The organism is Mesorhizobium sp. M1252, assembly GCF_040318265.1.
Classification (GTDB): domain Bacteria; phylum Pseudomonadota; class Alphaproteobacteria; order Rhizobiales; family Rhizobiaceae; genus Mesorhizobium.
In genome coordinates this window covers 57672-114672 of sequence record NZ_JAMYLX010000011.1, presented here as the reverse complement: position 1 = coordinate 114672, position 57001 = coordinate 57672, and the positions used below count along the sequence as shown (strand labels likewise).

The 57001-nt window shown below is 60.4% G+C and carries 54 protein-coding genes, 2 tRNA genes and 1 pseudogene (2 of these 57 only partly in view); 22 read left to right on the top strand and 35 right to left on the bottom strand.

Features of this window, described 5'->3' with window-relative positions; genetic code table 11:
* Window positions 1-420, top strand: the 3' portion of a protein-coding gene (gene proC, locus NKH22_RS22005; RefSeq protein WP_023820830.1) for a pyrroline-5-carboxylate reductase. Its footprint begins 396 nt before the window's first position; only the last 420 of its 816 coding nucleotides appear in the window; the start codon falls outside the window, past its left edge; the stop codon is at window positions 418-420.
* Window positions 421-442: 22 nt separating this feature from the next.
* On the opposite strand, the gene NKH22_RS22000 is transcribed toward proC, so the two are convergent.
* The 8 genes from NKH22_RS22000 to NKH22_RS21965 all read right to left on the bottom strand — a co-directional run bounded on the left by NKH22_RS22000 (window position 443) and on the right by NKH22_RS21965 (window position 14118).
* A complete protein-coding gene (locus NKH22_RS22000; protein ID WP_023818682.1) occupies window positions 443-1342 on the bottom strand; it encodes an MBL fold metallo-hydrolase in 900 nt (299 codons plus the stop codon).
* 269 nt (window positions 1343-1611) lie between these two features.
* A complete protein-coding gene (locus tag NKH22_RS21995) occupies window positions 1612-2004 on the bottom strand; it encodes a type II toxin-antitoxin system VapC family toxin (RefSeq protein ID WP_023820829.1) in 393 nt (130 codons plus the stop codon).
* On the bottom strand, window positions 2004-2246 hold the full coding sequence (locus NKH22_RS21990; protein ID WP_023704520.1) for a type II toxin-antitoxin system VapB family antitoxin: 243 nt from the start codon (window positions 2244-2246) through the stop codon (window positions 2004-2006). Before NKH22_RS21990 ends, NKH22_RS21995 begins: the two co-directional genes overlap by 1 nt.
* Window positions 2247-2317: 71 nt before the next feature.
* Complete coding sequence (locus tag NKH22_RS21985; protein WP_023704521.1) at window positions 2318-3640, bottom strand: NAD(P)H-dependent oxidoreductase; 1323 nt, start codon at window positions 3638-3640, stop codon at window positions 2318-2320.
* Between the two features lie 153 nt (window positions 3641-3793).
* Window positions 3794-5188: a multicopper oxidase family protein gene (locus NKH22_RS21980; protein ID WP_023820828.1), complete on the bottom strand. Its 1395-nt coding sequence runs from the start codon at window positions 5186-5188 to the stop codon at window positions 3794-3796.
* A 182-nt stretch (window positions 5189-5370) separates the two neighbouring features.
* Window positions 5371-9237, bottom strand: coding sequence for a caspase family protein (locus NKH22_RS21975; protein ID WP_352910932.1), 3867 nt, complete (start codon window positions 9235-9237; stop codon window positions 5371-5373).
* Window positions 9238-9811: 574 nt separating this feature from the next.
* On the bottom strand, window positions 9812-11806 hold the full coding sequence (locus NKH22_RS21970) for a hypothetical protein (RefSeq protein ID WP_352910929.1): 1995 nt from the start codon (window positions 11804-11806) through the stop codon (window positions 9812-9814).
* On the bottom strand, window positions 11803-14118 hold the full coding sequence (locus NKH22_RS21965) for an ATP-binding protein (RefSeq protein WP_352910927.1): 2316 nt from the start codon (window positions 14116-14118) through the stop codon (window positions 11803-11805). The genes NKH22_RS21970 and NKH22_RS21965 overlap by 4 nt, the downstream gene beginning before the upstream one ends.
* Window positions 14119-14442: 324 nt before the next feature.
* On the opposite strand from NKH22_RS21965, the gene NKH22_RS21960 reads away from it, so the two are divergent.
* From NKH22_RS21960 to NKH22_RS21945, 4 genes are all read left to right on the top strand, one after another.
* Complete coding sequence (locus NKH22_RS21960; RefSeq protein ID WP_352910925.1) at window positions 14443-15084, top strand: recombinase family protein; 642 nt, start codon at window positions 14443-14445, stop codon at window positions 15082-15084.
* A gap of 413 nt (window positions 15085-15497) precedes the next feature.
* A complete protein-coding gene (locus NKH22_RS21955) occupies window positions 15498-15821 on the top strand; it encodes a hypothetical protein (RefSeq protein WP_352910922.1) in 324 nt (107 codons plus the stop codon).
* Window positions 15818-16474, top strand: a complete 657-nt coding sequence (locus tag NKH22_RS21950; RefSeq protein WP_352910919.1) for a hypothetical protein — start codon at window positions 15818-15820, stop codon at window positions 16472-16474. The genes NKH22_RS21955 and NKH22_RS21950 overlap by 4 nt, the downstream gene beginning before the upstream one ends.
* A 262-nt stretch (window positions 16475-16736) precedes the next feature.
* Complete coding sequence (locus NKH22_RS21945; RefSeq protein WP_352910916.1) at window positions 16737-17396, top strand: hypothetical protein; 660 nt, start codon at window positions 16737-16739, stop codon at window positions 17394-17396.
* A 147-nt stretch (window positions 17397-17543) separates the two neighbouring features.
* Here NKH22_RS21945 and NKH22_RS31550 read toward each other — a convergent pair whose 3' ends face one another.
* The 4 genes from NKH22_RS31550 to NKH22_RS21930 all read right to left on the bottom strand — a co-directional run bounded on the left by NKH22_RS31550 (window position 17544) and on the right by NKH22_RS21930 (window position 20241).
* Complete coding sequence (locus tag NKH22_RS31550; RefSeq protein WP_502908587.1) at window positions 17544-17990, bottom strand: GIY-YIG nuclease family protein; 447 nt, start codon at window positions 17988-17990, stop codon at window positions 17544-17546.
* A 110-nt stretch (window positions 17991-18100) separates the two neighbouring features.
* Window positions 18101-18280 carry a hypothetical protein gene (locus NKH22_RS21940; protein WP_352910913.1) on the bottom strand — a complete coding sequence of 60 codons (180 nt, stop codon included), beginning with the start codon at window positions 18278-18280 and terminating at the stop codon, window positions 18101-18103.
* 274 nt (window positions 18281-18554) lie between these two features.
* Window positions 18555-20087, bottom strand: coding sequence for a DUF6538 domain-containing protein (locus NKH22_RS21935; RefSeq protein ID WP_352910911.1), 1533 nt, complete (start codon window positions 20085-20087; stop codon window positions 18555-18557).
* A gap of 79 nt (window positions 20088-20166) precedes the next feature.
* A tRNA-Thr gene (locus tag NKH22_RS21930) sits at window positions 20167-20241 on the bottom strand.
* Between the two features lie 150 nt (window positions 20242-20391).
* Here NKH22_RS21930 and NKH22_RS21925 point away from each other — a divergent pair.
* The 11 genes from NKH22_RS21925 (at window position 20392) to NKH22_RS21875 (ending at window position 28037) form a co-directional block, all read left to right on the top strand.
* A complete protein-coding gene (locus NKH22_RS21925; protein WP_023701829.1) occupies window positions 20392-20586 on the top strand; it encodes a hypothetical protein in 195 nt (64 codons plus the stop codon).
* Window positions 20587-20720: 134 nt separating this feature from the next.
* Window positions 20721-22013, top strand: a complete 1293-nt coding sequence (gene murA / locus NKH22_RS21920) for a UDP-N-acetylglucosamine 1-carboxyvinyltransferase (RefSeq protein ID WP_023753869.1) — start codon at window positions 20721-20723, stop codon at window positions 22011-22013.
* Between the two features lie 167 nt (window positions 22014-22180).
* A complete protein-coding gene (locus tag NKH22_RS21915) occupies window positions 22181-22615 on the top strand; it encodes a DUF2948 family protein (protein ID WP_023692404.1) in 435 nt (144 codons plus the stop codon).
* 134 nt (window positions 22616-22749) lie between these two features.
* Entirely contained in the window at window positions 22750-24042 is a 1293-nt protein-coding gene (hisD, locus tag NKH22_RS21910; protein WP_023669284.1) for a histidinol dehydrogenase, read from the top strand.
* Between the two features lie 6 nt (window positions 24043-24048).
* A complete protein-coding gene (locus NKH22_RS21905) occupies window positions 24049-24534 on the top strand; it encodes a UPF0262 family protein (RefSeq protein WP_023669283.1) in 486 nt (161 codons plus the stop codon).
* A complete protein-coding gene (locus NKH22_RS21900) occupies window positions 24522-24986 on the top strand; it encodes an arsenate-mycothiol transferase ArsC (protein ID WP_081731224.1) in 465 nt (154 codons plus the stop codon). The genes NKH22_RS21905 and NKH22_RS21900 overlap by 13 nt, the downstream gene beginning before the upstream one ends.
* Window positions 24987-25171: 185 nt before the next feature.
* Window positions 25172-25390 carry a translation initiation factor IF-1 gene (gene infA, locus NKH22_RS21895; protein WP_006200926.1) on the top strand — a complete coding sequence of 73 codons (219 nt, stop codon included), beginning with the start codon at window positions 25172-25174 and terminating at the stop codon, window positions 25388-25390.
* A 19-nt stretch (window positions 25391-25409) separates the two neighbouring features.
* Window positions 25410-26036 (top strand): Maf-like protein, encoded by a 627-nt coding sequence (locus NKH22_RS21890; RefSeq protein WP_023681911.1) that lies wholly within the window; start codon window positions 25410-25412, stop codon window positions 26034-26036.
* Window positions 26033-26224, top strand: coding sequence for a DNA gyrase inhibitor YacG (gene yacG, locus NKH22_RS21885; protein WP_023669280.1), 192 nt, complete (start codon window positions 26033-26035; stop codon window positions 26222-26224). The genes NKH22_RS21890 and yacG overlap by 4 nt, the downstream gene beginning before the upstream one ends.
* A gap of 214 nt (window positions 26225-26438) precedes the next feature.
* A tRNA-Phe gene (locus NKH22_RS21880) sits at window positions 26439-26514 on the top strand.
* 212 nt (window positions 26515-26726) lie between these two features.
* On the top strand, window positions 26727-28037 hold the full coding sequence (locus NKH22_RS21875; RefSeq protein WP_023746231.1) for a tyrosine-type recombinase/integrase: 1311 nt from the start codon (window positions 26727-26729) through the stop codon (window positions 28035-28037).
* A gap of 271 nt (window positions 28038-28308) precedes the next feature.
* On the opposite strand, the gene NKH22_RS21870 is transcribed toward NKH22_RS21875, so the two are convergent.
* The 9 genes and pseudogenes from NKH22_RS21870 to NKH22_RS21830 form a co-directional block, all read right to left on the bottom strand.
* Window positions 28309-29628 carry a type II toxin-antitoxin system HipA family toxin gene (locus NKH22_RS21870; RefSeq protein WP_023669278.1) on the bottom strand — a complete coding sequence of 440 codons (1320 nt, stop codon included), beginning with the start codon at window positions 29626-29628 and terminating at the stop codon, window positions 28309-28311.
* Window positions 29629-29640: 12 nt separating this feature from the next.
* Window positions 29641-29937, bottom strand: a complete 297-nt coding sequence (locus NKH22_RS21865; protein WP_023669277.1) for a helix-turn-helix domain-containing protein — start codon at window positions 29935-29937, stop codon at window positions 29641-29643.
* 351 nt (window positions 29938-30288) lie between these two features.
* Window positions 30289-30592, bottom strand: a pseudogene (locus NKH22_RS31545) (transposase); the annotation flags it as partial.
* Between the two features lie 30 nt (window positions 30593-30622).
* A complete protein-coding gene (locus NKH22_RS21855) occupies window positions 30623-31132 on the bottom strand; it encodes an HAD family hydrolase (RefSeq protein ID WP_023669276.1) in 510 nt (169 codons plus the stop codon).
* Between the two features lies 1 nt (window position 31133).
* Entirely contained in the window at window positions 31134-32018 is an 885-nt protein-coding gene (locus NKH22_RS21850; RefSeq protein WP_198022480.1) for a DNA-processing protein DprA, read from the bottom strand.
* Window positions 32019-32103: 85 nt separating this feature from the next.
* Entirely contained in the window at window positions 32104-32790 is a 687-nt protein-coding gene (locus tag NKH22_RS21845; protein WP_352910903.1) for a phosphoribosyltransferase, read from the bottom strand.
* 287 nt (window positions 32791-33077) lie between these two features.
* Window positions 33078-33509: a ubiquitination-like system serine protease family protein gene (locus tag NKH22_RS21840; protein WP_352910900.1), complete on the bottom strand. Its 432-nt coding sequence runs from the start codon at window positions 33507-33509 to the stop codon at window positions 33078-33080.
* Window positions 33506-34693 (bottom strand): ThiF family adenylyltransferase, encoded by a 1188-nt coding sequence (locus tag NKH22_RS21835; protein ID WP_023746230.1) that lies wholly within the window; start codon window positions 34691-34693, stop codon window positions 33506-33508. The genes NKH22_RS21840 and NKH22_RS21835 overlap by 4 nt, the downstream gene beginning before the upstream one ends.
* Window positions 34668-35177 (bottom strand): multiubiquitin domain-containing protein, encoded by a 510-nt coding sequence (locus NKH22_RS21830; RefSeq protein ID WP_023746229.1) that lies wholly within the window; start codon window positions 35175-35177, stop codon window positions 34668-34670. Before NKH22_RS21830 ends, NKH22_RS21835 begins: the two co-directional genes overlap by 26 nt.
* A 127-nt stretch (window positions 35178-35304) precedes the next feature.
* On the opposite strand from NKH22_RS21830, the gene NKH22_RS21825 reads away from it, so the two are divergent.
* The 3 genes from NKH22_RS21825 to NKH22_RS21815 all read left to right on the top strand — a co-directional run bounded on the left by NKH22_RS21825 (window position 35305) and on the right by NKH22_RS21815 (window position 37688).
* On the top strand, window positions 35305-35685 hold the full coding sequence (locus tag NKH22_RS21825) for a helix-turn-helix domain-containing protein (RefSeq protein WP_023669270.1): 381 nt from the start codon (window positions 35305-35307) through the stop codon (window positions 35683-35685).
* Complete coding sequence (locus tag NKH22_RS21820) at window positions 35678-36541, top strand: ImmA/IrrE family metallo-endopeptidase (RefSeq protein WP_031214820.1); 864 nt, start codon at window positions 35678-35680, stop codon at window positions 36539-36541. The genes NKH22_RS21825 and NKH22_RS21820 overlap by 8 nt, the downstream gene beginning before the upstream one ends.
* Before the next feature lie 754 nt (window positions 36542-37295).
* Window positions 37296-37688, top strand: coding sequence for a MucR family transcriptional regulator (locus NKH22_RS21815; protein WP_084558345.1), 393 nt, complete (start codon window positions 37296-37298; stop codon window positions 37686-37688).
* On the opposite strand, the gene NKH22_RS21810 is transcribed toward NKH22_RS21815, so the two are convergent.
* The 12 genes from NKH22_RS21810 to NKH22_RS21755 form a co-directional block, all read right to left on the bottom strand.
* A complete protein-coding gene (locus tag NKH22_RS21810; RefSeq protein WP_023669268.1) occupies window positions 37662-37940 on the bottom strand; it encodes a DUF2274 domain-containing protein in 279 nt (92 codons plus the stop codon). The two genes, NKH22_RS21815 and NKH22_RS21810, sit on opposite strands and share 27 nt — an antisense overlap.
* Window positions 37941-37953: 13 nt before the next feature.
* Window positions 37954-39171 carry a TraB/TrbI/VirB10 family type IV secretion system protein gene (locus NKH22_RS21805; RefSeq protein ID WP_352910897.1) on the bottom strand — a complete coding sequence of 406 codons (1218 nt, stop codon included), beginning with the start codon at window positions 39169-39171 and terminating at the stop codon, window positions 37954-37956.
* A gap of 10 nt (window positions 39172-39181) precedes the next feature.
* Window positions 39182-40210 (bottom strand): P-type conjugative transfer protein TrbG, encoded by a 1029-nt coding sequence (gene trbG, locus NKH22_RS21800; RefSeq protein ID WP_023669266.1) that lies wholly within the window; start codon window positions 40208-40210, stop codon window positions 39182-39184.
* Window positions 40200-40931: a conjugal transfer protein TrbF gene (trbF, locus tag NKH22_RS21795; protein ID WP_023669265.1), complete on the bottom strand. Its 732-nt coding sequence runs from the start codon at window positions 40929-40931 to the stop codon at window positions 40200-40202. The genes trbG and trbF overlap by 11 nt, the downstream gene beginning before the upstream one ends.
* A complete protein-coding gene (trbL, locus tag NKH22_RS21790) occupies window positions 40932-42254 on the bottom strand; it encodes a P-type conjugative transfer protein TrbL (RefSeq protein WP_023669264.1) in 1323 nt (440 codons plus the stop codon).
* A gap of 36 nt (window positions 42255-42290) precedes the next feature.
* Window positions 42291-43016 (bottom strand): P-type conjugative transfer protein TrbJ, encoded by a 726-nt coding sequence (gene trbJ, locus NKH22_RS21785; RefSeq protein ID WP_023669263.1) that lies wholly within the window; start codon window positions 43014-43016, stop codon window positions 42291-42293.
* The gene (trbE, locus tag NKH22_RS21780) at window positions 43013-45463 is read right to left on the bottom strand and encodes a conjugal transfer protein TrbE (RefSeq protein WP_352910893.1); all 2451 of its coding nucleotides are present in this window, start codon (window positions 45461-45463) and stop codon (window positions 43013-43015) included. The genes trbJ and trbE overlap by 4 nt, the downstream gene beginning before the upstream one ends.
* The gene (locus tag NKH22_RS21775) at window positions 45457-45729 is read right to left on the bottom strand and encodes a VirB3 family type IV secretion system protein (protein ID WP_023669261.1); all 273 of its coding nucleotides are present in this window, start codon (window positions 45727-45729) and stop codon (window positions 45457-45459) included. The genes trbE and NKH22_RS21775 overlap by 7 nt, the downstream gene beginning before the upstream one ends.
* Window positions 45729-46037 (bottom strand): TrbC/VirB2 family type IV secretion system protein, encoded by a 309-nt coding sequence (locus NKH22_RS21770; protein ID WP_023669260.1) that lies wholly within the window; start codon window positions 46035-46037, stop codon window positions 45729-45731. The genes NKH22_RS21775 and NKH22_RS21770 overlap by 1 nt, the downstream gene beginning before the upstream one ends.
* An 11-nt stretch (window positions 46038-46048) precedes the next feature.
* Entirely contained in the window at window positions 46049-47017 is a 969-nt protein-coding gene (gene trbB, locus NKH22_RS21765) for a P-type conjugative transfer ATPase TrbB (RefSeq protein ID WP_023669259.1), read from the bottom strand.
* Window positions 47014-47427, bottom strand: coding sequence for a CopG family transcriptional regulator (locus NKH22_RS21760; RefSeq protein WP_023669258.1), 414 nt, complete (start codon window positions 47425-47427; stop codon window positions 47014-47016). Before NKH22_RS21760 ends, trbB begins: the two co-directional genes overlap by 4 nt.
* A gap of 117 nt (window positions 47428-47544) precedes the next feature.
* Window positions 47545-49575, bottom strand: coding sequence for a conjugal transfer protein TraG (locus NKH22_RS21755; protein WP_023669257.1), 2031 nt, complete (start codon window positions 49573-49575; stop codon window positions 47545-47547).
* Window positions 49576-50787: 1212 nt separating this feature from the next.
* Between NKH22_RS21755 and NKH22_RS21750 the strand changes: the two genes are divergently transcribed.
* Both NKH22_RS21750 and NKH22_RS21745 read left to right on the top strand, forming a co-directional pair.
* Entirely contained in the window at window positions 50788-51129 is a 342-nt protein-coding gene (locus tag NKH22_RS21750; protein ID WP_352910889.1) for a hypothetical protein, read from the top strand.
* A 30-nt stretch (window positions 51130-51159) separates the two neighbouring features.
* Window positions 51160-51741 (top strand): hypothetical protein, encoded by a 582-nt coding sequence (locus NKH22_RS21745; RefSeq protein WP_352910886.1) that lies wholly within the window; start codon window positions 51160-51162, stop codon window positions 51739-51741.
* Window positions 51742-51743: 2 nt separating this feature from the next.
* Here the strand turns inward: NKH22_RS21745 and NKH22_RS21740 are convergent, their stop codons facing one another.
* Together NKH22_RS21740 and NKH22_RS21735 are read right to left on the bottom strand one after the other, a co-directional pair.
* On the bottom strand, window positions 51744-51974 hold the full coding sequence (locus NKH22_RS21740; RefSeq protein ID WP_023669253.1) for a hypothetical protein: 231 nt from the start codon (window positions 51972-51974) through the stop codon (window positions 51744-51746).
* The gene (locus tag NKH22_RS21735; protein WP_198022478.1) at window positions 51956-52141 is read right to left on the bottom strand and encodes a hypothetical protein; all 186 of its coding nucleotides are present in this window, start codon (window positions 52139-52141) and stop codon (window positions 51956-51958) included. Before NKH22_RS21735 ends, NKH22_RS21740 begins: the two co-directional genes overlap by 19 nt.
* A gap of 480 nt (window positions 52142-52621) precedes the next feature.
* Here NKH22_RS21735 and NKH22_RS21730 point away from each other — a divergent pair, with 480 nt between their 5' ends.
* A protein-coding gene (locus tag NKH22_RS21730; RefSeq protein ID WP_352910883.1) for an HNH endonuclease crosses the window boundary here: on the top strand, window positions 52622-57001 show its 5' portion. Its footprint extends 426 nt past the window's final position; only the first 4380 of its 4806 coding nucleotides appear in the window; it begins with the start codon at window positions 52622-52624; the stop codon falls past the right edge of the window.

Sequence of the window (57001 nt, the reverse complement as noted above, 5' to 3'; positions counted from 1 at the left end):
GTGGTCTATTCCAACCCGCTGGTGACCGACGACATCAGGCGTTTCGTTGCCGAGCTGCTGTCGGCGAGCGGTGTGGTGACGACGATCGACGACGAAGGCCTGATGGACGCGGTGACGGCGGTTTCGGGGTCCGGTCCGGCCTACATCTTCCATTTCATCGAGGCGCTTACGGTTGCAGCCGAGAAGGCCGGGCTGCCGGTCGAGACCGCCAGGCTGCTGGCCATGCAGACCGTCTATGGCGCTGCTGCACTCGCTGCCGAAAGCGGCGAGAAGCCCGGCGTCCTGCGCCAGCAGGTGACCAGCCCCAACGGAACCACGGCAGCCGCCCTTGCCGTGCTGATGGGCGAAGACCGGCTGACGAAGCTGCTGACCGAGGCGGTGGAAGCCGCGCGGCTGCGGTCGGTGGAATTGGGGAAGTAGCCGAGACGCTCGCGGGGCCGTATCAGCCCCACTTCATCTCACCCTTGGCGACCTTTGCGCCCAGTTCCAGGGACGAGACGTCCAGAAGATCGGGATAGCGCCGCTTCATCGCTGCAATCAGCTCGACGCTGGATTTCGCTTTTTCGGCTTCCTTATTGAAAGCTTCGAGGTAGGCGCGGGTGAATTCCACGGCCGCCAGACCGTCCGGTGCACCGGCTACCTGATGGGACGGCACCACGATGTTGGGTTTGCGGGACGCGATTTCGTTGAGCGCGGCAATCCATTTCTTGCGGTCGTCTACGGTTGGCTCGTCGGCAACCCAGACATGTACGCCGGACGAGATCAGCACGCCGCCGAACACCGCTTCAAGGCTGGGCACCCAGAGATACCGCCGGTCTTTCAGATCGGCGACGGTGACGATCTCGATCTTGTTTCCTTCGATTTCAAGTGAGGTGATATCGGATGCCTCGGGAATGACGACATCCGCCAGGACCTTCGGTCCATTGTCCTTGAGCTGCGGGCCCCAGACATCCAGCTTGGCTTGCACATTGGCTTTGATGGCCGCCACCGTCGCAGCGGCCGCGATGATCTTGGCGCCGGGGAAAGCATCCGCGACGGGACGCAGGCCAAAATAATAGTCAGGGTCGCTGCAGCTGACATAGATCGTGGTCAGGGTCTTGCCCGTCGCCTTGATCGCATCCGCGACCGCACGGCCATCGGACAGGGTAAATCCGCCGTCGAGGAGGATGGCTTCTTTTTCCCCGGTCAGCAGCACCGGCGTGCGGCGGAAACCATTCTCGTCAGCCTGAAAATGGGTCCATTCCAGCTTGGCGGCGGCCTTGGCTGCAAAAGCCAGAGGCTGAAGCATGGCAACCATGCCCGTTGCCAGAAGGGTTTTCATCGTCTCGCGTCTTGTCCAAATGGTTTGCAAGATTTCAATCCTCAATGGGGGTTCAACTGATCGAGATTGGCATCTCGGCATCGTTTGAAAAACCCGGATCAAAAAGACAGACTGTATGAATGGATCACACAATGGCAGCCGATGGTCTGCGTCGTCAGCACGAGCGCAATGATCAGGCGTGTTGCGCGACCAGGTCAACAGCCCATGGCGCGAGCGCGGCAGCATTTGGCCTGCTGGGCGGGAGCGGCTGACGAAGCTGCTGGCCGAATCGTGGAACTGGGGGAGTAGGATCAGGCCAGATCGGTGTGGGAAAAGTCTTTCCCTTTGTAGAGCAAGGGCATCCCAGGGCTTTTTGCCGAGGCATATGACAGGCAGTCAGCGAGATTGAGCTGAGCCGGGTGGCCGCGACCTTTGCCATAGTTCGAAAAAGCCTGGATCGCGAGCTTGGCATCACCCATTTCGATCGGAACCACCTCGATCGCGGCCTCACGCAGGAAGTCCTCTATCGCCTTTTCGGCGAAGAGCGGCTCCACCACCAACTTCGATGAAAGCCGCATCGCCGCTTCGAGCACGACCAGCGGAGATGTGATCCGTATCGAGGCCTGCCCGATCCGGCGGCTCCAATCGGCGGCGTCTTCCTCTCCGGCGAGGACAGCGATCACCACCGAGGTGTCGATGAACATCAGGAATGTCCCCACATCTCGTCGATCTCATCCTTAGTCAAATCCCTGCCGCCGCTTCCCGCCTTGGCCTTCAGATCGTTCGATATGGCGGCCAGCCGCTCAGCCAGCGGAACCTGTTCACGTTCGCGCTGAAGCTCGGATTCGAGCGCTTCGATCACCGCTTCGGTCAAGGAAATCTTTCGCTTTTCGGCAAGCTGCCGGGCGAGGTCACGGGCGCGCGGGTCTCTGATCTGGAGATTCATTCTGGAAGCCTCCGTTCGCTGTCACTACAATATAGTGATCTTGTCATGACAAAGCCAGAGAGCTGGCCTGTTCATGCCATCTCAGCCCCGTAGAGCATATCATCCTGCAGCTTCCGCAAAGCGAACAGCCTCGTCGTGCGGTCGGGCGTAGCATTGTCGGCGGTGAGCAGTTCGCCCTTCCTCACCGGTTTCAGCACCTTGCCGCCTTCGAGCAGGCCGACCGGCACTGCGCGATTGGCGCGCGCCTCTTCGACGGTCATGGTCCATGAGCGGTAGCAAGTCTCGCCGATGGCATCGAAGGTCTCGCCCATGGCGAGATCGCGCTTGGCCACCGCGCAGACCTCGGCGACCGGCCTCGGCAGCGGCACCATGTCTGGCCGGCCATAGAGCATGATGCGCGCCGCGGTCAGCGGCACTTCCAGCGAGGTCAGGTGATAAGGCCGGAAGAAGCTGTAGTAGGGGCCGTGGCCTATGTGCAGGTCGTCCATGCGCTCGACGATGCGCGGATGCGTCGCCTCGACGATGACGAACACGCCGGGCGCCACGCCCTTGCCGATGGTGTAGTCGACAACGCCCTTCTTCGACAGGATGCCGCCATCCGCCTTCGGGATGAGCACATTGGCCAGCTGATCGCGGTCGGCCTTTGGGCCGTGCATGCCGGGAACGTCTGGGACCAGCCCGGTGGCGTTGGCGATGGCGCACATCTCGACCATGGTTTTGGAACCGTCGACGAATTCGACCAGCATGCGCGGGTTCATGTTGCGGCGGATCGCTTCCTCGCGATAGTCGTCCGGAACGGCATCGTGGTTGAGCGGGTTGTTCTTGCCCTTGCCAGCCGAGACGATGGTGTAGCCGAGCGCCGACGCAAATTCGATCAGCTCCATGCAGCTCGACGGCTCGTCGCCGGCGCCGACCGAATAGACGACGCCGAGCCGGTCTGCCTGCTGCTTGAGGTAGCAGCCGATCGTGACGTCGGCCTCGACATTCATCATCACCAGGTGCTTGCCGTGCTCCATCGCCTTCAAGTCGAAATCGGCGGCGACACCAGGCTTGCCGGTGGCGTCGATGACGACGTCGATCAGCGGATTGGTGACCAGCATCTCGTTCGTGGTAATGGCGATTTTGCCCGCCTCGATCGCCGCGGTGACTTTCGAGCCCCTGTCCGCCTCGACCGCCATCGCCTCGTCGCCATAGGCGATGCGGATGGCGTCACGCGCCGTGTGCGGACGCCGCGTCGAGATGGCCGCGACCGAGATGCCGGGCATCAGCATGCCTTGCGTGACCAGGTCGGTGCCCATTTCGCCGGAGCCGATGACGCCGATGCGCACCGGGCGTCCCTCGGCGGCGCGCCTGGCGAGATCGCGGGCCAGTCCGGTCAGGGCGACATTGGTCATGCAAGCGTGTCCACGGCTTCTTGATTTGCAGGCGGGAATAGCAGGGAACGGCGCCGCTTTGCCAACGAAACCGGCGAACACCGGCAATTTCTCCGGCAACAGGCCCGGCCGGTGAGGCCAACCCCGGTAGAGGCTGATTGACCCGCCTCGGCGTCAAACCACCCTGATATAGCTCGTCATGCCGGTTTTCTGATGTTCGATGATGTGGCAGTGCAGCAGCCAGTCGCCGGGATTGTCGGCGACGAAACCGAGCTGAACCTTCTCGTTGGGCTGCATGAGATAGGTGTCGGAGATGACCGGCTGAACCTGGCGTGTCGACGACGACAGCACCTTGAAGCTCATGCCGTGCAGATGCATCGGATGCGCTTGCGGCGTCAAATTCTCCATGTCGATGACATAATTTTTGCCGAGCTTCAGCTCGGCCAAAGGCGCGGTCGGGTCCGGCGTGTCGCCCGGCCACGGTACCTTGTTGATGGCCCAGAAGGAGTAGCCTAGCGTGCCGCATATGCTGTCGCTCGGCACGTTTTCCGCCGTGGCGCTGAGCGAGAGCGCGATGTGTTTCGCGCTGGCGAGATCCACCTCCGGCACTGGGTTGGCTTCCAGCGGTGCGAGGTCTCGCAAATCGCGCTTGAGCGAGCTGCCGGTGGCGCGCAAGGTGGCGAGGACCTTGGGTTTGGTGCCTCTGATGTCGCCCAGGCTTACGATCGCGCCCTCCTGGTCAGGCATGCGGATGGCGAGCTCCATGCGCTGCCCCGGTCCGAGCAGCAAAGCATCGGGCGCAAAACGCTGCGGCACCGGATTGCCGTCCAGCGCGATGACCGCGGCCTCCCCACCCTCGACGCGAAAGGCGTAGATGCGGGTGACATCGGTGATGGCGACCCGCAGCCGCATCAACCCGCCGGCCGGCGCGTCGAATTGCGGCTGGTCGAGCCAGTTGGCGGTGCGCACCGTGCCATAGGTTCCGGTTTTTGCGGCATCGCGCGGCCGGAATTGCTGGATGAACTGCGCGTCGTCGCCGAGGCGCCAGTCGCGCAGATTGACGACGGCTTCGGCGTCGAATTTTGGATCGTTGGGGTTCTCGACCACGATCACGCCGGTGAGGCCATGGCCCATCTGCTCCAGCGTGTTGCAATGCGGGTGATACCAGAACGTGCCGGCGTCGGGCGGCGTGAAGGCGTAGTCGAAATGATCGCCGGTATAGACGTAAGGCTGAACCAGGAAGGGAACACCGTCCATCTTGTTTGGAACGCGAATGCCGTGCCAATGGATGGTCGTCGGGTCGTCGATGGCGTTGACGAGACGCGCGGCAAAGGGCTCGCCCTTTTTCATCCTGAGCACCGGCGGCATTCCGGCCTCTCCATAAGTCAGCACATCGCGGGTCTGGCCGATATCCATGAACCTGGCCTGGATCTTTGCCGTCTTGAGAACCACCGGCTCCGGTGCGGCCGCGGCCCAGCCACCAAGCCTGGCCATCGCTGCAAGGCCAACGCCGCCGACGCCGGCAACCGCAGCCGTTTTCAAAACCCTGCGGCGGGTGAGTGAGGTCATCTGGCGCTCCAACGGAATATGATTACCTGCCGCCCTGAATGACGGGCGGCGACCGGCGCACAAGCCGATACTGCCACATCGCATCTCTGTCACGCCATGGCGAGCCGATGACGTTTGCTTGCGCAACAGCGTGAACGCTGGCGTGCCCACCATTCGCCCGCATCCGGGAGCGCGGGCTCGGATTAATGCAACTCGGCCAGCAACGCCTGTGCCTCGGAGAGGTTCTTTTCGGAACCGGCGGCGAGATCGTCCATCTTCTTGTCACGGAAGATGACGAGCGCGTCCTGGCATGCGGCGATCGCTTCCTGTGCCATCGCCTTGTCCTTGCGGGCGGCGCCCAGATCGACCAGCACGTCGCACAGGCTGTCCTGCGTGAAGGCGACAGCCGGCACCGAATTGATCTTCTTTTGCACCACGATCGCCTCGCGCAGGACCAGCACCGCCTCCTCGAAATGCGCGACATTGTTTTCGGCGCGGCCGGCCATGGTCAAGGCATAGCCCATCTCGTTGCGCGCATTGGCCCAACGTTCGGGATCGCGGTCGCGACCGAGCTGCTCGGCAAGCGCCCGGTTGACGACAATCGCCTCCTCGTACAATTCAGCCGAAGGCTCGCGGGCCGCGATCATGCTCAGCGTCTGCGCGAGACTGGTCTGGTTGGTGATCCAGAGATCGGGATCGCGGGCGATCGTTCGCACCGTGGCGAGGTCGCGGTAGATCTGAGCGGCTCGTTTCAGCTTGCCGACATCGTTCGCCCAGTAACCAAGACTCGACAGCCCGCCGGCGAGATTGTTCTGATTGTTCTCCCAGACAGCCAGCGCATTCTCGCGCGTTACCACGCTGAGCGCTGCGTCATAGGCGGCAATCGCGCGGGTGAGCAACTCGACGTCCTTGTCCGCGGCCATCAGCAAGGCATTGCCGATATCGCCCTTGGTGCGCGCCCATTGCATGCGGTCGGGAAAACCGTCGTAGATCCGCGCTGCCCTCTCGAAGCTCTCCACGGCCTTGGCGTAGAACGTGGCGTCGCCACCAATCCGGCCCTGGCTGTAGAGGGCAAAGCCGAGGTCGTAATTGATATTGGCCCACTCCTCCGGGTCGGCGTCCTTGGAGTAGGCGGGGAGCGCGGCTTCCAGCATGTCGGCTGCTTGCGCCAGCAAGTCCAGGTTGGATGTATTGTCGCCCAGGATCGACAGGGTCTGACCGAGCACGCGGCGCGTCTGGCCGATCTCCGTGACATCACCGCCTTTCGTCTGCCCGTCGAGCGCCGCCCGCAGCGCGTCGACCGATTGCTGCAGCAGTAGATCGTCAGAGGCCAGCTTGCCTGACATCATCAATGCGCAGCCGAGGCGGAATTCCGTCTTGGCCCAATTGGCTGGGTCCTTGTCGCGGGTGCGAACCCTGAGCACCTGACCGTAGACATCGATCGCCTGCCGCAGGATCGAGATGTCCCCCGCGCGTTCGCCCCAGTTCGACAGCGTGCCTGCAAGGCTGTAGCCGATCGAAGCGAACTCGCGCGGCGCGGCGGTTGCGGTATAGACCTCCCATGCCTGACGATACGCGGTCACCGCCTGAATGTAGTAATCGGTTCCCGTATCGAGATCGCCGAGCGTGTCGTTGACCGATCCCAGATTCTGCTGCAGCGAAGCCCAGTCGAGCGGCAGTTTCTCACGCGGATATTCGGACAGAGCGGCCTGGTGCGCGGTGGCTGCCTCCAGCAGCAGTTCCTTGTTCTTCTGCTTGGCGCCGAGGCGCTGCAAGGCGTTGCCGAGCGTCAGCTGGCCGTTGGCCCAGCTCGCCGCGGCGTGCTCGCGCGTCCAAACCGTAAGCGATGCAAGGGCGGCGTCGCGCGCCTGCTCAAGCGTGGCGACATCGCCGTTAATGGTTCCGATCGATTCCAGCGCCGTGCTCAGATTATTCTGGATTGTCGCCCATTGCGCCGGCGCGCGTTCCCTGGTCATTTCGCCGGTCGCCGCCTGATAGGCAGCAACCGCCTGCTGCATGGTCGCGATATCCTTTTCGCGCTCACCGAGGCGGTAGAGCGCTGCCCCCAGATTGACCTGGCTCAGCGCCCAGTCGAGCGGTACGCGCTCCCTGCTGTATTCGGTCAGCGCCGCACGATGCGCTTCGATTGCGGCGCGAAAACTGTCCGATGTGGTCTGGCGTTCGCCGATCTCGGACAGCACGATGCCGAGATTGTTCTGCGTCGCCGCCCATTCCAGCGGCAGTTTCTTCAACGACTGTACCTCGAGCGCCGAGCGGAAGGCCGCGACTGCCCGCTCAAGCAGTGCCGTCCCGTTCTCGCGCTGGCCGAGCCGCCAGTAGACCGTGCCCAGATTGCCATAGGTCGATGCCCAGTCGTCGGGGTAGGCGTCATGCGTATAGACGGTCAGCGCCTGCTCATAGGCGGCAGCTGCCTTGTCGAGGTTTTCGCGGCCGGCTTCCCGTTCGCCCAACGTAGCAAGCGTGGCGCCCATATTGTTCTGGGTGGCCGCCCAAAGCAGCGGCAACTTTTCGCGGGTGACATAGGTCAATGCCTGTTCATAGGCTGTCAGGGCCTGGGCGAGATACGCATTGTCGCCGGAGAAGTCCCCTTGTTCCGACAGAGCGTTGGCCTCTGCCGCCTTGTAGTAGAACGCATCTTCGTCGCTCCATTTCGCGGCCTGCTCATAGGCCTTGGCGTAGTCCTGAGCCGCCTCCTTGAAGTTGAAGGAAATCTCGTAGGTTCTGGCGCTGCTGGCGAAAACCTTTGCGAATTCGAGCCGCTTTGCCTTCAGCTCGGCCTCGGCCTGGTCGACCGTAGACGAAAGTTCGCCGATGCGGGCCTTGGCCTGCTCGTTGAATTTCTGCGCCGCTTCGAGCGCGCCTTCCTGAACCGCCTGTTCGGCGAGTTTCGATAGCCTGGCAATTTCGGGGTCCGGGTTTTTCAAAGTCTCGCGTTCGGCCAACACGTGTTTCAGCCGTTCGGTCTGGCCACGCAGCAGCTTGTCGAGCTCAGCCGGATCCTTGGGTATGTCGACCCCGAGCGCCTTCAGCATGGCGTAAAGCCCATCCATCGGCACCTTGCCGTCACGCGATATGGTTTCGATCTGGCGGCGCTCCGGATCGGGTAGCGTCGAGATGGTCAGCAGGAGCTGGCGCCGCTCCCTGAGGATTTCGCCCTCATCGCCTTTCGGTGCCTCGGCGGGGGTACCGAAATAGAGCAGCCGGCGCAGGCTCTCATTGACCCAGGGCCGCTGCTGGCCGTTGGTCTTGAGATAGACCTCCTCGCCGATCATGCGCAGAACGGTGCCGAATTCCTCGCCGCCCACCGTGTCGATGTGGCGCAGGATCGCTGCCGCATAGGGGCTGTTGCCATCGGCCGGACCGTCCAGCGCAACCTTGCCGGGCTCGGCGGCAAAGGCGATGACCTGGCCGAGGCTGTCGTCGACCGAGCCCTTGGCCTCGGCGCCGCCTTTCAGGGAAACCACGCCGCGCGTTTCGCCGAGACCGCCGGCGCCGATCGGCTTGCCTTCGTCGCCCTGCGCCAGCTTCAAGAGCGTGCCCGGCGGGAACGGATCGTTGCGGCAGGCGTCCAGCAGAACGATGGTGACCGGCACCTTGGCCTTCAGTTCGGCGACGATGGACGACAGCGGCACCAACTTTTCGCCGGCATTGTCGAGTGCCGAAATATCGGCATCGACAGGGACCAGATAATTCTCGCCGCCGGCTTCGATGCCGTGGCCGGAATAGTAGATGATGGCGACATCGGCGCCCTCGGCATCGTCGACGAAGCCTTCGAGATCGCGCCGCAATTTGCGTGCGTCGCGATTGGTGGCGACATTTGTCTCGAAGCCGAGCTTGTCGAACATCTCCTCGATGGCGCGGGCGTCGTTTTCCGGATTGGGCAGTTTGCCGACATGCTGGTAGTCGGACTGACCGATGATGAGCGCGACGCCTTTCAGCGCCTTCGGCTCTTCAGCCAAAGCGGGGCCAAACGCGCATAGGCACACCAGTGCCGCGGCAAGTGCCGCGCACATGCGCCCTGTCGCACCTGCCGTTCGCCCAAAGAGCATTCTCTACCCCAAAACCCAACGCTATCTTCCGCAGGCGAGATGGCATCATGATGGCCGGCCGATGGCAAGTCCTTGGGCGAGCTGTGTTCTTGTCGTGGATATGCGTACGAGGCGGCTGGCTTTCAGCGTGCGAGCGGTAGTGTTCAGCATGCCGGATACGGCCAGTCCGGCCTGTTCATGAGTTGACAGGTCCGGACTTGTTGAGCAGTCGTCCGGCCCCGTAGAGCCTCTTTCTCTCAATGTTTCCGGGCGAGGGGGGCCACGGCTGGATGCGCGGGATTGGCACTTTTACGTCAGCCGGCTTTTTTGGTCCGCAACGAGACCCCGACTTCGCGACTGCATCTTTTTAAAATCAAAGGAATGAACTGGTGCTGCGAGAGAGGATTGAACTCGGCGCCTAAAACGCTAATCCCTTATATTCATTACTAATTTCTTTGGTGATTGCAAGCCTTGTGTAGCACCCCCGTGTCTACGCAGCCCAGCTTGCCGCAGACTCCGATCGAGCGGCCTGCCTTGTATGATCTGTAGGTTGCCCGGCCCCACGTCAGGAGCTCGCCGTGTGACACAATCACAGTCAATTGCTGTCGTCCGTTTGGATGCGTGTGGGAACTCCGCTCTTCCGGACTGCATCAGCGATGTGGCTGGTGAGGCCTACATCGCCGATTAGCAATATGCCGGCCTCACTGTCGATTGACGCAATAAGTTTCTTAAGAGCAACCAGTCCACTCTGCGTGTCAAAACGAACCCATCGTTTGCGTTTACCCGGAACGATAGTAGCGCCGCGACTTTGTGTTCCGCCAAGATGCAACTGAACAATCCAGACCGTCGATCCGTCATAGACCCATTCAAACCTCACTTGACCTAGCTCGCCGTACGCACGTTCGTACGCCAAGGCCACAGCCGTTCGAACTTCAGCCGGCAGAATCTGGGGACCTATCAGCCCGAGCATGAAAGAGTCACCTTCTCCAGACACACCCTCAACCACCAATTGATTATCAGACGTGACGATAGCAGCTCCAGAGAACTTCGCCCTCACAGCAGCTTGCGCAAGTACAGAAACAACATGAGTCCCGCTGGCGTCTTCGGACTCCAGCAAGGCAAAAGGATCCGTCCAGCCTTTCTGAGTTGTGAACTTACCGGGCTGTTGGTCCTTGGGGCTCGTTCGCAACCACTTTTCGAAGCTTCCCGTATCGCTTCCAAAATTGAATGGTGCGATACGGCGATTTACCACAGTCGTATTGGGTACGGGCAAACCGACTGCGTGCGCGATCAAAAGGCCAAAAACTTTGTCGCCGACAAGCTGACTAAACCGGTTCGGCCAGGACAGCTTTGGGTGTAGTTTGGCGGATGCAGCTTCGCCGAGTTCCCATCCTATTGTGTGGGCGTGACGCCAGCCGCGCGGCTTGGGATGTATGCTGAATTCAAGCCTAGCTTCCGGGCCAAATGGCAAATGTGGTCGAAACCCGTACACTGACGAAAGCAGGTGCATAGCCCACCTATGTGGCAGGGAAGCCGCCCCCGGCTTCTCTACACCGCGCGGAGTGTCGTCTGGCATAAACTCAACGACATCCGACATCGAAACTCCCGAGACGCCACCATCGTGGATGTCAATCGTTTCGTTTGCTATGACGAACAAGCCTTCGCTGCCTAGTCGAAATGCTGCACCCTCCGCTTCATCGAGATTTGCAATTCCGTATATAAATTCGCGGCTTTGTGGGCTGTCAGGCGTGAAGCTCCGAAGATTTATCGTGCCCTCCGAACTCCGTTCCAAAACACTTGAAAGAGCTTCGCGGACGCTTCTAAATCGTCTACCCTGCTCGACGTCCAGAATTCTGGAAAATTCTTGGCGCAGGCTGGTGCCGTGTGGCGAAAAGCTTACAAATTGAGCCACATTCATAGAGGTGGCCAATATATCAAGGGACTCATCCTTTCGCAGCGTGGAGAGTTTCGATGCTGCCGTCACCTTATACGTCGGCCTTAATCGGGCGAGAGTGTCTAAAGATTGCGCAAGGCCGGGCAAGAGGTCGGCGGCAGGGCCCTCCAAAGCTTCTTCCAGTTCCCTACACGCATCGTCGAGGGTGATGCCAAGACCGGCCAATGTTGAGACCGGAATTCCTCTCTCAAACGCTCGTCCCAATTCAAACGCGCAGCCGACGCTAAAGGACCATCCAGGCATCATCACCAGGCGCTTGACATACCCCTCAATAACCTCTGCCCACAAGTCTAGGTACTCGTTTTGGTTCCATCCCGAGACGTAGAGCGTTGCAGGCTCCAGGACCGGTTCAGATGTCTTAGCGCGGAGCCTCTCCGCCGTTTCGCGGATGTCCCTACTGTTCGGCTCAATTACGAACGTTCGCAGTTCCTTTGCGTACTCTGCCCCTCCGAGAGTTCTGGATTTTCGTGCCCAATCGACGAAACGCGGGCCGGTAGTTATCGGGCCACTTAAATATACGGCAGACTTCGCGTCCAGCACGCTCCCCCAAGCCTGGAGAAGCAAGGCCTTCTGTTCGAGAAAATTGTCCTCTGAGCTTTTTGAGGACCGCCGCGATACATCAAGCTGCGTTATCATTTTTTGCTGCTTTCCTGGATGGACGCGAGGAAAACTGAAAGTTTGCTGGTAGCAGTTTGGGACAGTCCGGGCGCGGCGTAGGCAAGTAGCGAATTCGCGTCGGGATGCCCCAGCCGCTTACCGGCTCTGAGAACCGCCTTGCACGCTTCGATATCAATGAGGCTATCGCGAAACTGAGATGGCTTTAGCTCAAGCGCCAAAGCCAACAAACACAAAAATTCCTCGACCGGCCATTTGCCTTTTTCCTCGATACTCACACCCTTTGCGTCGGGAAGTCGGTTGGTGAATGAGGCCAAGCGTGTCGTACGCTGGACTTTGGCCAAACGATCTGCAAGCGTCCCCGAATTCTTGGCAGTGATAGGTCCATTGATGGTGTTTCTCAGGTCTCCGTATCCAAGAAACAGAGAACACTCTAGAACTTTTGCCGGAACGGTTGGGGGCTCTTCGCCTTTGCCAGCAAATGACGAGATCGTGACCTGTCTTCCCTTACTGTCGTAGGGCAAGAGCAAATACCGGCGGTCGATACGGCCAGTGCGTTTGATGGCCGGATCAATGCGGTTTTCGTAGTTTGTGGCCACAATGAATATTAGTCGTTTGGCTTTTCTCAAATTGTTGAGCTTTGTAAGCATTCCTGGCGTCATAAACTGGAAAATGGTTTCCTGTACGGCATATCGGTTAGTATCACGGTCCAAGAGGAACGCATCGATTTCATCAAACAAGACCACACAGTTCGATTGCGCTTCGAGAACCTGGAATATTGCTTTCGCCCGCGCTTCGACCTGGCCGTCTCCTCCCCCCAAAAAGTCACTAACGGTTATGGTAATCAGTGGAAAATTCAGCGTGGCCGCAAGATTTTCGGCAACCGTGGTTTTCCCAGTTCCAGGCGGCCCGTATAAAAGCATCGAATAGCTCTTGTTGGCCGACTTACCTAACCAGCCTTTGACAAAGTCATCATTGATTCTCTTGTATATGCGGTAGTCGTCGCCGAGCGACACAACCGCTTCATACTCAGCGGTGACCTCTGACCACAGTTTTTGCTCACTTGGGGGAGGCCGCACGTCGAACCGGGAGAGCGCCAGGCTAGTGCGAGCAATATGAGTTTTGAGCAGCCGATGAAATGAAATAAGGAACTCTAGTACTTGGCTTGATTCCCAAATATGAATGAAATCTATCTGATTTACATGTTCAGAATCCCACCCGACAAAGGTTTTTTCTGACGCTCCCTGTGTTTTAGCTGTAAATGTGATCTTTCTGGCGTTTAACCACTGGAAGTAACGCCGAAAAAGAGCAATGTTCGCCGAGCCTACGGTGTCTCTGAGAGCTTTGCCGTCAAAAATCTCACAAGACCGTAGCAGTGAGTTGGCAACCTCTACGCTAACTGGGAACAGAGTAAGCCCGCGGTCTGTTGCTAGAAATGGTTTTGTCGGCCGCCAAAACGCACTGTTTTTTTGGGCAACGGCAAGAACCTCCAAAACCCGGTCAAACAGCGGTCGGTCTACTGCATTCGGCTGCGATATCAGTAAGCCTTCAAGGCAAAACGCAAGCTCAGCCGGATCAAAGCGACTATCGGGTATTGTGCTGAAGGAGAGCTGATCGTGTAAAGTTGTTTCGAAGTACCGGCGATAACCAGAAAGGTCGAGCGACACGCCAGCGACAAATTTGGCGGTTTGAACAATTCGCAGCGGTATCAAAGCATTTGGGACCGCCTCTCGGTCGGGCATAGAGTCTTGGCCTGGCTTACGCTTGAAATCGAAAAAGCTTGCGTACTGGGTGGAAGGGGAGAGTCTAACGAGCTTTTTGATTTGCAATTGCACGAATTTTTGATGATCTGCCCAATCCGCAGGTGCGCCGCCCCCAGCGTGCAGCGCCGCCATGAATGACAGGGTTATGGGATCGTTTAGCCCGTATGTGCCGGAATCAGTTTCAACCCGACCTTCAACGGTAGTGTCTTTGCGCAGTATCGCGACCGCGGAAGTCAGCAAATCACGGGCTTTAACCCTTTCGACTTTTTCGGGTTCCCCACCACCGAAAAGCTCAACCGCCGCCACTTCGAGCGACGAGCGACGCGACGGGTCGTGCCAAAGCCCCAGCGCCTTTCGAAGTGCCAAGGCCACCATTGCCGTGGTGCTGTGGGACACTTTGGTCGGCTTTAGCCCGACATTGTCGCGGGCAATTCTGTAAGGCCAAGCCTTCTCATCGTCGAATGTGGATAAAAGTGTGCGGCACGTCTGCGCCATCGTCTCTTCGAGCTTTCGTACCTCCTGCCGATCAGAATGAAATTGACCTGTCAGGTATTGATCGAGCGATTCCATTGCAGTCCAGCACTCCCCCCGCATAACCCTCTTTGAGCATGACCAGCCAAGCGCAGCAACCTGTGCGCCGGAGCCAGTTTGGCACATCCACATAAACGTTTCAAAAATGCCCAAATTTCTTCCAAGGCCATCGACCTCGTTCAGGAAAGTTTTCTCCCCCCGTGGGTCCGCTTTTGTTGCAGCAGCGAGGCCGGAGCACTTCCCTAGCGCTCTGGATAATAGGACCGCCCCTCTCAAAATGTATAATTATTGATACCGCCCCTTGACGTGTCTCTTTTCGTGTCTCATAAGTGCGTTATCGAAACACTTTAGGAGTTATGAGACATGGCCCTCGTGGCCTACATCAGGGTTTCCTCATTAGGGCAGAGCCTAGAAGTTCAGCGGGACAAGATGCGGGCCATCGGGGTCGAGCCGGACCACATCTTCGAGGAGAGACGTTCCGGTGTGGACACCAACCGCCCCGCGCTGAAAGAAGCTCTCCGGTTCGCCCGCAAGGGCGATGCCTTCGTCATTACCAAAATCGACCGGCTGGCCCGGTCAGCGACCGACTTGCTCCAAATTGTCCACCAGCTCCAAGGGAAGGGAGTGGCGCTCCGAGTACTTGATCAGCAGATCGACACCGGCACGCCGGCGGGTAAAGCGATGCTTCAAATGCTGGCGGTCTTCGCGGAGTTTGAAACCGCGATCCGAAAAGAGCGCCAAATGGACGGCATCGCCAAGGCAAAGGAGAAAGGAACAAAGTTTGGGAGAAAGGCGCAAGTGACAGCGGAGATGGCAGCGGAAATTCACTCAATGCGGGAGGGCGGCCTTCTAATCCCGGAGATCATTCAGAAGACCGGGCTTAGCAAGGCAAGCGTCTACAGGGCACTCGACCTGGCCGGAAGGGCGGAGGACACCGGCGAACTATCGCTGCCCTTCCCTACCGGATCACACCGGGAACAGGTCGAGGAAGAAGAAGAAGAGTAGCGGGGCAGCCCTGGGGATAAGACCCAAGGGTCGCGAACACCACAGCAGGAAGAAACGGCTTCATCTCGGAACCCTTGCGGTTCCGGGAACGGGGAACGCGTCTCCAACAGGCACCTACGGGACCTGGGTTCTTTGACATCGTGAATATGTTTCCAAGGCTTCGCAGCCGCCACGACGGCGGTGGCAGGTGAAAGTGTGTCCGGCGGAGGGCTCGACAGTTCGCGCTCCTCCAGCCGCGCCTCTCCCGGCGAAGCAAGGACCGACCAGCGAACCGTGTCGGGAGCTAGCTCTCTAGCGATGACTGAAACGGACGCAAGCCAAGCGTGCCGCCAACGACCGGCAGGCCAGCAAGATTTCCACTTCCGTCCCTGCGTGCCCAGGGGCGGATACAAACAAGCAAGGAGAACAATTGCATGGAAAAACTGAATGAGATCATCCGCGAAATGGACGAGCGCAACGAGTCCTTTTCGGACAAGCTCGCCGACGTTGAGGGCGCGATCTGGAACGCGCTCGCGGACAATGACGACGTGCTGACAGACAACGATGTTAACGCAGTGACGGAAGCCAGTGCCGTTGCCGCAATGCTTTTCACCGCCGCCCACGCAGTGGCGCTCGGGCTGCCCGTCGAGTGCCACGCGTTTCAGCAGACAGTCAAAGAGGCAATGGTCGGCCTGTCTATGCTCGCCGACCGCGCACAGCCCTCCGACCAAGATGACGATGAGGGGGAGGATCAATGACTGGGGTCTGCCGCGTCCCCAACTGTCATCTTCCCGCATTCTCGCGCTTCTCTCGTCATTGCCGCCGACACAAAAGCAGCCTTCGACGGCAAGGAGACCCCCTGCAAACGAGCGTCACCAAAGGCGAACTGACGCCGTACCGATTGCGTGTGGAAGCACGTATCGCGAAGAACGCTGACAGCCCCCTTTGGGAGCACCTAGAGGGGCGCTGGCGGGAGATCGTAGGGCAGGCACGCGGCGATGCCTCCAAGGCAACAGGCAACCGCTATCAACGAAACGCGGCCCGTGAGGTGCTGAATATCGGCGCCGACGCTGGCGGACGGGCTGTCATGGTGACGGCGCTCGCCATGTTCGTGCTGTTGAGTGAACGGCCCAGCCGGTTCGCCTCGGACGCGGGCTTCCGGCTCCAACTTGCGCGGCGGGTGCGAGCCCTTTCCAGCCGCCATTCTGGAAGTCGGTACGATCACCGGACGGGACGCGAGCAGCGCGTGTATCGGGAGATGACGCCCAAGGCGGGAGCAATCCTTGGGCAAACACTCGCAACTACCTTCGGCGCCGCCGGGCTTCGTTTGGCTGCACTCGACGAACAAGACCGGGAGGATGCCCGGACGGCGCAGGAAAACATCAGAACCGCAATCAAGGAGTTGAAATGAAGACCACTACGAAAACCACGAACGAGAACACCACGAACAGCGCAGTAGGGAGCAAGGCGAAGCTTGGCAAGACGCCAACCCATTCGCTCCAATTCGACCCGAGCAGGGGCCGCCCTTTGAAGTCGGCGGCGGAAGCCGAGGCTGCTATCAAAAGTAACCGGAAGGAGGCCAGCAGGGCTGCTAAACGGGGATGGGGCACGAGGCGTCGGCGAGAACGAGAGATAGACGCTGCGGCTGCCGATGCGGCCGCAAGGGACTTGCGATGAGTTCCTACAAGGCGTGGATCGCTGCCAAGCGAGTGGAAGCACTCGACCGTGGAGGCAGGCCGCTCCGCAACCTTCCTGATAGGCGGCATGAGCGGTTTCGCTGGGCGGGTACGCAGGCGGGCCGGGTCAATCGTGGCTTTACGATCCCGCGACACTTACGCCGCGAACCGGGCGAGATCGTCAATCCGATCACCGGTGAGCTAGTGAATGGCTGCCTGACCATTTTGGAGGTAGCGAGGGCGACAAGGCTCTCATCGCACAAGCTCGCTGATATCTTGGAAAGGCTCGGCATCCTCCAACGGGTCTTGGCCTGTAAGGATGTTCCGACGATCACGGCTCCCGAGTTGGTGAAACCACTGTACTACCATACGCCGGAGGTGACCCGACAGGCTGTGGAGGCGAACCTCGCAGTTCCGATAAAGATGGTCCGTTCCGAGGCTGTAAAGGAACTCATCTTGATCACGCAACGGGGGCAGCTTCTTGTGGAGCATGCGGTCAACAGGGGGAGCGTACCGCAGAGAAGCGTGGATAGCAGGCGGGCCGCGATTGGTCACCTTTTGCGCCAGGGACATTCGCAGGCCGAGATTGTCAGGCGGACATCGCTGCCAAAACAGACCGTCTCGCGGCACGTGCGAACTCTTCGGAGCGCAGCATAGGCGAGTGTCCCATTTTCGCGACGTTTCCCTAGTACGGAAACATTGGGGGCACCCGCTATTTCATAGCGCTACTATACCCAGAGGATGGGGTCGCGCGAATGCGACCTCCTTCTTTCTACCGCCTAGGCGACCTGAGCGCGGCGGGCCTCAGTTTGAAATTTTGTGTGTGCCGTTCCATCCCGGCTGGAGTGCTTTGATGAGGGCAGTTTCAAGGGGAAGAAGCTGCGCCTCTGTAGCTCCCGGAATGACCTTCGCGAAGATGGCGACTTCGACGTTACCAGCTACTGACAACGCGATGTTAGCGTGGGCTCCCCGTTGGGGTACGCTTCTATTTCGAAAAGCCCGGTTGCCGTAGTTGCGAAGGCGACTTTGAAGTGTTTTGCTTAAACCGACATACATGACGGTGGACCCTATGAGGAATGCGTAGAGTCCTGGCTGATGCCTAAGCCAAGCGACGTTTCTATGCGGCCTGCAATCTGCCGTCCGCCACGAGCCAACAGGCTGAAAACCTTCGTCGATCAGAAAAGAGATAGTCAATCCGATTTGCCCTTGTAGGATCCTCGCTTTCCGGCCTTCGTCACAAAACGGCGGCACTCAACGTCCTGCACGTCGTCGAGTCCTCGCAAGTGGCAATGCGCATGAAGCGAACGGCTTTGCCAATCACGTCGGCGGGACGTCTCAGACCTTTAGGTCCGGTAGAGATGCTATCCCCCTTCAAGCTTTCGAAGGTCGCGCTCGATTTCTCTGATCAGCATTTTGCGAGTCTCAATCTCGGCTCGATCCGCTGGCTTGAGCCGCACGCCTTTGACCCGATCCACGGTAGACTGAACTACGTCGCGCAGTTTACGCAGCTCTTCAAGCGCATTGATTTGGCCGGGTTCCACCTTCGGTCTCCTCGTGCTTCCCGCTAAGCATATATGCGGTTCGGCCTATGCGAGCAAACGCGGCGAGGCGCTTTCGACGTCAAATTTCAAACAGAGACACTCCCCGAGCGAAGGGAGGCTTCTCGGCTTGAATTTTTGTCCCGCCGCCGATCGAGTCGCTCCTAGCCTGCCGAACCCTACGCGGGTGCTCCGCGCGAAGCGGTAGCTATCTTTAGCGCGACATCGACGCGGTCCGATTGATGCGACCGGCCTCGGCGTCTCACATAACGGGTCTCTATTTCTTTCCATCGTATCTCGGCAGCTTTTGTATCTCCCGGTAGAGCGCTCGCACCGTGTTTTCGCCGTAGGACGCCGACGCACTTCCGTCCGTGTGTCCTTGGATGGCGTCCATATATCGCTGCTCTATGCCGACATCGCGTGCAATCGTCTTGAAGCGGTGTCGCCAACCGTGATTAGGCTGGACGCGTTTATCCGTAATCTTGACGGTATCACGCACCCACTCGCTCGCCTTGCCACGGGCATAGCCCGCCCGCGACGACCCTGCCCTACGTTGACGCTTACTTTCAGCATAAAAGAGCGGTCCACCCTTCGCCGCCTCAACCATCTTTAGCAAGCCCTGTTCAATCAGGTGGGGATGGAGGGGAACTATGCGATACTCGCCTGACTTCACTGACCCCGCCTCCGGGGTGATGCGGATGCAATGGATGCCGGCCTCAACTGTGAAATCCTCTTTGCGCAGTTGCGCAATCTCGCCGCCTCTCGCCCCGGTGTATGCACAAATCCAAGGTAGCCAGCGATAGACAAGCCTGTTGACGGGCGACGTATTGCCGGGCGCATCTAACGCTTTCAAAGCTGCTTTCAGAACCCTTGCGGCCTCATCGTCAGTGTACCCTTTAGACCGCTCAAGGACCCGTTTGGGAACCTTGACACGGACAGGCGAAACCGGGTTTCTCTCGATCTTGAACTTGGATACCCCAGCGCCGAACACCGAACGTAGGGCCGAAAGGTACTTGTCACTCACGGTCTTCGCCGCAAGCCCCCGCCCATGCCGCAAACCTTGGGTCCAGTCCGCCACGTCCTTAGAGGTCACGCGGGTGGCGTCCTCGTGGCCGAGGTAGGCAATGAAGTCGTCAATCTTGTGCCGATGATCGCGGGGGGTTCGCTTTGACTTCCCGTCCGCGAGGTGGTCGCGTTCCCAAAGGTCGAACAGGTCGCCTATGGTGATCCCCTTGGAAGCGGCGGGTGTGTTGTTCGCGGCCACCGTGATTTCGGGGAAACGGTCCGCGTTCGGGTCTGGACGATAGTCGCCCCCCGCTTGACGGAGCAACTGCTCGGCCGCTTGTCGGTAGGCGCGGTGGGCTTCCTGGATAAGTCGGGTTCGGCTGGCGGGGTCCGTGGCAAGCCCGTGGTCCTGCAACAGCTCATCGGCCGTGGGGCCATACCATCTTTCGAGGGCTTCGCTGTCGCCGTCCAGGCGGCTCAAAAGGTTCAGGACCTCCACCCAAATCTCGGGCTCACCGGGCTCGATCCGGAGAAGCGTCATCTGTCGCCGGTAGAGTTCCCCTGCGAGCGCCACTAGTTGGATATGGGGCAGCGGCGCGGGGACCGCCCGCAGAGCCTTCCACCGCTGGGCAACTTTTGCGGCCTCTTGAGCGAACCGAGCCTTCGCCTCGGCAGGGTCCTTGGTGCGGAGTGAGTAGGCAACTTCACCCTTCCCCACCTTGCGCCTTAGATCGGCGGGGACACGTTGTCGGAAATAGTAAACGCCTGACTTGCTCTTTTGTGGGCTGGGCATTGGAAGGACCATGTGTAGCACCTCTGTGTAGAACCGAGGTGTCTCCAAGTCCCTGATAACCCCTATCTTTCTGAAATCCAACAGAAAAATATGGTGCTGCGAGAGAGGATTGAACTCTCGACCTCTCCCTTACCAAGGGAGTGCTCTACCACTGAGCTACCGCAGCCGCTGATGGCGGGGCTTCTGCCATATAGAACCGGCAAGCGCAAGGCGTCTGTGAAAGGCTTTGCCAGACAAGTTTCGCTGACATGGCGGCGCCACAATGCTAGCTATCCCTTGAACAGCAGGCCCTGCCAGTTGCGGGCGGGACGGAACGATGGACGAGAAGACAATTCCACCGAAAAAGGCTGATCCGGCAAAAAAGGGCGGGACCACCCGCAAGGATCGGCTGGCCGAGCAGTTGCGCGCCAATCTCATGAAGCGCAAGACGCAAGCGCGTTCGCGGCGCACCGGTGACGCTGACCAGCGCCCGGAAGGCCTGGCGGCTGCTGAAAAAATGCACAAGGACTGACCGATATCGGCCACACTGGCCGGCCAACTTGGCCAACGGGCTCAGGAATCTTGAACCAAGCCGGCCAATGGTCTAGACGGGCCGATACGCAAACTGACGAAAACCGGCCTTTCGGGCCGAGGGGACATTCTCTCATGGATCGCATCAGAATTGTCGGCGGCAACAAGCTCGCCGGAAGCATTCCGATTTCGGGCGCGAAAAATGCCGCTTTGCCGCTGATGATCGCGTCGCTGCTCACCGACGACACGCTGACGCTGGAAAACGTGCCGCATCTGGCCGATGTAGAGCAGCTGATCCGCATTCTTGGCAATCACGGCGTCGACTATTCGGTCAACGGCCGCCGCGAGAAGCAGAATGAGGGCTATTCGCGCACCATCAACTTCTCGGCCCGAAACATCGTCGACACGACCGCGCCCTACGAGCTGGTGTCGAAGATGCGGGCGTCGTTCTGGGTGATCGGCCCGCTGCTGGCCCGCATGGGCGAGGCCAAAGTGTCGCTGCCGGGCGGTTGCGCCATCGGCACGCGCCCGGTCGACCTGTTCCTCGAGGGCTTGCAGGCGCTGGGCGCCGACATTGATGTCGACACTGGTTATGTGCTGGCCAAGACCAGGAACGGCCGCCTTGTCGGCAATCGCTATGTGTTCCCGAAAGTCTCCGTCGGCGCCACCCATGTGCTGATGATGGCGGCGGCGCTGGCCAAGGGTGAGACGGTACTCGAAAACGCCGCCTGCGAGCCCGAGATCGTCAACCTCGCCGAATGCCTCAACGCCATGGGCGCAAAAATTTCCGGCGCCGGCACTCCAACCATCACCGTCGACGGCGTCGACTCGCTGTCGGGCGCGCGCGTGCGCGTCATCCCCGACCGCATCGAGACGGGCACCTATGCCATGGCTGTGGCCATGACCGGCGGCGATGTCGTGCTCGAAGGCGCCCGCCCCGAGCTGCTGCAGACCGCGTTGGACGTGATTGCCCAGACCGGTACCGAGATCACGCCGACCAATTCCGGCATTCGCGTCCGGCGCAACGGCGCCGGCATTTCGCCGGTCGACGTAACGACGGCGCCGTTCCCGGCCTTCCCGACCGATCTGCAGGCGCAGTTCATGGGCCTGATGACCATGGCCAAGGGCAAGTCGCGCATCACCGAGACCATCTTTGAAAACCGCTTCATGCATGTGCAGGAACTGGCCCGGCTCGGCGCCCACATCACGCTGTCCGGCCAAACGGCGATCGTCGACGGCGTCTCCAAGCTGAAGGGCGCGCCCGTGATGGCGACCGATCTGCGCGCCTCGGTGTCGCTGGTCATCGCCGGTCTGGCGGCCGAAGGCGAAACGACGGTCAACCGCGTCTACCACCTCGACCGCGGTTTTGAGCGGCTGGAAGAAAAGCTGTCCAATTGCGGCGCGGTGATCGAGCGGATTTCGGCTTGACCGCACGGCAGTTGCTTCAGACAGACAGGCGTCTGGTGCTGCCTTCATTCGCTACCAACACTTCAAACCCGAGGCGCTAGCCTCGGGTTGAGTTTGTGTCGCGGTTGCACGGACCGGAAAGACCGCCTAACAGAAGGCTGAAACCAACTTTCAGGTGTGCATTCGGCATGGCAGCCCTCAAACTCATTGCGCTCGACGATCAGGATCTGAGCATCGTCTCGGCTCACGTCCAGGACGCCGTGATGAAGGTCTCGGATCTCGAATACCTGCCTTCGGCCAAGCGTTTCATATTGACCATGAACCGCTTCGTCTGGGAGGCGAAGTCCGGGCTGTTCAGCCAGCACAATGAGCGGCGCCAGGCGGTGTTGCATTTCGACCGCGTGCTCGGCGCCAAGACCAGCGGCATTGCCCGCGATCGGCCGGCCGAGGTGCTGTCGCTGCTGGCAATCAGCTTTATCGAAATCAGCAAGCCGGCCGGCATCGTCGAGTTGGTCTTTTCCGGCGGCGGCGCGATCATGCTCGACGTCGAATGCATCGAGGCACGGCTTGCCGACATAGGCGGCGCCTGGGAAGCCACCTCGCGTCCGGTGCACAGGGTCTAGAGCATGATCCCAAAAAGTGGGTGCCGGTTTTTGTTGGACAAAACGGGAATCGTTTGTCCAGAGATCATGCTCCAACAAAGGGCTAGATCATGATGAGATTTCAAGCAAATCTCACCATGATCTAGACGCAGCCGATGGCCATTACGCTTATCCAATCCGATGCCGGTTTCGCGCAGCGTTTCGCCGCCTTCCTGACCACCAAGCGGGAAGTATCGGAGGACGTCGACACTGCCGTGCGCGCCATCATTGCGCGGGTTCGTGCCGAGGGCGACGCTGCCCTGGTCGACTACACGCTGAAATTCGACAAGGCCGACCTCAATAGCCTCGGCATCGCCGTGTCGAAGGACGACATCGCGCAGGCCTACAAAGACGCCGATCCGCAGACGGTCGAAGCGCTCAAATTTGCCCGCGACCGCATCCGATCCCATCACGAGCGACAAATGCCCAAGGACGATCGCTATACCGATGCCGCCGGGGTCGAGTTGGGTTCGCGCTGGACGGCGATCGAGGCGGTCGGGCTCTATGTGCCGGGCGGCACGGCAAGCTATCCAAGCTCGGTGCTGATGAACGCCGTGCCGGCCAGGGTGGCGGGCGTCGAGCGCATCGTCATCGTCGTGCCGGCGCCGGGCGGCATCATCAATCCGCTGGTGCTGGTGGCCGCCGATATATCAGGCGTTTCGGAGATTTACCGCGTCGGCGGCGCGCAGGCGATTGCCGCCCTTGCCTATGGCACCGAAACGATCCGGCCGGTCGCCAAGATCGTCGGGCCCGGCAATGCCTATGTCGCCGCCGCCAAGCGCCAGGTCTTCGGCACGGTCGGCATCGACATGATCGCCGGACCGTCTGAAGTGCTGGTGGTGGCCGACGGCAGCAACGATCCCGACTGGATCGCCGCCGATCTTCTGGCGCAGGCCGAGCACGACGTGTCGGCGCAATCGATCCTGATCACCAACGATCCTGCGTTCGGAAAAGCAGTCGAACAGGCGGTCGAGCGCCAATTGCTGAGCCTGCCGCGCGCCGAGACGGCGGCTGCCAGCTGGCGCGATTTCGGCGCGGTGATCCTGGTGGAGACCATCGAAGCCGCGCTGCCGCTGGTCGACCGCATCGCCGCCGAACATGTGGAACTCGCCATCGACGATGCCGAGGGCTTCCTGGCCAGGATGCGCAATGCGGGTGCTGTGTTTCTGGGACGCCATACGCCCGAAGTCATCGGCGACTATGTCGGCGGCTCCAACCACGTGCTGCCGACGGCGCGTTCGGCGCGCTTCTCTTCGGGCCTGTCGGTGCTCGATTTCGTCAAGCGCACCTCGATCCTGAAGCTCGGGCCGGAGCAGCTGAGAGCACTTGCGCCGGCGGCGATTGCGCTGGCCAAGGCGGAAGGCCTCGACGCGCATGGCCGCTCCGTCGCCATCCGGCTGAACATGTAGGCGGCGATGGCGGACGGCGATCAAACCCGCGCAAGGCTGATCGATGTCGAGCTCGACGAGTCGATCGGCCGTTCGACGCCCGATGTCGAACATGAGCGCGCGGTGGCGATCTTCGACCTGATCGAAGAAAACAGCTTTCAGCCGGTCAATGATGACGGCGCCGGGCCTTATCGGCTGAAGCTCTCGCTGGCCGAATCCCGGCTGGTGTTTGCGGTCGCCCGCGAGGATGGTGCTGATGTCGTCACCCATATCCTGTCGCTGACGCCGCTCAGGCGCATCGTCAAGGACTACTACCTGATCTGCGAAAGCTATTACGACGCCATCCGCTCCTCGACGCCAAGCCATATCGAGGCGATCGACATGGGCCGGCGCGGCCTGCACAATGAAGGCTCGCAGACGTTGATGGACCGGCTGGCCGGCAAGATCGACATCGACTTCGACACGGCGCGGCGGCTGTTCACGCTGGTCTGCGTGCTGCACTGGCGGGGTTAGACCTGACTGCGGCGCCCCGCTCGATCCTGTTTTTGTGCGGCATGAACGCCGTGCGCTCACCGATGGCCGAGCAGCTGGCGCGGCGCATGCTGCCGCCGGCCACTTTCGTCGCCTCTGCCGGCGTGCACAGGGGCGAGCGCGATCCGTTCGTCGACGCGGTGCTGGCCGAAGAGGGCCTGACGCTGGGCGAGCGCCAGCCGCGCTCGATGGACGATCTCGAGGACGATTATTTCGACCTGATCGTCACCCTGGCGCCCGAAGCCCACCACGCCGCGCTCGAGCTCACCCGCTCGCTTGCCGTCGACGTCGAATACTGGCCGATGCCGGATCCGACCGATGTCGGCGGCAGGCGCGAGCAGATCATGGCCAGCTATCGCGACGTGAGAGAACGGCTGAAAGCGCGCATCAGCCGACGTTTTCTGCTTCCGGAGGTAAAAAACGCGGCGGATTGATGCATGTCGCTCAAAAGCGGTCCCGGTTTTGAGACAACGACATGCATAAAACGAAAGCTTGGAGCGCGTCGCTTATGACGCGATCTAAGCGTGTTCACAAGCGCACGATTATCATATAGGTTCCGCCGAAATTCCGGCCTGGGCGCTCCAGGGCGCCGGAACTGCAATCCAAGCAAAGGTATCGAATGCCGAAGGAAGAAGTCCTCGAGTTTCCGGGTGTCGTGACGGAATTGTTGCCCAACGCGATGTTCCGGGTGAAGCTCGAAAACGAACACGAGATCATCGCCCATACGGCCGGCCGCATGCGCAAGAACCGCATCCGTGTGCTGACCGGCGACAAGGTCCTGGTCGAGATGACGCCCTATGACCTGACCAAGGGCCGCATCACCTACCGTTTCAAGTAACAGTCCGGCGCGAACCGCGATGAGCATCCTGCAGAAGCTCGTGCTTGCCTCTGGTTCGCCGCGCCGGATCGAACTGTTGCAACAGGCCGGCATCGAGCCGGACCGCGTGCTGCCAGCCGATGTCGACGAAACGCCGCTGCGCGCCGAACATCCGCGCTCGCTGGCCAAGCGGCTGTCGAAGGAAAAGGCCGAGAAGGCGCTGGCCTCGCTGAAAAGCGAGGAAGACTATGCGCCAAGTTTCGTGCTGGCCGCCGATACGGTGGTCGCGGTCGGACGCCGCATCCTGCCCAAGGCCGAGACGCTGGACGACGCCGCCAATTGCCTTGGACTGCTTTCGGGCCGTTCGCACCGGGTCTATTCCGGCATCTGCCTGATTACGCCGGGCGGCAAGCTGCGCCAAAGGCTGGTTGAATCCAGGGTACGCTTCAAGCGGCTTCCACGCGAGGAGATCGACGCCTATGTCGCCTCCGGCGAATGGCGCGGCAAGGCCGGCGGCTATGCCGTCCAGGGTCTCGCCGGTTCGTTCGTCGTCAAGCTGGTCGGCTCCTATACCAACATTGTCGGCCTGCCGCTCTACGAGACGGTGGCGCTGCTTTCGGGCGAAGGCTTCAAGGTCCACACCAGTTGGCATACCGCGCGGCCATGAGCCTGGACGATAAGGTCACACCACTGCGCCCGAAGCGCCCCTGCCCCGAATGCGGCAAGCCGTCGGCGCGCGAGACCTATCCGTTCTGCTCGAAGCGCTGCAAGGACATCGACCTCAACCGCTGGCTGAAGGGCGCCTATGTCATCACCGCGCGGGATGACGAGGACGAGAGCGACGAGCCGAAGTAGGGTTTGGGCGGTGCCGGCCGCGCAATTCCACTTCGACGACCTTACGCAATTGCTGCTTTGCCGGCGTCGGTATTGTCTGCGACAATTGCCCCGGAAAATCAGCGCTTAGGCGCTGGACAGGCCGAATTCCCGTGCTATAACCCACGCGCTTTCAAGGGGTGCCCCACGGCGCTTTCCTGAAATCCGGTCAGGCGATGTCTCGTTTGCCGGCGAGGCCCAGATAGCTCAGTTGGTAGAGCAGCGGACTGAAAATCCGCGTGTCGGTGGTTCGAATCCGCCTCTGGGCACCATCCCCTCTTCTCCCGACACTCCGTTAAGCCGAACCTTCTACGCTGCCGCTTCTGCAAGCCACTGGGATTGTTGATCTTTTTCCGTCGCATTGCGCAATTAAGCGGGACAGAGAGCGCTTCGGGCGCATTTGGTCCAACGAGGCGGGGGGATGGTATTTCCGTTGGTATTCGACATCCTGATGGTATCGAAACAGCCAAGGGAGACCTGACGAATGGCCCTATCCGACGTGAAATGTCGAAACGCCCGCCCTGCTTCCAAACTCGTGAAATTGTCTGACGGGGGCGGGCTGCAGCTATGGGTACAGCCCACGGGCTCTCGCCTCTGGCGGCTCGCCTACCGCTTTGACGGCAAGCAGAAACTGCTCGCGCTGGGGAGCTATCCGCTTATCTCTCTCGCTGAGGCACGGGAGGCGCGCGATGATGCTAAAAGGCTCCTGCTAGCTGGCGTCGACCCTGGAAAGGAACGCAGCTTGCGGAAGGCCGATTCGGCAAAGGACTCCTTTCGCTCAATCGCGGACGAATATGTTGACAAGCTGAAGAAGGAGGGACGTGCCGTCCGGACGATCAGCAAGGTGAAATGGCTGCTCGACTTTGCCTATCCGATAATCGGCGATAAGTGCATTCGGAAGATCGATCCGGCTATCATCCTTACCGCCCTCCGTCGAGTCGAGGTTCGCGGTCGATACGAGTCGGCCAGGCGACTGCGCTCCACCGTCGGCAGCGTGTTTCGATACGCAATCGCGACCGCACGCGCCGAGACAGATCCGACCTTCGCCCTCAGAGGCGCACTCATCAGTCCGAAGGTAACGTCTCGCGCCGCGATTACCGATCCGAAGGCCTTGGGCGGTTTGCTGAGGGGGATCGATGCATTTGATGGACAGCCTACAACCCGAGCCGGTCTAAAGCTGATAGCGCTGCTGTTTCCCCGCCCCGGCGAGCTTCGCGCCGCTGAATGGGAAGAGTTCGATTTTGAAAGCTCGGTGTGGACGATCCCTGAAGCACGCATGAAAATGCGACGGCCGCACCGCGTACCCCTATCAAAGCAAGCGATCAGCGTCCTGACTTCACTGAGAGAAATCTCTGGTGATGGATCGCTGCTGTTTCCTAGTGTTCGGTCGGCTTCGCGTCCGATTTCCGACAATACGCTTAACGCCTCACTGCGTCGTATGGGTTACAGCAAGGATGAAGCTACCGCGCATGGTTTTCGAGCAACGGCATCAACTCTGCTGAACGAATGCGGCAAGTGGCATCCGGACGCCATAGAGCGGCAGCTGGCCCACATTGAGAACAACGACGTTCGGCGCGCCTACGCCCGGGCAGAGCACTGGGAGGAGCGCGTCAAGATGATGCAGTGGTGGGCCGATTACCTGGATGAACTCAAGAGCAAAAACCTGCGGGTGATCTCAATCGAGGGACGCCGCAAGCCTGCTGTCCACACACCAACGCGACCATCCACTTTGAACCCAACAGCGGCCGTTGATCAAACGCCGAAACAGATCTCCAACCGCCGGAAATCATACTGACCGTTAAAAAAAGCCACAACTCGACGCCAAATCGTAGGCCCGCATTGTCAGATTTCCTGGAGAGAAAGTTGACCACATTCGGCGGGAAGCTGCCGTTCTGCAACCGACCCCATTCCCGTCATTCAAGATGCCGATGGCCGGTTCCGAAACCGGGCACCTACCCGGCCCGGGCCTATCAGAGCGAGAATGCCATGGGCAGTGTGCGGTCCGTCCGTTTCGCCGACATTAGTCCGTGGATCCGCTATCCCCGCCCGACTTTCACCTCCACAACCTACACGGGCTCCGCGGCGGCTTCCTCTCCATAGATCCGGGACAAGCCCTGGATGCGCGTCGTGATCGCGTCGACGAGGCGACCAACGATCTCATGGATGATCCCCTCCTGGCGAAGCTCTTGCGCGCATTCCGATGACATGTCCGGTATCACCGCGAGCTGATGGCGGATCGTCCGCATTGTGTACTCGCCGCCAACCTTTGCTGAGGACGCACAGCGACGCCAGTGGCGCGGCATGATCTCCTCGATCGGGTAGGCTCTGTCGATCTTCATCGCCAGTTTAAGGTCGCGCATCTCAGCCTGGATCTCTCCCTCGCCGAGGTGCGGCAGAATGGAGGAGATGTCGTAGAGCGGAGCTAGGCGGGCCTCGCCCTGGGCACCCAGCAGCATCGAATAGTTCTTTGCATGCGCGTCCGTGCCGGCGATGATCCAGTTGAAGACGTTCGCGGCCATGAAGGTCTGACGGTCTTGGACGGGTTCCATGGAGGCCGCCAGCACCTTTTTGGAGATCGCCGTGATACCTGGCCCACCCTGGTTCTCGTACTTTAGCGTCGGCATCACCGATAGGGCCTGGCACATGTCCTCCTGATGGATGCGGATGGTCTTGCCGTCGATGTTGCGGCGGTCGTAGCGCTCGAGAACGATCGCCTTTTCGCCTGCGAAGTCGAGAACCTGGCTGTGTGCAGCGTCCATGCCGAGCTTGCATGCAAGCTGCAGGCAGAAATGCTCGTTCTCGGTATGCCCGTGCAAGTGCGGCAAAGGCGGCTTGAAGATGTGTGTCGTGGGCGTGTCGCCTAGAGGGATCCCCCAGCGATTGCTGCCCTTGTCGAAATGGAACGCCGTCTTTGCCTGCGCACCAGCGAGACTGAACTGACCAGGATCGCCGATTCGCCGGGTCGCCGCACCATCCTTGCGGAGGTCGCGCAGGCGGTCGCCAATCTGCGCCTCCGTGAGCAACTCCACGTTCTCGCCGCGGGAAACCTGGTGGCCACGCGGAAGGAACTGGACGGCGCCGGCGCAGTCGCGGCCGACATTCTTGAGCAGGGCAAACGGGTTTCGGGCGGAGACCTGGAACCTCTGCGCCCATCTGGCGAGGGTCTGCTCATTATCCGGCAGCAGACCCCAGAGGAATGCCTCGACGACCTTGCCCTCGTAGGTCCTGGTGATCGTCGGCATGGACAGGGAAAGCGGGATCGCCACCCGGCCCTCCATCCATGCCTCTTGATAGGAGAACGAAAGCTTGCCGCCCTGCAGGTGGTGGAGCCACCCAACCGGTCTGCCAGCGATATGGACGTCGAGGGTGTCGATCGGGTTCACCATGATCATCGTCACCTAGAGCTTGTAGGGAATCTCGTCGTCGTCATCGTCGACATGCCGTTCATCGGCATTATGATGATGATCAGCAGCTGACGTCGGCGCCGGCGGGATTTGAAAGTCCAGCTCCACACCAAGCGTAGTCAGCGCCAGCAGCACGTTACCGATCTCGGCGCTGGGCTTGCCGTTCTCGATCCACGACACCCACGTCTGCGTGGTGTTGATTATCTTGGCCAAGGCAGCCTGGGACAGGCCGCGACGGGTGCGGGCCTCCTTGATCAGGATACCAATGTCCCGAGCTGTTCTGATCTTCATGGCGTATACGATCTCTGTATGAGCTAGCCTGATATAGGCTCCTATATGACGGGTGTCAATATATGCCACTATATCAAACCTTACCCCATATAGGTTCCTATATGGGTGATCCTCATATATTAACCTATATTGAGATAGGCAAACTCGTCAGAGGACCAGCCGCTTTCGCGCCCGTCGTACAAAGTCTCTAGCGTGACCGTTTCGAGTTTTGCGACTGCCAAATAGGAAGATCGGGTGTGAGCGGATTACCATGATCGCCCGGAGCATAGGCTCCAGTGAGAGGAAGGATAGATTGGCGCGGACCGTACTCGACCACCCGTTTCGAATTCCCTTGCACCGCGCGGCCGGTCCATAGACTGCGTGCATGATCACGGTCAACTTGACGCAGGCCTTGCAGTGAAATGAGCGTTCGGCGATCCCTGGCCCCAGCTTTTGACCTTGTCGGAGCCGTTGAAGCGCGTCTCTGGCCCAACGCCGTCTCGCAGAGCGCCCGCCGCACGTCCTCGTCGCCGGCCTTCGAGATGCCCCCCTGAACGTCGATGGAGGAGCCGGATTGGCAGCGCCGCGACGTCTGCCCGAAGTAGACCGCGCGACATCACGCGAACGGTGGAAGCGACGGATCGTCGATCACGGTCATGCAGGAGAGCCCTGTCACCGACTCCGGGGACACCTTCGACTGAGCGGGTTATTTCAGGTCGAGCTTCTTTTTGAGGTAGTCGCGCAGTTCGCCGACAGACGAGAAAATAGCGTCTGGTTTCGAGGCTTCCAAACCTGCCACGTCGAGGCAGCCCCATGCCGAGCCCAACGCGGCGACGTTGGCTCCACGCGAAGCCTCGGTATCCTGAGGCTGATCGCCGACATGATAAGTATTGTGAGGTTTTCCTCCCGCTTTTGACATCGCAAGCAAAAGACCCTCCGGGTGCGGCTTTCGGTTTTTCACGTGATGATAGCCGACCACAATATCTATCGGCCAGGCATGTGCCTTTATGAAGGCCTTCGGCACCATGTCGGGGCTTTTTGTAACGATAGCCAATGTGTGACCAGCCGCATGTAGCTCGATGAGCAACTCGGTAATTCCGCCGTAGACGGCCAGCTTCGGGGCTTGGGCCATAACCGCCTTCCAGTCCCGAGCGGCGCGAAGGTGCTCAACTGTGGAGGTGTCCACGAGAGTTTGATCGAAGTCGAAAATAATCATCTCAGAAACCCAACCGAGTTTGAGGATCGATGTCCAATGCGCGCTCCGGTCTTTTTGCTGGAGAGCGTTCGACCTGCTGGACGTGCAGCAAGAACTGCGTCAAGGCGACCCCATCGGATATGGCGCGGGCCCAGTGCTGAGCAATCATCATCTGATTGCCCTTCGTCTTGTCCTCGTGCTTCCACTTATCGGGATGATCAATGCACGCCAGCGCACGCTTCTGCTCTCGGCAGAACCGCACCGTGTGCATGGTCCCACCCTTCACATCCGTCTCCACCACTAGCACTGCGTCGGAGAGACCACTTTGGATGCGATCTCGCTCGGCAAAAGCTGTCCGCATAGGAGTGACACCAAGAGGATATTCGCTGACCAAACAGCCGCCGTTTTCAATTAAGCGAGTTGCCAGTCCCCGATTGGCGGCGGGATAAACTTTGTCCAAGCCGTGGGCCATCACTGCGACCCCCACACCGTGGGCATCCAAGCAGCCTTCGTGACCAAGAGTATCGCAGCCATGTGCTAAGCCACTCACGATAGTGAAGCCCTCGCTTGCTGCCGCCGCTGCCGACTTCCTAGCAACAGCTTCACCATAAGGAGTTGGCTCACGCGTCCCCACGACGGCAAGGCACTTCGTCGCGTGGAGTCCTGCCACGGCTCCCCTTACATACAAGACGGCAGGAGGATCTGGGATATTACGAAGGCGCTGAGGGTACCCTTCGTCATGGAATGAGAAAAACTTCGTATCGCTATTTAGCGTTTTCTCCAACTCGTCCTGAGCTCGATCCCATGCCTCTAACAGTGCGCTTTCCGATACCTTCGCCCGCGCCGCCCTGTCCACCACAACGTCTTTCGCATCACGGTCAGGCACAGGCCCATTAACGATGCGCAAGGCCCCCCGCCGGCCGAGACCTTTGAGCTTCATCAAAGCGACTAGCGCTACTGATGTCGATGACACGGGCGATGAAGCCATTGCTCTAATCCTTCTTGAACTTCGCGTCGTGCTCCCGTTCGCCCTGCCCCCATAGCGTATCCCACCTAGCAGGAACATGATCGTTCTCGGGATTCGGGCAGTAAGCAACACTCTCCGCTTTCGCGAGCGCAATCCCATACACCTTGCATTTCGGATTAGCGGCAAGCACCGCTAGCGCGATGCGAGACAGCGTATCACCTCGCGTGATGAAGTCATCGAAAACGAAGACATGGTCCGCATCTATTTTTGCCGACTGATACTTAGCCTTATCCAGCTCAGCGGAGCGACCCTCAGCGGAATAAATCGTATGAATCTTCTGATGGACATTCTTGGATAGGATGCTGTCGGAATATTGCGCCCCCACAGTTTTTGCGCATTCCTTGGTAATCCACGGTATTGAGCGGCTTGGGTCGGCTTTCGTTTCCTTGGACGAAAGCGCGGGGATAAATGAGGCGCGTTTGGGATCAATACCTAAGTGCTTGACGAGAGTCGGAGCAGCATCGTATAGAACCGTCGCCGCACCCCACTCGGCTTTATTATTCTTGTCTTTGAATCGAATAAACCAGGCGGTCCACTTCTCGTCAGTCCTGTCTTTCAGTTTATAGGCAATTGTAAACGAATACGTCAGCCCGAGAGACACACTCAGGTGAGGAAAACCCATCCATCCGGCAATTTTGTTGAAATAAACCACGCCACCCCCCTTACTTCGCAGTGCACGATGTAAGCAGCACGAGGCCGACTATCAACTCGCTTGCTGGCCTTTTTATTCTGCCAAAATTCGAAATTTCACCGGAGACCGCAGTGCACTCTTGGGAAACGGCCTCCGCCTGACGCGATTCGGGCCTAGGTGCCACTCTGAAAGGTCAGCCGAGTTGGATGCTCTACGGAAAGCGCGACCTATGAGAGCGGCCTCAAGGTCCCGGCCCAGACGTAGGCCTATGAGACTCGCATCTGCGCGGGCCCGAAGCGCGGCACGTGTTAACGACCGCCGGTCAGCCACGACCAGAAACCTCTAGATTTGGTTTTCGCGACCTCGGCCTTCGGCGAAGCGAGCGGCTCGACATGGCCACCGAAGTGACCTTCGCGCGCCGCCTTGTCGCGCATCCTGCCCCACGCAATCTCGTCCTCCGACATGTCGCCTGCCCAGACCACTATGTCCATACGGATGAAATAGTGGGACCGGCAGGCGAATGACCAGTTCCCGACTGACGGCGAGAGACTGACGCTCTCGCCGTCAAAGGTGAGTTGCCAGCCTACCGGGCTAATCGGTGTCACCACCTTGGTGCCACAACCGCAGAAGCAATCATGGACTGCGGTTGCATACGGGATCGAAACATAGAGGACACCGGCCTCGCGGACCCTCGGGACGAACTCCACGAACTCGTGTCGGATCTTGTAGGGTCTCTTCATTCGCTGTCCTCGTTGATCGTCTCGGCGCCCGCGAGCACGAAGATGCTGAAATGTTCGTGGGTGTCGTCATCGTAGAAACCGAAAAGCTTCTTGAACTTGATGACTGCAAAGGCAGCATTCAGAGCGTTGAGTTCCACCACCTGAATGTTTTTGTCGTACTCGTTGACCTCTTCTGTCGTCATGAACGCGATGCGTTTCCCGTTGTGGACGTGCTCGCGCTTGGTAGGCGTGCTGGTCGTTGTACGTATCTGGCCCCGCAGGCTCTCGTTGTGCACCGTCAGGCCCATGCCCACATCTACGAACGGGATGTTTATTGCCTCCAGTTTTTGGACGATCGGCCGCTTCCCGGTCCCCTCCATGCACAGGAACACGAAGTCAAGGCCTTCCAGCAGGTGAAGGTTCTCAGGGGTAAGCTTGACCTTGTGCGGGACGATGCCGCGGCGCATTTTGCTGTAGGTACGCGCGTGAAACTCGACCTTGGAGAGCTCCTCCTCCAGTTCTTCGCCTGAAGGCGCGCCCGGCGCCCGAAAGGCGTTGTGCTGGTTGAACCCGTCGTTGTCGAAGAGGTGGATTTCGCGGACGTGGGTCTTGGCGAGATAATCCAGGACGTAGGAGCCCGTGCCGCCCAGGCCGACGATGCCAACCTTCAGCGGCTTGAGCTTTAGCGCGATTGCCACGATGTCGGCGCGACTACTGGCCGTGTCCTCGTAAAGAAAGACGCTGTCGTCCTCGTCGGGCGCGTAAGGCTTGAAGGATTGCGCCGTCACACCCGGCTCGATCACCTGTGCCGGGCCCGAGATTTTCGCCACGTAGTGCGCCATCTTTTGATGGAAATCATCGTAGCGGTCGGCGGGCTTGGGCTTACAGGAAAAGTTCCAGCGCACCGGCATCCCGTCGATCTTCAGGCCGTCACCCAAGTCGCTGTCGCCAAGCCCCTGGATCTTGCTGCCGTCCTCGTTGCAAGGGTGATCGCCGGACCACTTGGTCTGGTGATCCTTGGGCGGCTTCGCAACGTCGTTGGTCACCTCCAATGGGGCGAACAACACGCCGCGCTTTACCTGCCGGTTGCTGTCAACATAGGGTACGTCACGGATCACGAGATATCCCGTGACCACGTCGACGCTGTAGCCCTCGTCTCGAAGCCGCTTCAGCGGCGGGCTACGATCGATCGGTCGCCGTGACATCGAACTTCATCCTGTTTTTGATCTTCACGGAGTGGCCAGCCGTGAGCGTGCCTTTGGGGTTCGACGGGGGGCCATCACGGTAGGTCACTGTGAATTCGATGCACGTTCCCGTCGGCAGGACGGGGAACGCGATCTTCACCAGTTCCTCGAACGAGAGACGAGTTTCAGTGGTTTCGAAGGGCTCGCCATTGATGCCAACTGTCACAGCCTTCTGGCTGTAGAAGTGATCATCCTTCTTCAGGTCGATCACAGTGTCGTCGCGCGGTACGAGTTTGTCCTCGTGATCACCCGGCACCTCCCGGAACAACTCACGGTGGTTCGGGATCTCGGCCAGCGCGTAGAGCGCTTTGCCCGTTGTGGGGTCGGGCGACTCGAAAATCTCCCGGTCGACATGGATACGCACCAGGTGCGCAGCGACATTGACTGACATTTTTACTACTTTCTCCGCTTCGCGGTGCTTGCGTTTCGCTCTGCCGGATGGCATCTTGCTGTCCGGACAGACAACACTTAGGCTCTCAAAAACGCCCTGTTCGGCACGAGACCAACCCAGAGCGCGTTGTCTGTCTGGACAACAGAATGGGAGATATTGTGGCGAATGTCAAGGAGGGCGGATGCCGGAGTCTGCGTTAGGAATTTGGCTGAAGGGGCTTCGCGGCGATCTTAGCCTGCGAGAGTTGGCTCAGCGGAGCGAAGTCGATCACGCCTACATCTACCGCCTCGAGACGGGTGCGAAGGAAGCGCCGTCCGACGAGGTGGTGAACAAGCTGCTCAGCGGTCTGGCGCCGTCCGAGCGGGAAGTCAAGATCCTGCGGTTTCTATCAAGTCACCCCAATGTCGACCCCGATCTTGCCGAGTTCGCGAGGGCCGATGATCGAGTTTCATTCGAAGAGTTCCATATGCTTACCACCGTCGTGAACCGTGGCGCCCGCCCCGACTACGCGACCTCCCTTGCCCGCATCCGCCGGTTCATGAGCGAGGACGAAGATGGATGAACTCTCCGTCGCGATGAAGGCACGCGACTTCATCGCCAAGAGCGGTCCATTGGCGCTTCCGGTCTCAGTAAACGCCTACGCGGCGCAAGTCGGAGGTACCGTGAAGCAGGAAGTGCTTCAGGAACATGAGGACGCATGGTCGGTGCGGTTGTCGAACGGCAAGTACCGCATTTGCGTTAACTGCGCCCACAACAGCCGTCGGCAGCGCTTTAGCATCTGTCACGAAGTGGCTCACGAGGCCCTCGGCATAGCGGCGGATCATAGGTCGCCGAGCTGGAGTTTCACGCGTAGGCCGCCCGGCGAGATCGCCTGCGACGTGTTCGCGGCCGAGCTATTGCTTCCATTCAAGCTGTTCAAGCCGAGAGTCGATGCGGCTGACATGAATTTCGCCGCAGTCAGCGACCTGGCCGACGAATTCGACGCTTCCTTGATGTCGACGGGCTCACGTTTCGCCACCTTCTCGCGCGAACTATGCGCCTTCGTGCTCTCCGAGGGCGGCAAGGTTCGTTACTGCTCGCGTTCCACATCCCTGCGAGGCGCCAAGGCTTGGGTGCGCCTCGGAATGGATTTGCCAAGCGACTCCTACAGCGCCCGGGTGCGGGCGGGGGCAGCGGCGGCAGGCCCCGAGGAAGCCGAGCCGGATCAGTGGTTCGAGGGCTGGGAGCGTGAAGGTTCTCTCTACGAAGACGTCCGCCACCTCGCCGCCTGGGATCAGACCCTGACGCTGCTCTGGTTCGATGATGAAGATCTCCCGCCCCCGGCGGCTGAACGGAAGCGATGGGAGGAGGAGACCTACGGCCTCCGCGAGCTTGACGGCGAGCTGCCTTGGCCTGGCAGGTCGAAACGTAGGAAATAGGAAATGAGCTGGGCCGGCCGGCGCGCGGCGCGAAACATCCTTCCGTAGAGCCGAGAAAAATCTGACCCCTGTTTGCAGAACCTTACACTGACCGCTGTGGGCCGGGAAAAGACTGACCATACCGGCGATTTCTCGGCGCAACCCGTGCGGGAGCTGGCCGCAGCCCGTGATGCGGTGGAAGCGCTTCCCATCGAACGGAAGAGATGGACGTATCCTTCGCAAGACCCCACCATTGGAGGTGCTGGCGGCATTTGCGAACTAGTGCCAGAGCCAAGCCACCAGCGCTTTGAGCGCTTGCTTATGGAGGGACCGCGAGGGCGCCAAGCCAGGAAGTCATCGATCGTTATTCGCTCGGCTGGCCCGGGAGTAATGCCGTGGCGAGCAAGCTCGACATAAAGGTCAAGCTCACTGGAAAAAACCAATTTCCAAAGTTCATTGACGTTTTGGGTTAAAACCAGAGTTGGAACTGCCAGCGTGACCTCCTGACGCAACTCTATCGCAAATTCTCCGCCAAGAATTGGTATTGAATCTCACGCTCAACCGAGACTAGCAGAGACTAGATTCAGGCGGCCGCTTCATTTGCAATCAGAGGACTAGGAGCGTGATGATGTCTGAAGAAGCCGGCAGTAATCTATTCGCACTTACTGCGGATATCTTTTCGGCCTATCCAGAGGAACGCGGTTCCGGTCTCTGGATTGCCCGATTTGATCGCTAGTCTAAATTCGGCATTGACTAAGATCGGACAGGGCGCCAACTGAAGAAACGGCTCCGAAGCCGTCATCCTAAAAGGTCCGTCCTCCCAGACTACATAATCAGTCTTGAAGATGGAGCAGAAATACAAGTCACTCAAGCGCCATCTGGCAACCCGGCACGGATGACGCCCGATGAATACCGGGCGAGGTGGGGACTGGCGAAGGACTATCCCATGGTCGCCCCGAACTATTCGGCCGCCCGATCAGCGCTGGCAAAATCGTTAGGTTTGGGGGAGGGAAGGCTGCTCCGGCCAAGAAACCTATCTCAAAGCGTAAAGCGAACGCCTGATATCAAATTTTGCGAAGCGCTTGCTGGGATCGGTGGCAACGCGGTCAGCATCAAGAACCTAGCGGTGCGACACCAAGCGTTACGCGTTGTCCGGTGTGGAAGATGATTGCCTTCGCGGTTTCTCCGACGCGCCGGCGCCCGGCAAACCTTCCTTTCTGGCCTTGGCAAATGCCCGGTCACCTTCCAGAAACCCGACCAGCATAAAGGGGATCAGGTCAGCCACGGTTTCGGACTCGCCATAGGTCCGACGGTAAAGAGCGGCATAGTCGTTGAGTGCTTGGCTCAACGCGGCGCCAACGGTGATGGTGATCTTCGAAGGTGTCCGATCCGGAAGTTTTCCGAGTTTCAGGTTCGCCATGAAGTCCTCCTGTTCACCCCGTGTATGGCCGCAACACGAGGTCCTTGTGCACGATGACGCGCAACGGCCAACCAGGGCGCACGGTGATCGTGGGTTGGACGTTCAGGTTCTTTTCAGTGATCCGTTGGCCCGCTTGACTGACGTTCTGCTGGGTGGATTCACGAATTGCCTTGACCAAGTCGCTTTCATTTTCCCCAAAGCTCAACTCGGTACCAACCCCCAGCAATGTGGCTACCGCGACGCCCTTGATCAACTGCCAAGTATGGAAATCCACCTTGTCCTCGAGCCCGGCATAGCCGGCCGCGTCGGTCACGGGCAGATTGTCGATTTCGGTAGAGGAGCCGTCCGGCATCACGATGCGTTGCCACACCAACAGAGCGCGCCTTTGCCCAAAGGCTACAACGCTGTCGTAGGTGCCGATCAGCCGTGAGCCCTGCGGGATGAGCAGGATGCTGCCGGTGACGCTGTCGTGCACATTCTCGGTGATCTGGGCGACGACAAGGCCGGGCAGATCGGAATTGATGCCGGTGATCAGGCTTGCAGCGATCACGCTACCGGCCATGATCTGATAGGGCGAAGCCGGCGTCTGCAGTGCATGCGGGTTGTAGATCCCGCCGGTGTTCCGTTGATCGATGAAATCGAGCTTGCGCTGTTGATTGTTCTGGTCGCCCTCGGCCGGCGCGACGGTAGCTCGCTGGCCTTCGGTATCTGGCTGCGGAGACGCCGTCTCGAAAGGCGAACGTCCGCCCTGCCCATTGCCAAAAGCTTCCGTTTGCTGGAGTCGGGTTTCGATGCGGAACAGGACTTGCGACTCGCGCGCTTCAATCGCTTGTTGTGCAAGCCGCTGCGCCTCGGCGGAAACGTCTTGCCCGGGCGCGATGCCAAGCTGGCGCTGGTGCTCGAGAATAGGGCGGCCGAGATCGCCGGGCAGCGGCGGTCCAAGCACCGGAGCCTTCGGCTTGCTCCCGGAATAGTCCTTGGGCAGCGATTCAAGTCCCTCGGCGGTCGGCTTGCGGTCCGTGCTGTAAAGCTCTTCAGCCTGCTGCTTCAGGCGCAGTGCCGGCCCCTGCAGCGCCATCATCGTGACGCCAAAGATGGTGCCGGAGCCAACAGCTGCGATCGCGACGATTATGCCGCGCCTGAACCGCACCGCTCGGCGGGGTGAGGCTCGCAGCTGCAACTGTTCGGGATTGAGCTTCGGCGGAGCATTCGGGTGGGAAGTATCGGTCATGAGCCTCCCCTTACCTGCCAAAGCGCGAAAACAGCGAAACCCGCCGCGGCGGTTGCCGACCGTCGGTTCTCGTGATGCGCACCACCTGCTGCTGTTTGGTGCCCAGCCTTAGCTCGGCGGCAGCAAAGAGGCGATCGACGACGTAGTAGTTGCCGCGCATCCGGTAGTTCACGAGTTGGTTATCGCCGTCGGCTCCGACGATGAAGAGCGGTGGCGCCTCGCCCTGATCGATGCGCTTCGGGAACTCTATGTAGACCTTGCTGCCATCATCGAAGGCGCGCGTCGGTCTCCACGGCGGCGTGTCGCCGGTGATCGAATAGCGGAAGCGGATGTTTTCGAGTGCTACGTTCGAGGCCGCGGGCATTTCAGCCTCTGCCTGAGCGTTGCGCCGCCGAAGCGCCACGAGTTGGTCTTCGCTGTAAATCCAGGAGAGCGCCGCCATGGCAGTTTTCTCAGTGCTTTGAAGCTGCAGGTGATAGGATCGCCTGTCCGTCGTGATGACCAGATTGGTGGCAAGCCCCGGCGCGAATGGCTTCACCAGCACATGAGTGCGCTGGTCATCGCCTGAGCCACTAACGGTGTCACCGATCACCCAACGGACCGTATCGCCGGCTGAGACCGAGTTCAGCTTCTCGCCCCGCTGCAATGAGATATCGGTGACGCGCTCCGGCGCGGCGTAGAGCTGGTAGAGCGCGCCGTCGGCAAAGGGGTAAACCTGCACCGCATTGACATAGCCAAACTTGGTGGGTTGTTGCGTCGCCGCCTTGTTGGCATCGGCGACCTGTTCTTCCGGCGAGCGCTTATCTGGGGCGGGCTTGCCGGGTGCGGGCATCAACTGACCAGGCAACGGTAACGGTTTCGGCACTTCCACGACCTTGACCGGCTTCTCCGGCGCCTTCTCGATCGCGGCTGGTTTGAAGTCCTCGTGGTCATAGGAAATCTGAGGCGGCGGCACTGGTTTCGAGGCACAGGCCGAAAGAACCGCAGCAGACGCCGACAGGATCAAGGCAGCACGAAGCAATGGGGCTCTATTTGTCATTGGCGGGCTCCTTAGGGGAAACGGGGGTTGGCGCGGCGCTGTCGAGCTCGCGCGACCAGTCGATGGCGTTGATGAAGACGCCGAGCGGGTTCTTGCGCAGCTGCTCGGTTGTCCTAGGCGCGCGGATGAGGATGGTGAGGATCCCGATCCAGCGCGTCGTGCTGGCGAGGCTGCCGCGCTCGAACACCTGCTCGGTCCATTTGACCTGGAACGAGCTGTCGGAAGCCCTGACCACGCTGGTCACCTGCACTGACACGCTGCGCGTGCCGATTTGGCCGAAAGGGTCGTTCGCCTTGGCATATTCGTTGAGGAAGAGCGCCGCTCGGTCGGTGGCAAAGTCGTAGGCCGACAGCCAATTCTGCCGCACCAGAACCGCATCGGTGGAAACCGAACGGACATTCTGGATGAAGCGGCTGAGATGCCAGGCGATCTGGGCATCGTCGGGATGGTAGTTTTGGACTGCCGGCGCGACCGCGTGCGCCTCGCCAAAGCGGTCGACTTCGACGACATAAGGCACGACGCGGCCCTGCATCGACTGCCACAGAAGCCCACCGGAAAGCCCCGTCGTCAGAGCCAGGCAGCCAAAGGCCATGAAGCGCCAGTTCTTGGCCTGGACGCGCGCCGCGCCGATGCGCTCATCCCAGAGTTGGCTGGCCTTCTGGTAGGGTGTTACGGGTTCGGGCGTCTTTCCATAACGGTGAACGGGTCGCTTGAAGAGCATCTAGTCTTCCTTGTCATTGAGGGAGGGATTGGCGCCGCTTCCGCCCCGATCTCCATCGCGCACCGCCTGCGTGGCAGCATGGCGATGGGCGCGTGCGGTCTGTTCGGAACGCAGACGCCTTGCCCAGGCAGGCGCGGCTGCGGGAGCTATAACTGGAGAGCTTCCGCTCATCGAGCTGGTCGGCATGCCGCCGGTCGCGGTCCAGCCGGCATTGCGACCGGCGTCGGCACTACGGCGGAATGGTTCTGCTGCGGATCGCATTCCCCGCATCGCGGCGCCGCTAGCGGCACTCGCAACCCCCTGCAGCCCAGCAGCTACCCCGGACAGCCCGGACTCGGGCGATGTCGCGCGCCCCGTCTGCCAAGCGACGATGGCAGCGGACCCCATGGCGGTGCCGGCACGGACTGCGGCGAGGCCGCCGCCTGTTGCCATGCGCGCGCCGGCAAACGCAGCGCCTCCGGCAACGAGCGTTGATCCAGCTGCGGCCGCCGTTGTTCCAAGTGCCGCGCCGGCGCCAAGCTGCGGCGCGCCGGAAACAAGACCCGAGGCAATCCCGGGGCCGAAAATGCCGAGCCCAAGCAGCGCCAGCGCACCCAGTACCTGAGACATGGCCGCCGCCAGGTCCGGCTCCTGGCCCTGCAGGGCGGAAGCGAACTCGCCAAAGAGCGTGGAGCCGATGCCGACGATGACGGCAAGCACCATCACCTTGATGCCCGACGAAATCACATTGCCGAGCACGCGCTCGGCCAGAAACGCCGAGCGGTTCCAGAGCGCGAAGGGCACCAGGACGAAGCCGGCCAGCGTGGTGAGCTTGAACTCGAGGATGGTGATGAAGAGCTGGATGGAAAGAATGAAGAAGGCGATGAGGACCAGGAACCAGGCCAGAAGCAGCACGAAGATGGTGAGCGCGTTACCGAAGATCTCGGGGAAGCCTACTAGCTGGCTCGCTTGATTGAGGAGCGGCCAGGCGCCCTGGAAGCCGGCCGCGGCAATGCGGCCTGGCCGCAGGAGACTGTCGGCGGACAGGTTGCCGGGCGATGCGTTGATGCCGAGACCGGCAAAGGAGCGGTAAATTATGTCGGCGAGGTTCTTGAAATTGTTCAGGACGAAGGCGAAGGCGCCGACATAGAGCACTTTGCGAACAAGCCGGCCAAGTATGTTGGGCTCGCCGCCGAACGCCCAGACCAAGCCCGCGAGCGTGATGTCAATGCCGATCAGAATGGTGGTGAGAAAGGCGACGTCGCCCGAAAGCAGACCGAACCCACTGTCAATGTAGCGGGTAAAGGTCTCCATGAAGCGATCGATGACTCCGAGGTCGTTCATGTCGCCGCCTTCCTCGTTGTCTTGAAGAACTGCCGCTCAGTTGCCGGGATAAGCCGTGCCGGTGCCCAGGAAACGCTTCGTCGTCTCGCGAGCGGCTTCCTCAGACTGCGCCTTGCGCGCCGCATCCTCGGCCTCGGCCCGGAACTGGGTCGCAAGCAGCGTCTGGATCTGCATCTGCTGCTTGGTCGAAAGCGCGATCAGCTGATTGGTGGCCTGGCTTGCCTCGAGGGCACCTGCCGCGCCCTGACTGCGATTGACGAGGTCGGTAAGCAGGTCGCCATCGGCCTGCACGTTCTCGACTATCTGCGACTGCGCGCTCATGGTCTGGCGGAACGCCTGCATGGCGCTCTGCCAGCGCTCGCGCGCGGCGCTCGCCACATCGCTGACCTTGATGGTGGCGTCGTAGCTTTCCGGATATTGCTGGCGCCACTGGTCCTGCAGCTTGTCGAGATCGAAGCTCAGGCCGCTCGCCTGGGTCATCAGACCGTCAATCCGTTGGAGCGAGCCGGTAAGCTGGCCCACGGAAGAGAAATCCAGGCGCTGAAGGTTGCGCGCCATGTTCTGCAGCATGGTCGCCTGGTTCTGAAGCGACTGGATTTGGTTGTTGATCTGCTCCAATGCGCGTGCTGCCGACAGCACATTCTGCGTATAGTTGGACGGGTCAAACACGATGAGCGCATAGGCCGGCTGGACGTAGTCAGCCATCGGTTTGGCAATCAGGGAAACGGTGACCAGGCTAGTAAAAAGGCGGCGTCCGATCATGACGATTGCTCCTTGTTAGGTTGAGGAAATTGCTGGAGAAGCTCGGCAGCCCAATCCAGGCCGCGCGCACTGAAGAAACGGGCGGCAAAGCTGCCCTGCCCTTCTTCGGAAAGAATATTGTCGATCAGGGTCTGCGCGGCCGGGTCGGAGGCGCCGCAAAGCGCAAGAGCGATCGGGCCTAGCCCGAGCTCGAAGAGGCGATTGCCGCGGCGCGACTGCAGATAGTAGTGGCGCTTCGGCGTGGCGCGGGCGACCAATTCGATCTGTCGCTCATTAAGACCGAAGCGCTCATAGGCTGCCCGTGCCTGCGGCTCCACCGCACGATCATTGGGGAGAAAAATGCGCTGCGGGCAGCTCTCGATGATTGCGGGTGCGATAGAAGAGCCGGCGATGTCGGCAAGCGACTGCGTCGCGAAGATGACGGAGACGTTTTTCTTACGCAGCACCTTAAGCCATTCGCGGATGCGGGCGGCAAAGAGCGGGTTGTCGAGATAGACCCAGGCCTCGTCGAGCATGAGCAGCGTCGGCCGCCCGTCAAACCGGTCCTCAAGACGATGGAACAGATAGGTGAGCACAGGCAGCACAGCGCCTTGGCTGTGCATCAGCTCCTGGGTTTCGAAACACTGCACATCCGAGATGGCCAGCCGGTCGTCATCGGCATCGAGCAGCAGGCCGAATGGTCCGTCGAGCGTGTAGGGCATCAATGCCGATTTGAGCGCATTGGACTGAAGCAGGACCGACAGGCCAGTCAGCGTGCGTTCCTGCGCCGGCGCGGTGGCGAGGCTGGTGAGCGCCGACCAGATTGCCTCCTTCACCTCCGGGGTGACGGTGACATTCTCGTGGGCAATGAGGCCGGCGATCCATTCGGCCGCCCAGCTCTGTGTGGCCGGGTCGTCGATGTGGCGCAGCGGCTGGAAACCAAGCGCACCATTCGCACCCAACGCATGGTGGTCGCCGCCCATGGCAAGCGCGGCGGCGCGGGCCGAATTGCCTTTGTCGAAGACATAGATTTGCGCGCCAGCGTAGCGCCGGAACTGCAAAGCGATCAGGGCAAGCAGAACCGACTTGCCGGCACCGGTCGGCCCGACAATCAGCATGTGGCCGACATCGCCGATATGGGTCGAAAGCCGAAACGGCGTCGAGCCGCTGGTTTCGGCGAAAAGAAGCGGCGGAGCGTAATCGCCGGTGACCTCGGCAAGGTGCTCGTTCTCCGCTGGACCTGCCCACACGGACGACAGCGGCACGAGATGGGCAAGGTTAAGCGTGTGAACGAGCGGCTGGCGAACGTTGGCGTAGACATGACCCGGCAATGAACCAAGCCACGCTTCGACGGCATTGATGCTTTCGCGAATGGTGGTGAAGCCGAGCCCGTTGACGATCCGCTCGACGGCGCGAAGCTTTTCCGCGGCGGCTTTACGGTTCTGATCCCACACCGTCACCGTTGTGGTGAGATAGCCGAAGCCGACATGATCGCCGCCCAATGCCTGCAGTGCTGCATCGGCATCGAGCGCCTTGTTGTCGGCGTCGCTGTCGACGAGAGGCACCGGTTCGTTGGTCACCACCTCGCGCAGAATAGCCGCGATCGATTTGCGCTTGGCAAACCACTGCCGCCGGAGCCGAGTCAGCGTCTTCGTGGCTTCCGCCTTGTCGAGTGGAATGAAGCGCGTCACCCAGCGATAGGCGAAATCCTGGTTATTGAGCGCGTCAAGGATTCCTGGCCGGGTGACGTTCGGAAAGCCGAGAACTGTGAGCGTGCGCAGATGCTGCTCGCCCAGCATCGGCTCTAGGCCGCCGGTCAGCGGCGCGTCAACCAGGACGCCGTCGAGATACATTGGCGTTTCCGGCACGGCGACCGGATGACGGCGTGTCGAGATCGTGCCGTGCAGGTACGTCAGGGTCTCGGCATCGTCGAGCGCGCGCACCTCGGGCACGAAGCCCGAAAGAAGATCGAGAACGCGGTCAGTCTCGTCTCGGAACCGGGCAAGCTCCTGGCGCCAGTCTCTTTCCCCTCCCAAGTCATGCGAGTCGACGAGAGCACTTTCCGCGCGCGCTTGGCCATCGGGCCCAGGCATGAAGACCAAGGTCAGATGATAGATGCTCTCGAAATGCGCGACCTTGCCCTCGAAGGCCGCGCGCCGTTCCTCATCGATCAGCCATGAGGCAGCATCGGGAAGGGCCGAGCTCGCATAGCCCAGCGCTTCGATGCGCTCGGCCTCGAAGAATAATGCCCAGCCAGAGCCGAGCCTTCTCAGCGCATTGTTTGCCCGCGCGCATATGCCGATGAGTTCGGCCTCCGTCGCGCTTTCAAGGTCGGGGCCACGAAACCGCAATGTCCGTTGGAAGCTGCCATCCTTATTGAGCACGATGCCGGGCGCGACGAGTGCTGCCCAGGGCAGATGGTCGGCAAGCCGGTCGGCTTTGCCGCGGTATTCGGAAAGCTTCAGCATGCAAGCCAGCCCTTTTGACGAAGATGACGGACAAGCACGCTGGCAAAATCCGGATCACGCCGTGCGGCAAAGACCGCAAGCGTGTGGCCGGCGATCCAGAGCACTAGACCGCCAATCCACTGCTGCAGGCCTAGGCCGATGGCCGCGGCCACCGTGCCATTGAGGATCGCCACCGCCCGCGGCGCGCCGCCGAGCAGGATCGGCTCGGTGAGCGCCCGATTGATCAGAACCTCGAAGCCTTCGATATGCTGCTCTCCGGTGCTCATCAGACGACTGCCCCGCCGCCAAAGGAGAAGAAGGAAAGAAAGAAGCTCGAGGCCGCGAAGGCGATCGACAGGCCGAAGACGATCTGGATCAGCCGGCGGAAACCGCCCGCCGTGTCGCCGAAGGCAAGGGTCAGACCGGTGGTGATGATGATGATCACCGCGAGGATCTTGGCGACCGGCCCCTGCACCGATTCCAGAATCTGCTGCAGCGGCTGTTCCCACGGCATGCCGGAGCCGGCAGCGTGGGCCTGGGCCGTGAGAAGAAGCGCGACGGCGGCGAACGAAAGAAAGCGAAGCTTCTTGCGCATGAGGTGACCTTTCAGAGCTGCTGGAGTTGCGGAAGTGTGAGCGGGGTGACGGCGTAATCGCCGCTGCCGTCGAGACCCGTGACCTCGGCGATCGCGTCAACCCGGCGCGCGGGTCCTCTTCCGGCAATAAAGATGACCAAGTCGACGGCATCGGCGATCAGCCGGCGGGGAACGGTGACAACCGCTTCCTGGGCGAGCTGCTCAATACGATAGAGTGCGGAGCGTGCCGAATTGGCGTGAACCGTGGCAATGCCGCCGGGATGTCCGGTGTTCCATGCCTTCAGCATATCGAGCGCTTCCGCGCCTCTGACTTCGCCGACGATGATGCGGTCGGGCCTCAGCCGTAAGGTCGAGCGTACGAGATCGGCGAGTGTGATGGAGCCCCGCCTCGTCCTCATGGCAACGCAGTCCTTGGCCGCGCATTGCAGCTCGCGGGTGTCCTCAATCAGGATCACCCGCTCATCGCATTCGGCGACTTCTGCCAGTAGAGCATTGGTAAGTGTCGTTTTGCCCGACGATGTGCCGCCGGCGACCAGGATGTTGCGCCGCTCGCGCACTGCCTTCCTCAGGGCATCAGCCTGCAGCGGGAGCATGACGCGATCGGCGACGTAGTTGGCCAGCGTGTAGAGTTTTGCCGCCGGTTTGCGGATGGCGAAGCATGGCGCCAGCACGACCGGCGGTAGCAGACCCTCGAAGCGCTCGCCTGATGGCAATTCGGCACTGACAATCGGACTATCTGCATGCGCCTCGGCGCGTACATGGGAGGCGACGAGCCGGATGATGCGTTCCGCCTCGGCAGGATGCATATGCACGCCTGTATCGACCCGGCCTTCTCCCAACCGGTCGAGCCTCAGCGCGCCGTCGGGGTTGACCATCACCTCGATGACGGTCGGATCGGCAAGGGCCTCGGTGATCGCGGCGCCCATGGCTGTGCGCAGCATGGCTCGGCGGCGGTGGTCCGCTGCGGGATGAGAGTTCATCCTTCGCCTCCGTTGCCATTGCCGTAACCAAGCGAGCGCTTCCCGGAGGCTATCTGGCGACCGACCTGCTCGACGAATTTGTCAAAGCGCTCTTGGGCGATCGCCTGTGTCGCCCGATCCGGAATTGGCGTGTGCGCATGAAGCGTGATTGAAAAGCGGATTAAGAGCGCGAGGCTCTCCAGAGTTATTTCGGCGTCGCGCCTGACATGGTCGAGATCGCGGGAAAGACGGTCCAGCCGCTTGCCGTAGCGCTGGTCGAGCTCGTTTTCACCACGCCGTTCGATGAAGGCCTCGACCGCTTTCGCGACGATTGCCGATTTCGTGGTCGACGGGTTGCGGCTGAGGGTTTCCAGCTTCTCGCTCAATTCGGGTTCGAGCAGAAACTGGTGGCGAATGCGACGGGGCTTCATACGTCTCGTTCCGACTGGCCGGCGCTGATGCGCCGGTGCGAACGAACATCGCCGAGATCCGCAAAATCGCTTATGGGCGTTATCTACGCCGAGATACGCCTCAGTTGCGGAAAGCGTTCAGAAGCCGGGGATGATGTCCTTGTCGTCGCCCCTTCCCTCGTTGAGGCCGTAGGCGCTCGCCGCGGTAGAAACCCGGTCCATGACGCGCTTGTCTGCGAGTGCCTCGGCGTCATCGTCCGACAGATTGAAGAGGTCATCCTGATCAGGCTCCCGAGAGACGACGACGTGGTCTTCAGGCAGGCCGGGATGACGCTGCTGTTGCACGCCGCTCCCTTCTTCGATTGCCGCGCCGGCGTGTTCGTCATCGGCAGCGAGACGGCGGTCAACACTGCGGACTTGTCCGCTCCAATCGTCGGGGCGCGACGCAGGACAGTCCGCGTACAGACCGTCGCGCAACACCGGCGCCGGCAGCACCCGTTCGGTGAAATTCGGATCCTGGTAATAGCGCAACTTCTGGGCGCGGATCGGCGGCAACCCGGAAACAAGGATTAATTCGTCAGCTTGCGGCAACTGCATCACTTCGCCAGGCGTCAGCAGCGGGCGAGCGGTCTCCTGGCGACTGACCATGACGTGCGAAAGCCAGGGCGCCAGCCGGTGGCCGGCGTAGTTGCGCATGGACCTGAGTTCCGTCGCCGTACCGAGCGCATCCGATATGCGTTTGGCCGTGCGCTCGTCGTTGGAGGAAAAGGCAATGCGCACATGGCAATTGTCGAGAATGGCGTTGTTCTCGCCATAGGCTTTGGAGATCTGGTTCAAGGATTGCGCGATCAGATAGGCGCGGATGCCGTAACCCGCCATGAAGGCGAGCGCGGTCTCGAAGAAGTCGAGGCGACCAAGAGCCGGAAATTCGTCCAGCATCATGAGCAGTTGGTACTTGCGGCTTTTCTTCGGGTCACCTTCCAGCCGCTCCGTCAGTCGCCTGCCGATCTGATTGAGCACCAGTCGCACCAGTGGCTTGGTGCGCGAAATATCCGATGGCGGCACCACTAGATAGAGCGACATCGGTCGTTCCGCATCCATGAGGTCGGCAATGCGCCAGTCGCAGGCCGATGTTGCCGAGGCAACCGTCGGATCACGATAGAGCCCGAGAAACGACATTGCGGTCGAGAGAACGCCAGAACGCTCGTTCTCTGACTTGTTCAGCACCTCGCGAGCCGCCGAGGCCACGACGGGATGGACCCGAGGTGTGTCCGCCGTGCCGAGGTGGTTGGTGGTCATCATCCGCAGCAGTGTCGCGGCAAACGAGCGTTGCGGATCCGACAGGAAAGTGGCGACGCGCGCGAGCGTCTTTTCTTCTTCCGCGTAGAGCACGTGCAAGATGGCCCCGACCAAGAGTGAATGACTAGTCTTCTCCCAATGATTCCGCCGCTCCAGCGCGCCTTCCGGATCGACGAGAATGTCCGCGATGTTCTGAACGTCGCGGACCTCATCTGAACCCCTGCGCACTTCCAGCAGCGGGTTATAGCGCGCCGATCTCGAGTCGGTCGGATTGAACAGGAGGCAGAAAGAGAACTTCGACCGCCAGCCGGAAGTCAGCTGCCAGTTCTCGCCTTTGATGTCGTGAATGACGGCCGAGCCGGTCCAGGAAAGAAGCGTTGGAACGACCAATCCCACGCCCTTGCCCGAACGTGTCGGCGCAAAGGCCATGACATGTTCCGGCCCGTCATGTCGCAGATAGTGATCCTTCAGTTTGCCAAGGAAAACGCCGGCCGGCTCAAACAGGCCTGCCTTCTCGATTTCCCGAGCCGCGGCCCATCGTGAGGAACCGTAGGTGGTGACCAACCCCCTCTGCCGCGCGCGCCAGAGGGAGCCAGCTATTGCGGCCGCACACCCCAAGAATCCGCTGGCTCCGGCAAGCATGCCGGCCTTGTCGAAGACCTCAGGCGCATAGGCGTCGAAGTGAAACCACCATTCGAACAGTTTCCACGGCTTGTAGATCGGCCGGGCCGCCGCGGCAAACCATGGCGCGCCAAGCTGCGGCTGATAGTCCAGCATGTGGGCGCACCATTGCGTTGCCGCCCATACGCCAACGATGACGATGGCGAACACAACTACGATCTGGCCGACAAGGAGCTTCGTCGGTGTCACGGGCACAGCCTCCACTGTTTGGTAGTAGATGGAAGCAGCATGACGTGACGTTTCAGAAAATCGAAGATACCCAATATACGCGCCCGTGCGATGCAGTGAACGTTGCAGGCTTGGAAGATTGGGCGCCAAGAAGTGTCATCGCGAAGGCGACGAGCGAATGACTTGTTTTGGGCCGGAAGCGGACTGACAACTTACGATGCTCAAAAATGCAAAGCGGACGTTGCAGTGGGCTGACAAGACTTCTGCAAGTGACCCTTTCCAGTCGCTCCTAGGGCGTTGCGTGAACGACCGCTTCGCGCGCCCCATTCAGCCGTTGAGCAGGTTTCCGGTGTTACCTGAAGACTCGCACTCGTTTCCACAGTCACCGCCTGGATTTGAATGAGCCCCCCACCTAGATCAGATGTTGAACAGGAGCTTTTTCGACATGCTCTTCGTGAGCGGAGCGTACTCGACCGGAGTTCCGCGGCTGATGACGACCGTCCGCCACATCCGAGCGCCGTCGGGGGTCTGAACTCGCATCCTCGTTCGACGTCGACTTGGCGGGGGTTAGCGTCAGACAGCGGCTCCGTTGACCAAGCGCTGGTCAAGGACTCGGTCTCGTTCGTGTAGCTCTGTGCTGTGAAGTGGACGTGACTGGGTTGGTCCAGAACGACGGTTCCAGCAAGCGGATGGGGGCGGTCCTGTTCTCGGCATGACAATGGCGAAGCCGACGAAGAGTGCCAGCAGGAGCAGCCCGCCTATCGTTCGCCTTACCCAGGACGACGAGATCCGGATCGCCGGTGCGGATCCCGCGTCGTAGGTGGCCGGCTCCCCTTTAAGACCTGTAGGCGCTCACCTCGTCGTCATAGGACGCGGTGCACTCCTGGAAGGCGCCCGAGCGCGTCTTCCAGGTCGTCGACCGCGTCTGCGGCGATGATCACGAACAGGCGGTAGTCACGATTTCGCAGTCCATTCGAGCGGTCAGTCGACACGTCATCGGAGTCGGAGCGGGGTACGAGAAAGGGGCGGATCAGATCTCGTCCTTGCCGGAGCGGATCAGCAGGACGCAGACGCACTCCTGCACCTCAGGCACGCGTTCTTTCAGGCGCAAAATCAGGGCGCTGCGGACGAGCCAGCGTAGATGCATGCAGCCGCACAACGCCGGCGCCTGCACGGCTTTACAGTGAAGGTAGAAGGCTGTAGAAGCCGCGCCCCACAGCGGCGGACAGATCGATGGTCAAGGGCGACGCGCTCACCGAACAGTTCTACGCCAGAGCCAAACGCGGCTACAGCAGATGTCTCTGGCCAACCATGAAGTGCCCAAACAAGGCGATCAACGCGCACTCCGTGCAGCGGGCGACGGCGCTTGCGCTCATCGCGGAGAAGCGGAAAGTCATGGAATTGCGGTCGAAGATAGTCGAAGGTCAGCTTCGGTCCCGGTTCGAGAGTAGAGGATTGCGGCAGGCGTCCACCTTCACGGGACTTTGCGCCGAACACGACGCCACCGTGTTCCGCAGCATCGACACCCAACCGCTGGACTTCAACAATCCAGCGCAGATGTTCCTGATTGCCTAGCGCTCGGTGACGCGCGAAGTCCACGCCACCATGGCAGGCGCCGATAATCTGCAGAATGCCCTGCGCACCGCAGTCGAGGACGGACGCGTCTCGCCGGATGAGGACTCGCCGCCGCTACTCTGGGCGACCCGCGCTTTGATGAGAGCCTACGTGACCCACTGCTACCGGACCGAATACTATGACCGAGTGTTCGCGTCCGGGCGGTTTGGCGACATCCTGCATTCGGTGGTCCCAATTAAAGAGCGGCAGCCCGTGCTCGCCTCGTCATCATTCTTCGCCGTCGACGACCGGCGTCTGGAACGTGACCTTCCCCGCCTCGTCCTAAACGTGATCCCGTCCAGCCAAGAGGAGACGACAGTCATCTTCAGTTACCCCAGAACCCACGCCGATTCCTGCAGGGAGCGTATCCAGCCGATCCTTCAATCGTGCGGTGAGAACCAGCTCCTCGCCCTCTCGACCATGATTTTGGACGCGACCGAGAACTTCTTCGTGCGACCGTCGCACGTTGCTGGCTGGCCGGACCAGAAGCGTATGCGGATCGAGGAAGCCTTCAGGTCGACCGTCACACAGGACGCGGATCTGCAGCCCGCGAACGATCTGATGCTCTTCTGAGGCTAGTCGTCGCCCTCAACGATAATCAGGTCATCGGCGGCGTCGATCCGGTCGTAGAGCGCTCGGACCACCTCAAGTTGGTCCGCTTGATTGTCGACCACGTCGTAGACGGCATTCGGGTCGGCCTGGCTCCTGCCAGCTCGCCCTGCCGTTTCCTTCAGTTTCTGCTCATGGACGAGCAGTGATGTCAGGATCGCCTGCATCTCCGCCGTCGTCAGGTTCTTCGCGCCCATGCCCGTGTCCTCCTCAACCGCGGGAAGATGGCGCGCAATTCGGGCAGGTCGAGCCGCCGGAGCCCGTCGATCTGCTGCACGCAGTTGTCGCCGCCGTCCTTCTGCAAGTCGAAGTACTGGTATTCGTAGATCAACTTTCGGCAATGCATCCAACGCACACCTGTCATAGAGTGACTTACCAATCGTCACCAGTCCCAACCATTTAAGAAGCTGAGGTCAGCTTTCAAGACGCAGGCGGATGAGATCGAATGGCCGAAGTGAAGGCGCATTGCGGTCCGGCAGCCTTTGGGCCGCTTGCAGACCGGTAGGTTCGGGCGACGATTTAACGAATAGCAGACATTCAAGTTTTGCTCGCGGCGGGTCTCAGATCGATCAGAAATGCAAGTAGCTTATGAGATTAGCCCCGCTGCATAGCGCCTATCAACGATTGGGCGGTGCAGCGTTGCCGATCTGCACTCCCCGGCACTACACAATTCGCGGGATAACTCCGATACATTGGCTCTCACCGTATTCCCGCACCTAGGTCTGTTACATAAGCTGCAATCCCTGTTTTTTGCCCACTTGCAGAGCGTATCTGGCGCACCCCGCTGAGAGGTTTTGTGGCCCCAAGGCTTGAGACGAATCTAGTCAAGTTTCTGCAATACGGCGTGTCACAGGAGCTGGGACAACGCGCGGTGACGGCTGGGCTTACGATCACGAAAGTCAGGACAGCCAGTCAGAAGGACATCAAAGACAAAGGCTTCACGGGGGAGGAAGCCAAGGCACTCAAGGCCGCCGTAGTACGTCAGCCAATTGATGAGGCGTTACTGCTCTCGCTTCTCGAAAACAGCAACTACCTCTGCAACTGCTGCAAGGGCGACAAAGGTCAGTCCTTCATCGTTCATCACATCGAGGAATATTCGACCTCACAGGACAACAGCTACGACAATCTGATTGTCCTCTGCCCGACCTGCCACGACCAAGCGCATCGTTCGCCCACACAGCTCACGCTTTCGATCACGCCGGAGATGCTGAGGTACAACAAGGCGAACTGGGAGCCGGAGGTTGAGAGAAGAAATGCCGAGCGCGCCATTCGAAAACGCGAGAGCGAGGTATCGACCGCTGAGCCGGGTGAAGCACTCGCCCTTCCAAAGGTGAAGAAGGTTCAGACGCGCGTCATTGTTCTGAATTTCGAAGGCGATGCGGACGACTTCCACGTTCAGAAGGTGGACGCGATCATCGAATCTCTCAGGCACATAACCGGCAATGCCGGGATCGAACTTGTCTCGACCGAGCGCGGTTCTTTCCTGATGCTCATTCGCGCGACTAGCGACGACAAGGCAAAGATCGACACACCCGAAACAAAGGCGTTGCTGCTCCAGGAGCACAACGCTGTTCTAACAAGTGTTGTAGACGAGCAGTCCTTCCGGCAAGTGCAGATGAGGGACGACGAACTAGGCCGTGTCCCGCGCGACCTGCTCGAGTGGTCGCAGACACTTCCGGACGGTACCCACTTCAGCCGCCCGGAGAAGGACCAGATTCTCGAGACTATCGCGGGGCAGGAGACCACGACGCAGGCCGTCCTTGGGCTTCCGGGTTCCGGCAAGTCAGCGCTGCTCGCCGAAGTAGCCAACGCGCTCATAAAGGATGGCATCAGGGTTCTGGCCATCAAGGCCGACCTGCTCGACTCGGCAATCGAAACCGAAGACGATCTCGCCGAGTGGCTTGGACTTACCATTCGTCCCAGCGCGATGCTCTGGCGGATAAGTCAGTTGCGACCGGTCGTTCTTATGATCGACCAGCTCGATGCGCTCGCAGGCTACACGGACATAAAGACTGGGCGGCTGAGTGTACTGCTGAGCCTGGTCCGGCGCGTCAGCGGCCTGACAAACGTGCACGTTGTCCTGTCGGCTCGCGAGTTCGAGTACGAGCACGACGTCCGTCTCAAGACCATCACGGCCGAAACAATTCACTTGGACCTGCCGCCCTGGTCCGAGGTCGTTCCTGTGCTGGAGCGCCATGGATTCGAACCCGCAGGCTGGCCTGCCGACGCGCAGGAAGTTCTACGGTCGCCCCAGGCGCTGAAAACGTTCCTGAAGCTGGAGGAGAGGAGCAGCGAGCCCTTCCGCAAGTACCAGCTCATGCTGGACCAGATGTGGGCGGAGACGATAACGAGGCAGCCCAGCGGGTCGCGGCTTGCGAAGCTCGTCACCGACATCGCAGACCAGATGGCGGAGAAGGAAATCCTGTGGCTCCCCGCCGCGCGATTTGACCAGGACTCGGAGGACATAACCTATCTCGTGAGGGCGGGAATGCTCTCAGACCTGGGCCAGGCCGGAAGCAAGATAGGCTTTTCCCACCAGACCATGTTCGAACATGCCCTCGCACGATCCTTCACCCGCAGCCAAGGACGGCTATCGGAGTTCACAATCGCCCGGCAGACTTCGCTGTTCGTGCGGCCGAAATTGTGGTCCGCCCTGACCTATCTTAGGGAGGTTGATCCGACTGCCTACGGCGTGGAGATGCAATCGCTCTTCCATACCCAGGATTTGCGGCTTCATCTCCGGACACTTCTCGTTGAATTCCTCGGTCAGCAGCCGACGCCGGACGGCGTGGAGGCACGCCTGTTCGACGAAGCGCTTGCGTCGGACAGGCGACCAACGGCTTTCATGGCAATGGCAGGAAGTCACGGATGGTTTGAGCGGTACAAACACACTGAGATTGTCCGTGCGATGAACGACGACAAGGAAGCCACCCTGGCTCTGGGCGTTCTCAATCGCGCTTGGGTATTTGCTGCCCGCGAGGTCGAGAGGCTGATCGCCGAGAACTGGTCGGCGTTGCCGGGCTGGGATGGCTTCACCTGGGCTGCCCTGGGTCAGGCGCGGGTGTGGACGCCGGGCATGGTCGAGATGGCGAGGGCGCTGATTGCGCGTACCGCAATGCACGCGCATAGCCTCGAATTTATTATCTCCACAATCGGCGTAAGCCAGCCGGAGGTTGCGGTTCAGCTTCTGCTCGCAAAGCTCGACCAGGAGCTTCAGTCGGCAAAACAGGAGTCGGCCAGAAGGATAGCGTCCGCTCCCAAAGAGGACGGCGACGGCTCCTGGACTTCGCGCATATCCTCGTCTCCCAGAGAGCCGATCAAAAGTGTCGTCGAGCAGGCGAAAGCCTGGGACACCCTGGAGGCACTTGGAAAGGAAAATCCCGCGCTGTTCCTTGGAGCCCTGTGGCCTTGGCTGACCGAAGCGATGGTCGCGCTTCGCGATCTTGACAGCGAGGAACACAGCCTCTCCTATCCGCTGCAGCACACGCTCGATTTCAAATTCGAAGAGGAAGAGCGGAGTCAAGGGCGTTCTGACCCCCCCATACTCAGCGCCATTCGCGTTGCGTTGGAGACCCTTGCCCTCAACGACGAAAAGAACTTTCTTCAATGGCTGTCAGAGCATGAAGGAGATGAATTCAATCCTGCCCAGCGGCTGTTCGCGCATGTACTATCGCTCTACCCGGATCAGTATGCGCAAGTCGCGTATCGTTTCCTTCAGGGCGATCCGAGACGATTTAGGCTCGGAAACCACGAAGACCCTTCTGGGACAACAAAGCGCCTCATCGCGGAGGCGAGCCTTCACTGGTCCGACGCGGATGTCGAAGCCTTTATCGCCGCCGTCAACGCTTACGCACCGACAGCTTATCCCGATCTGGACGTCAAAGGCCGCAAACTTTTCAGCGACAGGGTTCGTAGCATAAAGCTGGGCCTCTTATCGGCACTGCCTTCCGAACGCTTGCCGGGAGCGACCCGCCGCCTTGTGATGGAAGAACGCCGCCGCTTCCCCGGTTCGGACGAGGGAATACGGCATTATGGGCCGTCGTGGATAGGTTCGCCCATTTCGGCGGAGCAGCTCGCAAAGGCGCAGAACGACGAAGTTCTCAACGCTTTCCGCCAGTTGCCGGACAAGTATGAGTGGGACCATCCCAACCGCATGATGGAGGGCGGCAACATACAGCTGTCGCGGGCCTTCGCGGAGTTTGCAAAGACCGACCCCCAGCGGGCCGCTACGCTCATACGCAAGTTCGAGCCGAGCTTTGGGACCCGCGCAGCAGGCTACGCGCTGGAGGCCATCGCCGAAGCGGGTGATCCTCAGCTTGTGATGAATCTCATGGCCGAACTCGACGGGCGTGGATTCACCGGCGATGAGTTTCAGAACTCGGCGTCCGAGGCCGTCAGCCGATTGGTCCGCCGGGAGATTGCGGTCTCACCGGAAACCCTCGACATCATTGAGAAGTGGCTCAATGAGCCTGCCGCTCCAGACACCGCTACAGCGCAGCCTAAGGAAGATCGGAGCGACGATCAGGATCAAGAACTCCTCGACACGGGAGAGGAGAAGGCCAGCGAGAAGGACGCAGGAAGGCGGGAGCAAAGCATCCTCTGGGGAATGGGCTCCGCCTTTACACTTCCCGCTGGAAGCTTTCCCAAGCTGGATGTTCTAGTCCATGCCCTGCTGCTGGCAGGGCAGCACGACCGCGTCCTGGCCGTACTGACACGCGCCAGCGAGCGCGGAGAAGACGATCGGGTATGGAGGGCCATCCTTCATTGGTTACGCTACCTTAAGCCGACCAATAGGGAAGAGCTTGAGGGGCTCCTGGACACCGTCTTCAAACGCTACCCGGCTCTGCTGAGGACTACCGAGCTTGCCATTCTGTTCGCCTACCTTCACTGGAGGCATGCCGGTTTCGTGCGTTCTTACCTGGAGAAGTGGGCCGCCTCCGGCGACGAGTATTTCGAGCAGCTTGCAGGTGAGCTGACGCCCTTGATTGCGTTCCTGCAACCGAAGCTGCCCTGGACGAAGCCATTGCTGGAGCAGGTCGTCTTTGGACCGGGTACGGACTCGACACGGCTTGGAGCCATCAATGCCGCCGTCAACCTGTTTCCGGATCTTGAGTGTCGGGAGCGCGCGTCTGAGCTACTCGTTCGCGTAATCCCCCAGATAAGCGGCGTTGCCTGGAACAACCTTTTCGACGTGTTCCGGCTCGTAGACGAGATCACGCCCGAT

Coding starts and splice junctions, on each gene's coding strand:
- NKH22_RS21825 (WP_023669270.1), top strand. CDS start 35,305: ATGCCGGAGTCTGCGTTAGGAATTTGGCTGAAGGGGCTTCGCGGCGAT.
- NKH22_RS21770 (WP_023669260.1), bottom strand. CDS start 46,037: ATGCGCAAGAAGCTTCGCTTTCTTTCGTTCGCCGCCGTCGCGCTTCTT.
- NKH22_RS21965 (WP_352910927.1), bottom strand. CDS start 14,118: ATGGAATCGCTCGATCAATACCTGACAGGTCAATTTCATTCTGATCGG.
- NKH22_RS21890 (WP_023681911.1), top strand. CDS start 25,410: ATGAGCATCCTGCAGAAGCTCGTGCTTGCCTCTGGTTCGCCGCGCCGG.
- NKH22_RS21980 (WP_023820828.1), bottom strand. CDS start 5,188: ATGACCTCACTCACCCGCCGCAGGGTTTTGAAAACGGCTGCGGTTGCC.
- NKH22_RS21805 (WP_352910897.1), bottom strand. CDS start 39,171: ATGACCGATACTTCCCACCCGAATGCTCCGCCGAAGCTCAATCCCGAA.
- NKH22_RS21955 (WP_352910922.1), top strand. CDS start 15,498: ATGGAAAAACTGAATGAGATCATCCGCGAAATGGACGAGCGCAACGAG.
- NKH22_RS21905 (WP_023669283.1), top strand. CDS start 24,049: ATGGCGGACGGCGATCAAACCCGCGCAAGGCTGATCGATGTCGAGCTC.
- NKH22_RS21855 (WP_023669276.1), bottom strand. CDS start 31,132: ATGATTATTTTCGACTTCGATCAAACTCTCGTGGACACCTCCACAGTT.
- trbJ (WP_023669263.1), bottom strand. CDS start 43,016: ATGATCGGACGCCGCCTTTTTACTAGCCTGGTCACCGTTTCCCTGATT.
- infA (WP_006200926.1), top strand. CDS start 25,172: ATGCCGAAGGAAGAAGTCCTCGAGTTTCCGGGTGTCGTGACGGAATTG.
- trbB (WP_023669259.1), bottom strand. CDS start 47,017: ATGAACTCTCATCCCGCAGCGGACCACCGCCGCCGAGCCATGCTGCGC.
- hisD (WP_023669284.1), top strand. CDS start 22,750: ATGGCCATTACGCTTATCCAATCCGATGCCGGTTTCGCGCAGCGTTTC.
- NKH22_RS21945 (WP_352910916.1), top strand. CDS start 16,737: ATGAGTTCCTACAAGGCGTGGATCGCTGCCAAGCGAGTGGAAGCACTC.
- trbG (WP_023669266.1), bottom strand. CDS start 40,210: ATGACAAATAGAGCCCCATTGCTTCGTGCTGCCTTGATCCTGTCGGCG.
- NKH22_RS21865 (WP_023669277.1), bottom strand. CDS start 29,937: ATGAAGATCAGAACAGCTCGGGACATTGGTATCCTGATCAAGGAGGCC.
- NKH22_RS21875 (WP_023746231.1), top strand. CDS start 26,727: ATGGCCCTATCCGACGTGAAATGTCGAAACGCCCGCCCTGCTTCCAAA.
- NKH22_RS21960 (WP_352910925.1), top strand. CDS start 14,443: ATGGCCCTCGTGGCCTACATCAGGGTTTCCTCATTAGGGCAGAGCCTA.
- NKH22_RS21775 (WP_023669261.1), bottom strand. CDS start 45,729: ATGAGCACCGGAGAGCAGCATATCGAAGGCTTCGAGGTTCTGATCAAT.
- NKH22_RS21820 (WP_031214820.1), top strand. CDS start 35,678: ATGGATGAACTCTCCGTCGCGATGAAGGCACGCGACTTCATCGCCAAG.
- NKH22_RS21915 (WP_023692404.1), top strand. CDS start 22,181: ATGGCAGCCCTCAAACTCATTGCGCTCGACGATCAGGATCTGAGCATC.
- NKH22_RS21950 (WP_352910919.1), top strand. CDS start 15,818: ATGACTGGGGTCTGCCGCGTCCCCAACTGTCATCTTCCCGCATTCTCG.
- NKH22_RS21740 (WP_023669253.1), bottom strand. CDS start 51,974: ATGGGCGCGAAGAACCTGACGACGGCGGAGATGCAGGCGATCCTGACA.
- NKH22_RS21830 (WP_023746229.1), bottom strand. CDS start 35,177: ATGCCATCCGGCAGAGCGAAACGCAAGCACCGCGAAGCGGAGAAAGTA.
- NKH22_RS21810 (WP_023669268.1), bottom strand. CDS start 37,940: ATGGCGAACCTGAAACTCGGAAAACTTCCGGATCGGACACCTTCGAAG.
- NKH22_RS21985 (WP_023704521.1), bottom strand. CDS start 3,640: ATGACCAATGTCGCCCTGACCGGACTGGCCCGCGATCTCGCCAGGCGC.
- NKH22_RS21750 (WP_352910889.1), top strand. CDS start 50,788: ATGGTCAAGGGCGACGCGCTCACCGAACAGTTCTACGCCAGAGCCAAA.
- NKH22_RS21995 (WP_023820829.1), bottom strand. CDS start 2,004: ATGTTCATCGACACCTCGGTGGTGATCGCTGTCCTCGCCGGAGAGGAA.
- NKH22_RS21970 (WP_352910929.1), bottom strand. CDS start 11,806: ATGATAACGCAGCTTGATGTATCGCGGCGGTCCTCAAAAAGCTCAGAG.
- trbE (WP_352910893.1), bottom strand. CDS start 45,463: ATGCTGAAGCTTTCCGAATACCGCGGCAAAGCCGACCGGCTTGCCGAC.
- yacG (WP_023669280.1), top strand. CDS start 26,033: ATGAGCCTGGACGATAAGGTCACACCACTGCGCCCGAAGCGCCCCTGC.
- murA (WP_023753869.1), top strand. CDS start 20,721: ATGGATCGCATCAGAATTGTCGGCGGCAACAAGCTCGCCGGAAGCATT.
- NKH22_RS21935 (WP_352910911.1), bottom strand. CDS start 20,087: ATGGTCCTTCCAATGCCCAGCCCACAAAAGAGCAAGTCAGGCGTTTAC.
- NKH22_RS21735 (WP_198022478.1), bottom strand. CDS start 52,141: ATGACAGGTGTGCGTTGGATGCATTGCCGAAAGTTGATCTACGAATAC.
- NKH22_RS21990 (WP_023704520.1), bottom strand. CDS start 2,246: ATGAATCTCCAGATCAGAGACCCGCGCGCCCGTGACCTCGCCCGGCAG.
- NKH22_RS21745 (WP_352910886.1), top strand. CDS start 51,160: ATGGCAGGCGCCGATAATCTGCAGAATGCCCTGCGCACCGCAGTCGAG.
- NKH22_RS21925 (WP_023701829.1), top strand. CDS start 20,392: ATGGACGAGAAGACAATTCCACCGAAAAAGGCTGATCCGGCAAAAAAG.
- trbF (WP_023669265.1), bottom strand. CDS start 40,931: ATGCTCTTCAAGCGACCCGTTCACCGTTATGGAAAGACGCCCGAACCC.
- NKH22_RS21835 (WP_023746230.1), bottom strand. CDS start 34,693: ATGTCACGGCGACCGATCGATCGTAGCCCGCCGCTGAAGCGGCTTCGA.
- NKH22_RS21840 (WP_352910900.1), bottom strand. CDS start 33,509: ATGAAGAGACCCTACAAGATCCGACACGAGTTCGTGGAGTTCGTCCCG.
- NKH22_RS21760 (WP_023669258.1), bottom strand. CDS start 47,427: ATGAAGCCCCGTCGCATTCGCCACCAGTTTCTGCTCGAACCCGAATTG.
- NKH22_RS21975 (WP_352910932.1), bottom strand. CDS start 9,237: ATGCTCTTTGGGCGAACGGCAGGTGCGACAGGGCGCATGTGCGCGGCA.
- trbL (WP_023669264.1), bottom strand. CDS start 42,254: ATGAACGACCTCGGAGTCATCGATCGCTTCATGGAGACCTTTACCCGC.
- NKH22_RS21870 (WP_023669278.1), bottom strand. CDS start 29,628: ATGGTGAACCCGATCGACACCCTCGACGTCCATATCGCTGGCAGACCG.